This window comes from Variovorax sp. GW821-FHT10C12 (assembly GCF_059415405.1).
In genome coordinates, this window is record NZ_JBWKNE010000001.1 from 1 (window position 1) to 55902 (window position 55902).

A 55902-nucleotide genomic window follows, 5' to 3' on the forward strand; every position below is an offset into this window, starting at 1 on the left:
AGCGGCAGCGCCGCCAACTCCCAGCTCGCGTTGCTTTCCCAGAAGGCCGAGAACAGGTTCTTGCCGGGCAGCGTGTTCGTGAAGAAGGCCTGGCCGACCCAGCCGACGATGGCCAGGGTCATGGCGATCCACACGCCACCGGCGAGCAGCAACAGCATGATGCCGAGCAGCAGCGCGCCCATCAGAAGGGTTTCGAGCATCGGTGTCTTTGTTGTTGTCGTTCAGACGTCGGAGGAGAAGTCACCTGCGGCGTGCCGCTCTTCGACCGCGCGCTGGTAGCTGGGCTTCTCGCCGCGCACCACGCCGACGAGTTCATCGACCATGGCGATCAGCAGCAGCCAGCAGCCGATCACGAAGCTCGACTGCGGAATCCAGATCGGGATCACGAGCAGGCCCGTGGCCATCTCCTTGAACTCGTAGCTTTCGTAGGTGAAGCTGGTGGCCCAGTAGGTCAGATAGGCGACCGAGACAGCGGCGACCAGCAGGCAGGCCACGTCGAGCACGCGGCGCACCTTGGGCGGCACGGCATCGAGCAGCAGCGTCACGCGCACGAAGTCGCCGTGGCGAAAGGCGTGCGCCATCGCGAAGAAGGCCGCCGCCGCGCACAGCCAGGCCACTGCGTCGTTGAGCCCGCTCACGTGCCAGTTCATCTGGCGGCCTACGCCTGCCACGATCATCAGCACGAAGATCAGGAAGACGCAGAACGCACCCAGCGCGCCTGCACCGTCGTACAGGCGGTCGAGGAAGCGGCGCACGGCTTACTTCTTCTTGTAGGTATCGACGATGGACGCGCCGTCCGCACCGGCGGCCTTGAGCCAGTCGGCCTGCATGATGCCGCCGACCTGGCGCATGTCGGTGTCCAGCTTGGGCGAGGGCTTGTGGATCTTCATGCCGCGCTCGGCCAAGAGGCGCTTGTACTCGTCGTTTTTCTCCTGTGCCACCTTCCAGCCGCGTGCTTCTGCGTCGGCGGCGGCCTTGGTCACGGCGGCCTTGCCGGCGGCGTCGAGCGCATCGAAGGCCTTGGCGTTGACCAGGATCGCGTTCTTCGGAATCCAGGCCTGCGTGTCGTAGAAGTTCTTGATGTGCTCGAAGGTCTTGGTGTCGTAGCCGGTGGAGCCCGAGCTCATGTAGCTCTCGATCACGCCCGTGGCCATGGCGGCACTCAGTTCGGCCTGCTGGATCTGCACGGGCTGTGCACCGATGAGCTCGGCGATCTTGGCCGTGGCCGGGCTGTAGGCGCGCCACTTGATGCCGCGCAGGTCGGCCACCGAGCCGATCTCCTTCTTGGTGTAGATGCCCTGCGGCGCCCACGGCACCACGAACAGCACCTTGATGCCTTGCGCGGCCAGCAGCTTGTCCATCGCGGGCTTGGACGCGTCGTAGAGCTTGCGGGCCTCGGGATAGGTGGTGGCCAGGAAGGGCACGCCGTCCAGCGCGTAGATCGGGTTCTCGTTGGCGTAGTTGGCCAGCAGGATCTCGCCGGCCTGGGCCTGGCCGCTTTGCACGGCGCGCTTGATCTCGGGCGCCTTGAACAGCGACGCGTTCGCATGCACCGTGATCTTCAGCTTGCCGCCGGTGGCCGCGTCCACGTCTTTGGCGAACTGCGTGATGTTCTCGGTGTGGTAGTTGGTCGCGGGGTAGGCGGTGGGCAGGTCCCACTTGGCTTGCGCAAAGGCGGCGGCGCCAAGGGTGAGGCCCGCCAGGGCAATGCCGAACTTGTGATTCATGGACGCGCTCCGGAATGTAGTCAAAGCTGAATGAAAGAAAAGCATACGTGCAAATTCCGGGCCATTCGCTGAGGCATTTCCCTGCCATGTGGTGTCGATGCGGCACCAGCTGCGGGCATGAAAAAACCGCCTCGAGGGCGGTTTCTTCGTTTCAGCGTGAGGTCACTGCTTGGCGGGTTTCGCCTCGGCCACCTTGGCGGCCTTGCCTGCCTTGGCCGGTGCCGCCGCGCCGTTGAAGCTCTGGCCGTTGACCGTCAGGCCTTCGGCCGACAGCTTGGCCGCGCTCTTTTCCTTCACGCCCTTCACGCGCTGCATGAGGTCGGGCCAGTCCTTGAACTCGCCTTCCTTGCGCGCGTCGAGGATGCGCTTGGACAGCGAGGGGCCGACGCCCTTGAGGCCGTCGAGGTCGGCCGCGCTGCCCTTGTTGGCGTCGACGGCAGCGAACGAGACGGCCGCGAAGCACATGGCGAGCGTGGCGATGATTTTCTTGAACATGGTGAAAACTCCCTCTTCAATTGTTGGTATGGCTAAGCCGACAGGAATATCGGCTTCGGCTCAACGAGAGGGCGCGCGCGGCAGTTGACGTGAAAACGGGGCCCTGGGCCCCGTGTGACGATTGTTCAGAACCGTGGTCAGAGTTCTTCCACGCGGCGCGGCGGATAGCTGTCCCAGGCCTGGCAGCCGGGGCAGTGCCAGAAGTACTGGTGAGCCTCGAAGCCGCAGGCCGCGCAGCGGTAGCGCATGAGCGGACGGGTGGCCTGGTCGAGCGCGCGTTGCACCTGTGGGTGGAACTGCTCATGCTCGAAGCGCTCGCCGGCCAGCCAGCGCGACGCCGCCACGAGCGAAGGCTGGTGCGCGAGGTGGGCGATGTAGCTGTCGCGCGGCGTGGGGGCTTCGGTGGGCGTGTCCGAGGGCGTGGCGTCGGGTGTGCCGCCGAGCGCGATCATCGCTTCGAGCACGTCGATCGACGGCGACTCGGCATAGCGCCGCTGCAGCAGCGCCAGCGCCTCGCCTTCGCGCTGCGCGGCCACGGCGGCCTTCTGCAGCGACGCGGCATACAGCGGCAGTGCCAGCGGCGCCGTGTCGCTGAGCCCTTCGAGCGTGTCGAAGGCCGCGGCGGCTTCGCCGTTGCGCAGCTGCAGGGTGGCGGTGTCGATGGCCGGGCGCGGGGCCTGCGGCGCCAGCGCGCGGGCCTGCGTGAGCAGGTCGCCGGCGCCCTGCAGGTCGCCGGCCGCGACGTGTTCGTTGGCCTGCTCGCACAGGTGGTGGGCGCGGCGCGTGCTGTAGCTGGCCTGGTCGGACTCGTCGAGCTTCTGCGCCACGTCGGCGGCCTGCGCCCATTCGCGCGAGCGTTCGTAGATGGCCAGCAGCGCGAGCCGGGCCTCGTTCTCGTAGCGCGTGCCCTCCAGCTTCTGCAGCGCCGCTTCGGCGCGGTCGAGCAGGCCGGCGCGCAGGAAGTCTTGCGCCAGCGCGTGCTGCGCGCGCTCGCGGTCGGCACGGCTCAGGTCGCCGCGGCCCAGCAGGTGCTCGTGCACGCGCACCGCGCGCTGGTACTCGCCGCGGCGGCGGAACAGGTTGCCGAGCGCGAAGTGCAGCTCCTGCGTGTCGGGGTCGTTCTGCACGGCCTCGATGAAGGCGTCGATGGCCTGGTCCTGCTGCTCGTTGAGCAGGAAGTTCAGGCCGCGAAAGTAGGCCTTGGGCGCCTGCCGGTTCTCGAGCTTGAGCTGGCGGATGTCGAAGCGCGATGCGAGCCAGCCCAGCACGAAGGCGACGGGCAGGCCGATCAGCAGCCAGCTGGGATCAAAGTCCATGTTGACGTACGGCGGGAAGGTCGGTGGCGGAGATGGACGGCGTTGCCGCGGAGGCGGTCGCAGTGGCCAGCGGTGCGGGCAAGGGGGCTTCGGTGGTCGCAGGCACTTGCGCCGCGGCGGCGCGGTGTTTCCACCAGCCGGGCAGCATGCCCAGCGCACCGACCACGAGCCCGCCGGCAAAGGCCGCGAGCACGACGAGCACCAGCGGCGCGCGCCAGTGGGTTCCGAAGAAGAAGTAGACGGTCGCGTCGTGCTGGTTGTTCAGCGCGAAGGCGAAGAGCGTAAAAAAAATGGCTGCCTTGAGCAGCCACAGGAGGTACTTCATAGCTGTTCCCGTTGCCGGGAGCATTCTACGTTTGCATTCATTTGCATCAGGCCTTGCGGCCTGCGGCTTCCTTGCCTGCATCGAGCTCGGCGGTCTTCGCGTCGACGGCTTCGCGCAGTGCCTTGCCCGGCTTGAAGTGCGGCACGCGCTTCTCGGGGATCTGCACGCTCTCGCCCGAACGCGGGTTGCGGCCGATGCGCGGCGGACGGCGGTTGACCGAGAAGCTGCCGAAGCCACGGATCTCGATGCGGTGGCCGCGCACCAGCGCGTCGCTCATCGCGTCCAGGATGGTCTTGACGGCGTATTCGGCATCGCGGTGCGTGAGCTGTGCGAAACGGGCGGCGAGTTCTTCGACGAGGTCTGAGCGGGTCATAGGCCAAACATAAACGAAAAACGTGGACGAAAAAAAAGACAGAGCGGCCCCAGGGGCCTGCCTCTGTCTTCGGACTCAGCTTACTTGTTGTCGCTGTTGTCGAGCTTGGCGCGCAGCAGGGCGCCCAGGCTGGTCGTGCCCGCGTTTTCGCGTGCCGACTGCTGGCTCAAGCTGGCCATGGCGCCTTGTTCGTCGACCATGTCCTTCTGCTTGATCGACAGCTGGATGTTGCGGGTCTTGCGATCCACATTCACCACGATGGCCGTGACTTCGTCGCCTTCCTTGAGCACGTTGCGGGCATCTTCGACGCGGTCGCGCGAGATTTCCGAAGCACGCAGGTAGCCGATGATGTCTTCGCCGAGGTCGATTTCAGCGCCGCGGGCGTCCACGGTCTTGACCTTGCCGGTCACGATCTGGCCCTTGTCGTTCACGGTGGTGAACGTGGTGAACGGATCGCTGTCGAGCTGCTTGATGCCCAGCGAGATGCGTTCGCGGTCGACGTCGACAGCCAACACGATCGCTTCGACTTCCTGGCCCTTCTTGTAGTTGCGAACGGCGGTTTCGCCGGTTTCGTTCCACGAGAGGTCCGAGAGGTGCACCAGGCCGTCGATGCCGGCAGCCAGACCCACGAACACGCCGAAGTCGGTGATCGACTTGATCGGGCCCTTGACGCGGTCGCCACGCTTCGTGTTCTGAGCGAACTCTTGCCACGGGTTGGCCTTGCACTGCTTCATGCCCAGGCTGATGCGGCGCTTGTCTTCGTCGATTTCCAGGACCATGACTTCGACTTCGTCGCCCAGCGAGACGATCTTGTTCGGAGCGATGTTCTTGTTGGTCCAGTCCATTTCGGAGACGTGCACCAGGCCTTCGATGCCGGGTTCGAGTTCGACGAACGCGCCGTAGTCGGCAATGTTCGTGACCTTGCCGAACAGGCGGGTCGATTGCGGGTAGCGGCGCGAAACGCCCATCCACGGGTCGTCACCCATTTGCTTGAGACCCAGCGAGACACGGTTCTTTTCGGTGTCGAACTTGAGGATCTTGGCGGTGATTTCCTGGCCGGCCTGAACGACTTCGCTCGGGTGGCGGACACGGCGCCATGCCATGTCGGTGATGTGCAGCAGGCCGTCGATGCCGCCGAGGTCCACGAACGCACCGTATTCGGTGATGTTCTTGACCACGCCGCGCACGACTGCGCCTTCCTTCAGGGTTTCCATCAGCTTGGCGCGTTCTTCGCCCATGCTGGCTTCGACCACGGCACGGCGCGACAGCACGACGTTGTTGCGCTTGCGATCGAGCTTGATGACCTTGAATTCGAGGGTCTTGTTTTCGTACGGGGTCAGGTCCTTGATCGGACGCGTGTCGATCAGCGAACCCGGCAGGAACGCGCGGATGCCGTTGACCAGAACGGTCAGACCGCCCTTGACCTTGCCGCTGGTGGTGCCGGTGACGAAGTCGCCCGATTCCAGGGCCTTCTCGAGGGCGAGCCACGAAGCCAGACGCTTGGCGGTGTCGCGCGAGAGGATGGTGTCGCCGTAGCCGTTTTCAACGCTGCCGATGGCAACGGAAACGAAATCGCCGGCCTGGACTTCGAGTTCGCCCTTGTCGTTCTTGAACTCTTCGATCGGCACATACGCTTCGGACTTCAGACCGGCGTTGACGACGACGTGGTTGTGTTCGACACGCACGACTTCGGCCGTGATGACCTCGCCGCTGCGCATTTCGGAACGCTTCAGGGACTCTTCGAATAGGTCGGCAAAAGATTCAGACATTTATGGTTCCTTCCGTCAGGCAGGGTTGGCAGGCGCTCTTGCGAAATTGCGTGCGGCTGCTGGAGGTCTGTAGACGGCGGTTAGGTTGTGGGCGTGAGCCCGGTTGGTTGAACAACCAGCAGGCCGGTGCGCTGTCGCGCGGAAGGAGCCTGCTGGAGCGGTAGACGCCACCCGGAACACCCGGGAGACGCAAGCCTTTCAAGCGGACTTGAAAGGCTGCACTTCAATCCGCTCAAGCGGACTTGAACGGTTGAATTTCTTGCCACCAGTTCAACACCGTGTCGATCGAGTGTTCGATGGACAGCTGGGAGTTGTCGAGGTGGCGAGCGTCCTGCGCCGGCTTCAGAGGGGCGACGCTGCGGGAAGAGTCCCGGGCGTCACGTGCTTCCAAGTCGGAGCGAAGACTGTCGAGTGTAGTCGAAATACCCTTTGAAATCAACTGCTTATGCCGCCGTTCGGCGCGCTGGGCGGCACCCGCCGTGAGGAACACCTTGAGCGCCGCGTCGGGGAAGATCACGGTGCCCATGTCGCGCCCGTCGGCCACCAGGCCGGGCAGGCGGCGAAAGCGGTGCTGCAGGTCTTGCAGCGCCTCGCGCACGGCGGGCAGCGCGGAGACGCGCGAGGCGTCCATGCCGGCGGCTTCAGTGCGGATGTCGTCGCTCACGTCTTCGCCGGCCAGCAGCACTTTGCCCTCGGTGAACTGCAGGGGCAGGGCCGCGGCGAGGGCGGCGATCTGCGCTTCGTTCGCGGCCGTGGCCTCCAGGCCGGCGCGGCGCGCAGCAAGCCCGGTCACGCGGTAGAGCGAGCCCGAGTCGAGGTAGTGGTAGCCCAGCAGGCGCCCCACCTCGGCGGCCAGCGTGCCTTTGCCTGAGGCGGTCGGGCCGTCGATGCAGATCACGGGCACTTCGGCAGCCTCGGCCACCGAGAACAGGGTTTCGAAGTAGTCGGGGAAGGTCTTGGCGACGCAGTGCGGTTCGAGGATGCGCACCGGCACGCCGGCCGGATTGAAGGCCGCGAGCGAAAAGCACATGGCGACCCGGTGGTCGTCATAGGTGCGGATGCTGGCAGGTCGCCAGCCGGCGGCGGGTAGGGGGTGGACGCGGATGAAATCGGGCCCGGCCTCGACCGTGGCGCCGAGCTTTTGCAGCTCGTTCGCCATGGCGTCGATGCGGTCAGTTTCCTTCACGCGCCAGCTCGCGATGTTGCGCAGCGTGCTGGGGCCGTCGGCGTACAGCGCCATGACGGCCAGCGTCATGGCGGCGTCGGGGATGTGGTTCGCGTCGAGGTCGATGGCCTTCAGGGGCCAGGCGCCGCGGCGGATTTCGAGCCAGTTCGGGCCGCTGTCGACCCGCGCGCCCATCTGTTGGGCGGCGTCGATGAAGCGGATGTCGCCCTGGATCGAGGCCGCGCCGACGCCTTCGATGCGGATGCCGTTCTGGCCCGAAACGCCCGTCGAAATGGCGCCAAGTGCTATGAAATAGCTAGCAGACGACGCATCCGCCTCGACGTGGATCTCGCCCGGCGAGCTGTAGCGGCTGCCGGCGGGAATGGTGAAGCGCTCCCAGCCGTCGCGCTGCACCGCGATGCCGAAGCGCGCCAGCAGGTTCAGCGTGATCTCGATGTAAGGCTTGGAAATCAGCTCGCCAACGACCTCGATCACGATGTCATTGGCCGCCGCAAGCGGCAGCGCCAGCAGCAGGGCGGTCAGGAATTGGCTCGACACGTCGCCGCGCACGCGGATCGGTGCGCCGAGCGCCAGCTCGTCGTGCGACACGGGGTGGATGCGCAGCGGCGGGTAGCCGGGGTTGCCGAGGTAGTCGATGCGGCAGCCCAGCTGCGTGAGTGCGTCGACCAGGTCGCCGATGGGGCGCTCGTGCATGCGCGGCACGCCGCTGAGTTCGAACTCGCCGCCGAGCAGCGACAGCGCCGCCGTCAGCGGACGCATGGCGGTGCCGGCGTTGCCCAGGAACAGCGGCAGCAGCGTCGCGCCCAGCGACGGCGGCAGCTGGCCGCCGAGGCCTGTGATGCGCAGCGAACTGCCGGCCGGTTCGATGCCGCAGCCCAGCGCGCGCAGCGCGTCGAGCATCACGCGCGTGTCGTCGGAGTCGAGCAGGTCATGGATCGTGGTGGTGCCGCTGGCGAGCGCAGCCAGCAGCAGCACGCGGTTGGAGATGCTCTTGGAGCCCGGCAGCCGGACCGTGCCGGCGGCGCCCGCGAGGGGCGGAAGGTCGAGGAAAGCGGTCGAGAACATGTCAGCTGTCCTGCTGGGCCAGAGCGTCGGTGCTCGAATTCGGCCGCCAGGCGGCGCGCGCCTTGCTGGCGGCGGCGATGGATTGCTCCAGGCCTTGCAGGTCGCCGGCGGTCATCAGCGTCTCGAGGTCTTCCAGCGCCTTGCGGAAGGCCTGCGACTGTTGCAGCACCTGCTCGCGGTTGGCGAGCAGCACGTCGCGCCACATGACCGGATCGCTGGCGGCGATGCGCGAGAAGTCGCGAAAGCCCGGTCCCGCGAGGCTCAGGAAGCGGTCGCCCTGCGGCTGGCCGGTAAGCGCGTTGGTGTACGCAAAGGCCAGCAGGTGCGGCAGGTGGCTCACGGCGGCGAAGGCCGCGTCGTGCTCTTCGTGCGTCATGGTGACGACGTTGGCACCGATGCCGCTCCACACCTGCGAGGCGCGCTGCACGTTCGAGCGCAGCGTGGTCTTGACGGGGGTCAGCACGACCTGGCGGCCGGTGAACAGCGACGCTTCGGCGTGCTCGATGCCGGAGACTTCCTTGCCGGCGATCGGGTGCGCCGGCACGAAGTTCGCGAATTGCTTTTGCAGGCCGTTGCGCGCGGCTTCGATCACGTCGCCCTTGGTCGAGCCGACGTCCATCACCAGCGTGTCGGCCGAAATGCCGTGACGGATGGCCTTGAAGGTGGCTTCCGAGGCGGCCACCGGCACAGCCAGCAGCACGAGGTCGGCGCCTGACACGGCCAGCAGCGCCGACGGCGCCGCCACATCGATCACGCCGAGCTGGCGCGCCCGCTCGGTGGTGGAGGGCGACTTGCTGTAGCCGACCACGCGTTTCACCAGCTTCGCGCGCTTGAGCGCGAGCGCAAAGGAGCCGCCCATGAGGCCGCAGCCGATCAATCCCAGTTGCTCGAACATCGCGTCGGTCCGTTCGGCTCAGGCTTTGATCGGGTAGGCGCCGAGCACCTTGTAGAAGGCGCAGAGGCCGCGCAGTTCGGCCAGCGCCGCCGCCACGTTGGGCTGCGAGGGGTGGCCGTCGAGGTCGATGTAGAAGTAGTACTCCCACTGGCCGGTGCGCGCGGGGCGCGACTCGAAGCGCGTCATCGACACGTTGTTGGCCTTCAGGGGCACCAGCAGGTCGTGCACCGCGCCGGGGCGGTTCGGCACCGAGACGATGAGGCTCGTGCAGTCCTTGCCCGAGGCCGGCGGCATGGCCAGTGTCTGCGGCAGGCAGATCACCGAGAAGCGGGTGCGGTTGTACGAATCGTCCTGGATGGCGTGCGCCACGATGTGCAGGCCGAAGCGGGTGGCGGCGCGTTCGCCGGCCAGCGCGGCCCAGGCCGGGTTGGTGGCCGCGAGGCGCGCGCCTTCGGCGTTGCTCGACACGGCACGCCGTTCGGCATTGGGCAGGTGCTTGGACAGCCAGGTCTGGCACTGCGCCAGCGCCTGCGGGTGGGCCAGCACGGCCTCGACGCCTTCGAGCGAATTGCTGCTGCGCATCAGGTGGTGGCGCACCAGCAGGCTGACTTCGCCGACGACGTGGGTGGGCGAGTGCAGGAACAGGTCGAGCGAGCGCGTGACCACGCCTTCGGTCGAGTTCTCGACGCCGACCACGCCGTACTGGGCGCTGCCCGCGGCGGTGGCGTGGAACACTTCGTCGAAGCTGGCGCAGTAGATCAGGTCGGCGGCGCCGCCGAAATACTCGATGGCGGCCTGTTCGCAGAAGGTGCCTTCGGGGCCGAGCACGGCCACGCGTTGGGGCGATTCGAGCGCCAGGCAGGCCGACATGATCTCGCGCCAGATGGCCGCGACATGGAGGTCCTTGAGCGGACCGCCATTGCTGCTTTGCATCTTGTCGATGACCGCGGCGACGCGGTCGGGGCGGAAGAAGGGCGTGCCTTCGCGCTTCTTGACCTCGCCGACCAGCTCGGCCACATGGGCGCGCTCATTGAGCAGGCTCAGGAGTCGTTGGTCGAGCGAGTCGATCTGCACGCGCAGATCGGCCAGGCTTTCGGAATTGTCGGGGGAGGTGGGTGGTGTGGGGGCAGAGGCGGTCATCGGTGCGAGCAACAGGGCATGCGCCTACGCATGCGATCGCTCGAATTCTCTCATGTAGGCCACCAATGCCTGCACCCCTGCCAGCGGCATGGCGTTGTAGATGCTCGCGCGCATGCCACCGACCGACTTGTGGCCCTTGAGCTGCAGCAGCCCGGCTTCGCGCGCACCGGCCAGGAAGGCTTCGTTGCGGCCCTCATCAGCCAGGAAGAACGGCACGTTCATGCGCGAACGGCAGTTGGCATCGATGCGGTTGGCGTAGAAGTCGGAGCCGTCGATGAAGTCGTACAGCAGCGTGGCCTTCTCGACGTTGCGCTGTTCCATGGCGGCGATGCCGGTGAGTTCGCCTTCCGTTTGCTGCAGCAGCCACTGGAACGTGAGCCCCGCCATGTAGATGCCCCAGGTCGGCGGCGTGTTGTACATGGAGTGGTTGTCGGCCACGGTCTTGTAGTTGAACGCGCTCGGGCAGATCTCGAGCGCGTGGCCCAGCAGGTCGTCGCGCACGACCACGATGGTCAGGCCGGCAGGGCCGAGGTTCTTCTGGGCGCCGCCGAAGGCCAGGCCGACGCGGCTCCAGTCGACGCTGCGCGAGGCCACGTGCGACGAAAAATCGATGACCAGCGGCGCCTTGCTGCCGAGCGCGGCCAGGTCGGGCAGTTGCTGGAACTCGATCCCGTTGATGGTCTCGTTGCTGCACACGTGCACGTACGAGGCATCGCCGGACAGCTGCCAGCTCGCGGGATCGGGCAGCTTCGTGTGCTGGTTGTAGGCATTGCTCGCGGCCACGCGGGCTGTGCAGTAACGCTGCGCTTCCTTGTGCGACTTGGCGCTCCAGCTGCCGGTGACGACGAAGTCGGCGGCGGCGCCGCGCGACAGGTTCAGCGGCACGATGGCGTTCTCGCCAAGGCCGCCGCCCTGCATGAACAGGATGTGAAAGTGCGAGGGGATGGCCAGCAGCGTGCGGATGTCGGCTTCGGCCTGGGTGCAGATGGCACCGAATTCCTTGCCGCGATGGCTCATCTCCATCACGCTCATGCCGCTGCCCTGCCAATCGAGCATCTCGGAAGCGGCGCGTTGCAGCACCGCCTCCGGCATGGCAGCCGGACCGGCCGAAAAGTTGTAGGGGCGCTTGCCGGCCGGCGTCTGCTGCTGGGTCACGTTGCTTTACTTCTTGGCGGGAGCCTTGGCGGCGGGCGCCTTGGCGGGAGCTGCTGCTGCACCGTCGGTCGGAGCACCGAGGGCCTTGGCGACGTTGGTGTCGAGTGCGCGCATCTTGGGTTCGATGGTGGCGCGGGTTTCGGTCACCAGCTTTTCCGTCAGAGCGGTCTGCATCTTCGGGTTCAGTTCCTGGTACTTCTTGCTCAGGGGCGAGTTGATCCAGGCCAGCAGCTGCTTGAGCTCGTCTTCGCTGAAGTTCTGCTCGAGGATGGGGGTGAGTGCGCCCGGCGCAATTTGAATGGCCTTGTCGCGCACGAGCGGGTAGGACTCGTCGAAGTACTTCTTCAGTTCGGCGTCAGCGGCCTTGGCGGCGGATTCGCGCTTGGCTTCGGGCACCTGGGTCTGCAGGTACTGCGAGCCGGCTTGCGCGATGGGGGCGCTCGACTGCTCGATCAGGCCGCGTGCCAGCGATTCGATGCCGGGGCGCTGGATCTCGATGAACTGCTTGATCAGCGTGGCCTTGTCCTGGGCCATGGCGGCCATGGACGATCCGGCGAGAGCTGCGGTCAGGAGTGCGAGCTTGAGTTGTTTTTTCACTGAGGATTCTCCGTTGAAGATGTGGAAGTGTCGTCTGCGTCCGGCTCGCTTTCGCCGACCGCGTCGTTTTCGACGATGCGTTGAAGCCCGCTGAGTTTGGCGCCTTCGTCGAGCCCGATCAGCGTGACGCCTTGCGTCGCCCGACCCAGTTCGCGAATCTCGGCCACTCGGGTGCGCACGAGCACACCCTTGTCGGTGATGAGCATGATCTCATCGTCCGCATGAACGAGCGTGGCGGCAACGACCTTGCCGTTGCGCTCACTCTGTTGAATCGCGATCATGCCTTTGGTTCCGCGGCCATGACGCGTGTATTCGGTAATGCTTGTGCGTTTTCCGTAACCATTTTCGGTGGCGGTGAGCACGCTCTGCTGTTCATCCTCGGCCACCAGCATGGCGATCACGCCCTGGCCCGGCTCCAGCGACATGCCGCGCACGCCGCGGGCGTTGCGGCCCAGCGGGCGGACGTCTTCTTCGTCGAAGCGCACGGCCTTGCCGTTGTCGCTGAAGAGCATCACGTCGTGCTTGCCGTCGGTGAGCGCCGCGCCGATGAGGTAGTCGCCTTCATCGAGGTTCACGGCAATGATGCCGCCCTTGCGCGGGTTGCTGAACTCGTCGAGCGCCGTCTTCTTGACCGTGCCCATCGAGGTTGCCATGAACACGTACTGGTCGGCCGGGAAGTTGCGCTTCTCGCCGGTGAGGGCGAGGGCGACGTTGATCTTCTCGCCTTCCTGCAGCGGGAACATGTTGACGATGGGGCGTCCGCGCGAGCCGCGCGAACCCGCTGGCACTTCCCACACCTTGAGCCAGTACAGGCGGCCGCGGTTCGAGAAGCACAGGATGTAGTCGTGCGTGTTGGCGATGAAGAGCTGGTCGATCCAGTCGTCTTCCTTCGTCGCCGTGGCCTGCTTGCCGCGGCCGCCGCGTTTTTGTGCGCGGTACTCGCCCAGCGGCTGGCTCTTGATGTAGCCGCTGTGCGAGAGCGTGACCACCATGTCGGTCGGCGTGATCAGGTCTTCGGTCGAGAGGTCGTACGCGCTGTGCTCGACCAGGCTGCGGCGGGCGCCGACCTTCGACTGGCCGAACTCCTGCTTGATCTCGCCGAGTTCGTCGCCAATGATGATCGAGACACGTTCGGGCTTGGCCAGGATGTCGAGCAGGTCGTCGATCTCGGCCATGACGTCCTTGTACTCGGCGACGATCTTGTCCTGCTCAAGGCCGGTCAGGCGCTGCAGACGCATCTGCAGGATTTCTTGCGCTTGCGTTTCCGACAGGCGATACAGGCCGTCGCCGCCCATGCCGTACTCGCGCTCGAGGCCTTCGGGGCGGTAGTCGTCGGCGTTGATCACGCCGCCGTCGGCGCGCGAACGCGTGAGCATCTCGCGCACCAGCTTGCTGTCCCAGCTGCGGGTCATGAGCTCGGCCTTGGCGACCGGCGGGGTGGGCGACTCACGGATGATGCGGATGAACTCGTCGATGTTGGCCAGCGCCACTGCCAGGCCTTCGAGCACGTGGCCGCGCTCGCGGGCCTTGCGAAGCGTGAAGACGGTACGGCGCGTGACCACTTCGCGGCGGTGCTGCAGGAAGACCTCGATCAAGTCCTTCAGGTTGCACAGCTTGGGCTGGCCGTCGACCAGCGCCACCATGTTGATGCCGAAGGTGTCCTGCAGCTGCGTCTGCTTGTAGAGGTTGTTCAGCACCACCTCGGGCACTTCGCCGCGCTTGAGCTCGATCACCAGGCGCATGCCCGACTTGTCGGATTCGTCCTGGATGTGGCTGATGCCTTCGATCTTCTTCTCGTGCACCAGCTCGGCCATGCGCTCCTGAAGCGTCTTCTTGTTGACCTGGTAGGGGAGCTCGTCAACGATGATCGCCTGGCGCTGGCCGCGGTCGATGTCCTCGAAGTGGCACTTGGCGCGCATCACGACCTTGCCGCGACCGGTGCGGTAGCCGTCCTTCACGCCATTGATGCCGTAGATGATGCCGGCGGTGGGGAAGTCGGGCGCCGGCACGATTTCCATCAGTTCGTCGATGGTGGCCTGCGGATTGCGCAGCAGATACAGGCACGCATCCACTACTTCATTCAGGTTGTGCGGCGGGATATTGGTGGCCATGCCGACCGCAATACCGCCGGAGCCATTGACCAGCAAATTCGGCAGCTGGCTGGGTAAAACTTTCGGTTCTTTTTCGGAGCCGTCGTAATTGTCCTGAAAGTCGACAGTTTCCTTGTCGATATCGGCCAGCATTTCGTGCGCAATTTTGGCCAGCCGGATTTCCGTATAACGCATTGCCGCTGCGTTGTCGCCGTCGACCGACCCGAAGTTGCCCTGGCCGTCGACCAGCATGTGGCGCATGGAGAAGTCCTGGGCCAGCCGGACGATGGTGTCGTAGACCGACTGGTCGCCGTGCGGGTGGTACTTACCGATCACGTCACCGACGATACGGGCCGACTTCTTGTACGGCCGGTTCCAGTCGTTGTTGAGCTCGTGCATCGCGTACAGCACGCGCCGGTGCACCGGCTTGAGGCCGTCGCGGGCGTCGGGAAGCGCCCGGCCAACGATCACGCTCATGGCGTAATCGAGGTAGCTGCTGCGCATTTCCTCTTCGAGACTGATGGGCAGGGTTTCTTTGGCGAAGGAGGTCATGAGCTAGAGGCTGGCGGCAGGAAGGCGAAATTTTACGCTGTGAGGGGTGTCGCACCGCCGCAACACAAGGGCTCTATTCCGCCTCCGTCCTACGCTTCGGGGGCGTCCAGCGGCCTGTTTGCCAAAGACCCTATGGCACAATCGTCTCAACGTTTTGGGTGGTGGTCACTTAAAGCGTCCTTGATTCGCAGCGCGGCTGCGGCTTTTTCCCCAAGAGGAGAACCATGAAGAAACTGAATAAAGTGGCGATGATGTTTGCAGTCGCTGCGCTCGCCACTGCCGCCGGCGCGCAGACCCGTGTCACCGCTGCGAACGGCGGTCCTACGATCGACAACTGGCAAAACGGCACCGGCGAACTCGTCTGGAAGAACGGCACGAACGAACTGTGCTGGCGCGATGCCAACTGGACGCCCGCAACGGCTGCTGCCGGTTGCGACGGCGCTCTGGTTCCGGCTGGCCCCGCTGCTGTGGCGCCTACCGCTCCTGGCGTGGCTCCCGTGGCTCCCCCGGCTCAAGTCGCTGCTTCGAAGGTCACCTTCGCTGCTGACGCCTTCTTCGACTTCGACAAGTCGGTTCTGAAGCCCGAAGGTCGCGCCAAGCTGACCGACCTGGTCGAGAAGATCCGTGGCGTGAACCTCGAAGTCATCATCGCTGTGGGTCACACCGACTCCATCGGTACCGACGCTTACAACCAGCGTCTGTCGGTGCGTCGCGCCGAAGCCGTCAAGGCCTTCCTGGTCTCGAAGGGCATCGAACGCAACCGCGTCTACACCGAAGGCAAGGGCGAGAAGCAGCCAGTGGCTGACAACCGCACCAAGGAAGGCCGCGCCAAGAACCGTCGCGTGGAAATCGAAGTGGTTGGCACCCGCGCCAACTGATCGATCGATTCCATCGACGAATGAAAACCCCGCCTCGGCGGGGTTTTTTTATGCCTGCCGAATTTGCGGTGGTGCCTGAAGCAAGCCCATTGCTTTCGAGTCGGGCTTTGCTCGCTTCATAATTGCCCTATGACAGAAAACGTGAATGCAGACCCGGCCGAACTGGCCAAGTTTTCGGAGCTTGCACACCGGTGGTGGGATTTGGAGAGCGAATTCCGCCCGCTGCACGAAATCAATCCATTGAGACTCGAATGGATTGACGGTATTGCGCCTATTTCGGGCCAACGTGTGGTCGATATCGGTTGTGGCGGCGGCATCCTGGCCGATTCGATGGCGCGCAAGGGCGCCGACGTGCTGGGCATCGACCTCGCGACCAAGGCGCTCAAGGTGGCCCAACTGCACGCCCTCGAAGCCGGGACGCGCGGCGTCAAGTACCGCGAAGTCAGTGCGGAGGCACTGGCGGCCGAGCAACCCGGCAGCTTCGATGTCGTCACCTGCATGGAAATGCTGGAGCACGTGCCCGACCCGGCGTCGGTGATCCAGGCCTGCGCCACCCTCGTGAAACCGGGCGGCTGGGTGTTCTTCTCGACCATCAACCGCAACCTGAAGGCCTTCATGCTGGCGATCGTGGGTGCCGAGTATGTCCTGGGCATGCTGCCGCGCGGCACGCACGAGTACCCCAAGCTGATCCGCCCCAGCGAGCTGGCCAGCTACTGCCGCGCCGCGAGCCTGGACCTGCGTCACACACGGGGCATGGAACACAACCCGCTGACCCGGCGCTACTGGCTCAGCGCCGACACCAGCGTGAATTACTTGTTCGCGACCCAGAAGCCGGCGCTGCCGGAGGCGCAAGGATGATGAAGATCGGGAACGCGACCACGCAGGCCATCCTGTTCGACCTCGACGGCACGCTGATCGACAGCGCACCCGACCTCGGCGCAGCCGCCGACAAGATGCGCACCGACCGCGGCCTGGAGTCCTACCCACTGGAGCGCTACCGCCCGATGGCTGGCGCCGGCGCGCGCGGCATGCTCGGCATCGCATTCGGCATCACACCCGATGCGCCCGAGTTCGACGCGCTGCGCGAGGAGTTCTACGTTGCGTACGAGCGCCGCATGCTGCTCAACACCCTGGTGTTCGAGGGTGTTGCGCCGCTGATCGAGGCGATCCGCGAGCGCGGCCTGCGTTGGGGCGTGGTCACCAACAAGTCGGCCCGCTTCACTGATCCGCTGACCGGTGCGATGCCGCTCTTCGCAAGCGCGGGCGCGATCGTGAGCGGCGATACCACGCCGTTCGCCAAGCCGCACCCCGAGCCGCTGCATGAGGCGGCGCGCCGCCTTGGCGTGGCATCAGAGGCCTGCATCTACGTGGGCGACGACGAGCGCGACATCATCGCGGGCCGCGCTGCGGGCATGGGAACCGTGGCCGCGACCTACGGCTACATGGGTTCGCAGGCCGATGCGGCGCTCTGGGAGGCCGATGCTTCAATCTCTTCACCCCTTGAGCTCTTGAAGTTACTCAATAGCGCCTAAAATGGGACGCTTGGGGCTGCACTGGTTTCGACGTGGGTTCGGAGTCGCAGCGGGGCATGTCGAGCTGAATGCGCTCGTAAAACAGATTCAAACAAACTAACTGCAAACGACGAACGTTTCGCACTCGCTGCTTAATTGCCAGTGAGCTTTGCAACAGCAGGCCGATGGGCTGGGCAAGGGGGTGACAGAGCAATCTGAATCCTCCCGGCTGCAAAGATAATTACATGGGCTGGCTCCGATCCGGGTACCTTGGGTCGGGGCGAGAAAATAGGGTGCTGGCGTCCGGTTTAGCGTGTGACTGCGCGACTCCGGAAGCGAGACTTAAATCAGATCACTACACATGTAGAACTGCGCGATGAAGGCTTGCGGACGGGGGTTCAAATCCCCCCAGCTCCACCACACAACGACTAGGGCGTTCACTGAAATTCAGTGAATGCCCTTTTTCATTGGCCAGGCGGCTGTCGGTTCTGCTTCGCCGCCTCACTCGGGATGTCTGCGTCTGGATGACGACCCCTGCAGTCCCGTCGATGGGGCTCACTCCACGCCCTAGTCGATCGTGATCTTGTTCTTCTTCACAAGGTCTGCCCAGCGCAGCATGTCGGTGTGGATGTAGTCGGCGGTCTGCTTCGCGCTGCTGGCTTCGGGAAACATGCCGACGTTCTCGAAGCCCTTCATGACCTCCGGGTCCTTCAAGGCTTGTGCCACTGCTTCGTTGAGGCGATCGCTTCGGTCTGCCGGGAGGCCCGTGCGCGCAGCGAGGACGAACCACTGACTGGCTTCGAAGTTGGCGATGCCGGCTTCCCTGAGTGTCGGCACCTCGGGCAAGGAGGCGGAGCGGGTCGCCGTGGAGACCCCATACGCCTTGAGCTTGCCGGACCTGATGTGCGGCAGCACGGGCGTGATGCCCAGTACGGCCAAGGGGATCTGTCCGCCGATCACGTCGGTCACCGCCTGGTTGCCGCCCTTGTAGGGCACATGCGTCATCGTCACGCCTGTCAGTGCCTGGATGAGTTCTCCGGTCAGGTGCTGGCCGGTGCCGTTGCCGGAGGAGCCATAGCTGTACTTGTCCGGGTGGGCCGATGCGTCTGCGAGCAAGGCCTTGAGGTCCTTGGGCGCATCGGGCCGTGCCGGTCCCACGAGGACGGTGGAGCCTTTGGCGAGCATGGCGATGGCGCTCATCTCCTTGCCGATCTGCGGCATCGGGATGCTCGTGAGCACCGGGCCGGGAACCGTCACCAGGGTGTAGCCGTCGGCGGGCTGGGTTGCCACGTATCGCAGCGCAAGCGAGCCCGTGGCACCGGGCTTGTTGTCGACCACGATGGGCTGGCCGAGCGTCGCTTCCAGCTTGCGGGCGACAAGGCGCGTGACGACATCGACGCTGCCGCCGGGCGGGTAGCCGACGACCCAGGTGATCGCTCGAGCGGGGTACTTCTCTTGCGCGAGCGTCGCAGAAGACGCCAGCGCCATGAGTGCGCAGAAGATCAGAAAGAGGCCTCGACGGCCGCCTGGATGCTTGGACATGGGGTGAGCCTTCTGGGAGGGTGGAGAGATGCTCGAGCGCGTCGGGGAGTCCGCGGCCTCAGTCTGGCGCTCCCGGCGCCGTGTGAGGATGTGCTGTCGCACTCTGATGAAAGGCGCGGACCATCCGCTGGATCGGCCCCAGGACCCACGTGTTGTAGACCAGCACATCCGACTCCTCCTTGGGGTCGCGCGTGATGTTGAAGAGATAGGGCGACTCGAGCTTGCCCTTGCCTTCGTTCACCTCGGGCTCCCAGTAGAAGTGCAGCTTCCAGTCGCGCCATTTCACTGCGCGCAGTTCGTTCTTGATGTGGAAGAGAAAGCCCTCGCGCAAGGACTTCTGTTCGCCGAGGAAGAAGGGCATCTGATCGATGCCATCGATCGGCCTGTCCTCGGGAATGCGGGCGCCGCCCGCGCGTGCCAGCGTGGAGAAGAGGTCGGTGACGTGCACGATCTCGTTGCTCACCCGGCCCGCGGCGATCTTGCCCGGCCAGCGCACGATGCACGGCACGCGAAGGCTGCCTTCCATGGCCGTGTGATAGGTGCCGCGCCAGGGGCCGGCCGTGCCGCGGTACGGAGCGCGGAACTCGGGGCCGTTGTCGCTCGCGAAGATGAAGAGGGTGTCTTCCGACAGGCCGAGGCGCTCGATCTCGTCGACGACCTGGCCCACGCGGTGGTCCATCTCCACCATGGAGTCGGCGAAATCGCCATGGCCGGTGCGGCCCGCGAAATCGCGGTGAGGCAGGGTGGGAAAGTGCAGGTGCGTGAGCGGCAGGTAGAGGAAGAACGGCTTCTGTGCCGCGTGGTTGCGCTGGATGAATTCAAGGGCCCGGTTCGTCAGCGTCTCGTCGATGCGCCGGCGCGAATCCAGGTTGTATTCCTCCACGTTCTGCGAAGGCGCACCCGCACGGCCCTGCATGATGTACGGGATGTCCGCCACGCTCGGGTCGTAGCCGACGCTGGCCGTGAACTGGCTCTCGTCCGTGGTGCGCGGAATGCCGTACCACTCGTCGAATCCCCGGTCGCTCGGGAAGCGGCCTTGAACATCGCCCAGGTGCCATTTGCCGTAGTGCGCCGTCGCATAGCCCTGTGCCGAGAGCAACTGCGCCAGCGTGATCTCGCGGCGTGCCAGGCCCTGGGGCAGGCCGGGCGGCACCGATTGCAGGCAGCCCGTGCGGATCGGATGCCGCCCGCTCATCAGCGCGGAGCGCGTCGGCACGCAATCGCTCTCGACATTGAAGTTCTGCAGCAGAAGGCCTTGGCTGGCGAGCGCGTCGATGCGGGGCGTGGGAGCGCCCCGCAGCGCCCCGCCGCCGTAGCAGCCGAGCTCGCCCCAGCCGAGGTTGTCGGCCAGGATGAGAACGATGTTGGGTGGGTTCATGGAGGGACTCATTGCGACTGCAGTCTAGGAACGGCTAGGATTCGGGTGTTTCTGTTTAGGAAGTTTTCGTTAACTTTTATTCATGTCCCTCTCGGCACGCGACCTCGACTACTTCCTGGAAGTGGCGCGCCATGGGCAGCTGGCCCGCGCGGCAACCAGCCTGACGGTGACGGCCGCGGCGCTTTCCAAGGCGATCCGTCGGCTGGAGGACGAGATGGGGCTCGGTCTCTTCGAGCGCTCGGGCCACGGCATGACGCTCACGCCGTTCGGCGTTGCGTTCCACGAACGTGCGCAACGCATGAAGTCCGAGCACGACGAGGCGCTTCGCCATGCGGGCGACGTCCGCGCAGGACGTGCCGGGCTCATCCGTGTGGGCGCGACGCTGGCGGTTCTGGATGCCGTGCTCTCACCGGCGCTTGCGGCCCTGCAGCCCCGTCGCCCGGGCATGCATGTGCGCCTGGAAGTGGCGTCCTCGGACGAATTGATCGACTGGACGCGCCAGGGCCTGCTCGATGTCGCCGTGATTCCGACCTACGAGTCGATGCCGCACGGCCTGGTGCATGAGGACCTCCTGACCGATGCGCTCGTCGCCGTGGCGCGCGTGGGGCATCCGGTCTTTGCGCGTCGCCGTCTCACGATGGGCGATCTGTCGAAGTTTTCCTGGGTGCTGCCGTCCGTTCATTCGGCTGCACGCGCGAAGCTGGACGGGGTATTTCGCTCTGCGGGCGCGACGCCGCCGCAAGGCGCGATCGAGGTGCACTTCAATGCGTCCTGGTCGCTGCCGGTGCTTGCCGCGACCGATCTGATGGGCATCGTCCCGGTCTCCGTGCTTGCACTGCCCCATGCGCGTGGCGTCAAGGTGATTCCCGTCGACGCGCTGTCGATCCCGAGGCGCATCTCGCTTTTTTCACGCCCGAATACTTATCGCTCCCCACTCCTCGAGGAGTTCGTCCAGGCGCTCAAGGCACTGGCGCCGACGCGCGCCGGCATGGCGAAGCAACGCGGCGCGCAAGGACCGGCTGGCCCTCGCTGAGGTCGTCGTCCACCTGGCGCGACTACGTTGCCTGGCGCGGCCAGAGCCGCACCGCCAGCGCGGCGGCGGCCGTGGTGGTCGCCAGCACCGTCACGCCGGCCCAGCCCCAAGAAGCGAGCACCAGCGCGCCCAGCGCCGAGCCGGTCGCCATGCCGATGAACATGCTGGTGAACAGCACGGCGTTGAGTCGGCTGCGCGCACCGGGCTCGATGCCGTAGACGATCGTCTGGTGGGCGATCAGCGCCGCCTGCATGCCCAGGTCGAAGCCGACCGCGGCCAGCGCCAGCAGCCACAGCTGCGCATGCGGCGCCATCAGCGGTGCCAGCCCCATGGCCGCGAACGACACCAGCGCCAGCCCCGCGCCCAGGCGCGTCACCAGCTCCGGTCCGCGCCGGTCGGCCAGGCGCCCGGCCAGCGGCGCCGCCAGCGCGCCCGCCGCGCCGGCCAGGCCGAAGGCGCCTGCCGCCGCGCTGCCCAGGTGGAAGGGCGCGCCGTGCAGCATCACGGCCAGCGTCGACCAGAAGGCGCTGAATCCCACGGCCAGCAGTGCCTGGGCCAGCGCCGCGCGGCGCAGCGTGCCGTGGCGCGACCACAGCGTGCCCAGCGAGCCGAGCAGGGCGCCGTAGGCCAGGTGCGTGGTCGGCCGAAAGCGCGGCAGCCCGCGCCAGGCCGCGGCGCCGACGAGCGCGATGCTGGCCGCGGCCGCGATGAACATCGCGCGCCAGCCGAAGTGCTCGGCCACGAAGCCGCTCACCACGCGCGACAGCAGGATGCCCAGCAGCAGCCCCGTCATCACCGTGCCGACCGTCTTGCCGCGCGTGGCGTCGGGCGCCAGCGTGGCGGCGGCGGGCACGAGGTCTTGCGCCATCGTGGCCGCCAGCCCGATCGCGAGGCTGGCCGCGAGCAGCACGCCGATCGACGGTGCGGCGCCGGCCACCAGCAGCGCGGCGCACAGCGCCGCCGCCTTGATCAGCACGATGCGGCGCCGGTCGAAGCGGTCGCCCAGCGGCGCCAGCAGCAGGATGCCCAGCGCATAGCCCAGCAGCGTGAGCGTGGGAATGAAGCCCACCGCACGGGTGGAGGCGCCGATGTCGGCGCCCAGCACCCCGAGCATCGGCTGCACGTAGTAGAGCGACGCCACCGACAGGCCGGCGCCGGCGGCCAGCAACAGGATCAGCGAGGCCGGCAGGTCGTGCCCCTGCGCCGTGTCCGGTGCATGCGTAGTTTGAATGGAAGACATGGTGTTAACCCTCGATTATCGAAGCAAGGGTTGGAATGTGCCCGCTGGGGTCTTGGCTTGGTAGTCCCGTGGATCGCACAATGCCCATACGCCAAACGCATGAACAAGGCCATGTCAACTTCACCTGCCGTCGACCGCATCGAGCTGATGCAGACCTTTCTTCACATCGTCGAGGCCGGCAGCCTGTCGGCCGCCGCGCTGCAGATGGGCGCCACCCAGCCCACCGTGAGCCGTCGCCTGCAGGCGCTGGAGCGCTCGCTGGGCGTGCGGCTGCTGCGCCGCTCCACGCACGCCATGAAGCTCACGGAAGACGGCGAGCGTTGCTACGAGCGCGCCCGCGAGCTGATCGCCGACTGGCACGCCTTCGAAGCCGACGTGCGCGGTGTCGGCGACGAGCCCGAGGGCACGCTGCGCGTGGTCGCGCCGCATGCGCTGGGCCAGCTGCTGCTGGTTGGTCCGCTGGCCGAGTACCTGCGCGCCTATCCGCGCGTGTCCGTCGAATGGCTGCTGAACGACCGTCGGCCCGACTTCATCGCCGAAGGCGTCGACTGTGCGATCCAGGTCGGCGAGATGACCGACGCGATGGCCGTGGCGGTCAAGGTCTCGGAGGTTCCGCGCGTGGTGGTCGCGGCGCCCTCGCTGCTGGAAGGCCGCTCACCGCCCGCGCACGCAGCGGAACTGGCCGAGCTGCCGTGGCTCGCGCTGCGCACCTTCTATCGCAACGAGGTGTTGCTCACGCACCGGCCGACCGGCGAGATTGCGCGCGTGCCGATCCGTCCGCGCATGAGCACCGACAGCCTTTACGCGCTGCAAAGCGCGGCGCGCATGGGCCTGGGTGCCTGCCTGGGTTCGGCCTGGCTGCTGAACGAAGACATCGCCGCCGGACGGCTGGTGCAGCTCGTGCCGCAATGGCATGTGGCGCCGCTGCCCGTCTACTTGACCTACCCGCACACGCGCTTTCAGCCGGCGCGCCTGCGCCGCTTCATCGAGATGATGCGGCTTGCGTTGGCCGACCCGACGGGCCGGGTCTGGGAGGCCCGCGTGGCCTGAGCGAGGCCGGGTCGCTGGCGTCCTCGTGCGCCCGGCCGATGGTCATCCTTGGCCCGTGGCCTTTTCCTTGCGATGAGCGCGCCTGCCTTTTCGCGACGGGCGATGGAAGGTGACAGCGGTCGGCATCGAGGCGTTTCCCTGAGCTACTTTTTTCTTCCCCTTGCCTCTACCAGCGCCGAACCGCTGTCGAAAAGTAGTGTGCGCAACGCAGGTGAAGTCAGAGTGAAGTCTGTGCAGGCCTTGCGTGAACGGATCAGAGGCCGTCCAGTTCGCCCTTGACGTGCGTGCGCGTGTCGCCGCCGACCCAGACCTGGCCGGCGCCGTCGTGGGTCAGGTGGATGCGGCCGTGTCGGCCCAGGCGCGTGCCCTGCGCGGCGACATAGTCGTCCCGTGCCACGCCCGTGGCGAAGAGCCACTGCGCGAGCGAGGCATTGAGGCTGCCCGTGACGGGGTCTTCGACGATGGCGCCCAGATGGTCGGTGAAGAAGGCGCGCACTTCGAAGGCCGCGTCGCCGCCCTCTGCATGAGGGCCGACCACGCCGACGTCGATGCGTGTGGGCCAGCGTCGGGCCGGCTCCAGAGACAGCACCTTGTCGGCCGACGCCAGCCGGATTCCCAGCCAGCCGGGGCCGTTGTCGATCCAAGCCGCGTCCTGGATGTCGTCGGCTTCGAGGCCCAGCAGCCGCCGTGCGTTGTCGAGTTCGGCCGGGGTCGGCGCGCCTGAGCGGATCAGCGGCGGCGCGGCGAACGCGAGCCGTCCCTGGTCGCGCCGGATCTGGACCAGCCCCGCGCCGCACTCCTGCGTGATCACCGTGGCGTGCTGCTCGGGCGCGCCCGGGCCCGAGAGCCAGGCGTGGCAGCTTCCGAGCGTGGGGTGCCCTGCAAAGGGCATCTCCCGATCCAAGGTGAAGATCCTCACGCGGTAGTCCGCCTCCGGGTGCGTGGGTGCGAAGACAAACGCGGTTTCCGAGAGGTTGAACCAGCGCGTCAGCTGCTGCATGTCGTGCGTGGCGAGGGCGTCGGCGCCGGTGACGACCGCCAGCGGATTGCCCGAGAGCGGGCCGGCGCCGAAGACGTCGACCATGTGGACGGTGATGCTCATGCGTTCGGTCTTTCGCTGGGATTCATTGGATTCAATTCTGCGAGACCAGCAGCTTGAGCCCCGCGGCCGCAAACACTGCCGAGAGCACGCCTTCGATCCAGCGTCGCAGCCGCGCATACAGCGCAATCATCGACGCGGTCGAAAAGACGATCGCGTAGCCGCCGAACACCACTATGCCGAGGCACACGCAACCGCCCACGATGGCCGGCAACCCACCGGCGGGTGCGTCCTGGCGCACACCGAGCGAGATGATCGCGATCCACGACATGATCGCCTTCGGGTTGCCGATGTGCATGAGCACGCCCTGGCGGTAGAGGGTGCGGTAGCGCAATGCGCCGCGTTCCGCGCTGTTCTTCACCGCGTCGGTGCCGGGTCGCATGGCGGACCGGCCCGCGCGAAAAGCCAGGTACAGCAGGTAGAGGCCGCCGGCGATCTTGAGCACGACAAGCGCCTGCGCATACGCGGTCAGGACCGCGGAAACACCGGTCGCCGCCAGGATCGCCCAGAAGAGCGAGCCCGTGACCACGCCGGCCGCAAGCGCGAGCGCAGGGCGGCGGCCGTCACGCATCGCGGTGCCCATGATGGCCATGTTGCTCGGCCCCGGGCTGGCGGTGGCGATGAGGTACGTCCCGTAGACGAGTGCGATCTGGCTGACGGCCATGCGGGTGCTCCAAAACCAAGGGTGTCTTCGGCGGCCCGCCTTCCGGAGGCCGAGGAGTGAAAGTTACACTATTGGAATATTTAAAAAGTGTCACGTGACACTTTTATTTGCGAGGCCGCGCACGTGCTCCTTCGATCCTCCTGGACGCCCCGTCTGGCAAGCAACGGCACGAACGCCACCGAGCGGGTGGTGCTGGCCCTGGCCGAGGACATCGTCGAGGGGCGGCTCGCGGGCGGCGATCGGCTGCCTGCCCATCGGGACCTGGCGAAGACGCTGCAGATCGGCCTGGGCACAGTGACGAAGGCCTATGCCCTGCTGGAGCGCAGGGGTCTGACGCGCAGCGTCAAGGGCCGGGGAACCTTCGTGGCGATCCAGCAGGCGCACGGCGACCGGCAGATCGATCTGTCGTCGAACGCGCCGCCGGCCGCGCTCGGTGCGCGCGTGCTGGCGCGCACGCTGACGGGCATCGCGCGCAAGATCGACGCGGATCACTTCAACCTGTACGCGCCGCCCGGCGGGCACCTGGAACATCGCCGCGTTCTCGCCCGCTGGCTCGAGACGATCGGCCTGGCCGTCGATCCGTCGCAGCTGGTCCTGACCAGCAGCGCACGCCAGGCGCTGTCGCTGGCCTTCGATCTGGTGTGCGGGCGGCAAGGCGTGCTGCTCACCGAACGGATCACCTACCCCGGCGCCCTCGCGCTGGCCCGGCGCAAGGGGTGTCGCATCCAGGGTGTCGAGATGGACGCGGAAGGGATGGTGCCGAAGGCGCTCGCACAGGCGCTCGACGGCGTGGCGCCCGCCGGTGGCACGGCGGTCTATCTCACCCCGACGCTGCACAACCCGACGACGGCCACGATGAGCGCGAAGCGACGGCGGGCCATCGTGGCGGTGTGCCGCCGCGCGGGCGCCTGGATCATCGAAGACGGCGTGTACGCAGCGGCCTCCGACGGCTTGCCCCAGCTGGCGACACTGGCACCCGACATCGCATTGCATGTGAACGGGCTCTCCAAGTCGCTCGGCCCAGGATTGCAGGTCGGCGTGCTGGCACTGCCGCCCGAACTGTGCGGCCCCGCGCAGGACCTTCTGCAGGATGTGCCCATGGCGCCGTCGGCGTTCTCGTGCGCGGTGGTCGACGAATGGCTGGCCACCGGCGTGGTCGCCTCGGTCCAGCGCGATCTGCGCCACGAGGCCCGGCGGCGTTCCAGGCTGGCCGTCTCGCTGCTCGCTGCCAGCGAACTGGTCTGGCATCCCGATGCCTACAACGTCTGGCTGCCGATGCGACGCGATGTTGCCGAAGGTGTCGTGGCCGCGGCGGCGCAAGCCGGCGTGAAGCTCACCCCGCCGCAGACCCTGATGGCGAACCCGAAGGACAAGGCGAGCGGCCTGCGGATCTGCCTGGGCGGCCCCGGCTTCGACGAGCTGACCGGGGCCCTGGCACTCCTGGCCACCTTGCTGAAGCGAAGCGCCTGACGCGGCGCGGACCTCAGACGACCGGTGCCGGGGCGCCGTCGGTGGGCGCGCTGGCGTGCCGGTCGTCGGGCGGCGCGGTCACGATCGAGTCGAGCGCGGGCTCGGCCTTGCGAAGGCGTGCGAGATCGGGCCGCGGCCGGCGCAGCCGCGGGTCGGGGGCGAAGGCCTGCTCCATTGCCTGCGCGGCCGAGAGCAGCGCGAGGTCGCCGCGAAAGCGCCCCACCACCTGCAGGCCGAAGGGCATGCCGCGCTCGTCGGTGCCGCACGGCAGGCTGATCGCGGGGTGGGTGGTCAGCGTCACGACGTAGGTCAGGGCGAGCCAGCGGTAGTAGTTCTCTTGCTGGCGGCCGTCGATCTGCAGCGCGTGCGACTGCGTCCAGGGAAAAGGTGACACCGGTGTCGTGGGCGAGAGCACCAGGTCGTAGTTCTCGAACACCTTCTGGAAGCGCTGGAGGATGCGCGTCTGTTCCGTCTGCGCCCAGGCCGCGTCGGGCAGGCTCATGCGCGCGCCCATCTCGTAGTTGCTGCGCGGGTTCGGGCCCAGGCTCTCGGGGGCGCGTTCGTAGGCCTCGCGCATGCCGGCGACGAAGGCCTCCGCGCGCAGCACGTCGAAGCAGCGGTGCACCTCGCCCAGGTCGAAGCGCACCTCGTCGCAGGCCGCAAAGAGCCCGCGCATGGCGGTCATGCGGTCGTGCATCGTCCGGCGGATCGACGGGTCGACATCGCACAGGCCGAAGTCGGTGGTCCAGGCCACGCGCAGGCGTGACAGGTCCAGCGGCGCCGGCCGCGCAAAGGCCGCCGCATCCAGCGGATAGCTCAAGGGATCGCCCGGATGCGGGCCTGCCGTGGCCGCGAGCTGGAGGCAGGCGTCGGCCACATCGCGTCCCATCGGACCGACCACCGAGATCGGCGACCAGCCCAGGCTCTTGCGCACGCTGGGCACGATGCCCGGCGACGGCCGCAGGCCCACCACGCCGCACTTGGCGGCCGGGATGCGCAGCGACCCGCCGGTGTCGGAGCCGGTGCACACCGGCAGCATGTCCAGCGCCAGGGCCGCGGCCGAACCGCCCGACGAACCGCCGGCGTTGAGGTTGGGGTCGAAGGGATTGCCCGTGGCCCCCCAGACCGGATTGCGGCTGTTGGCGCCGGCGCCCATCTCGGGCACGTTGGTCTTGCCCACCACGATCGCGCCGGCGGCGCGCAGGCGGCGCACCAGCTCGATGTCGTTCGACGGCACGTGGTTGCGCAAGGCGGGGGTTCCCATGGTGGACAGCAGTCCCGCCGTCGGCTCGAGGTCCTTCACGCCCAGCGGCAGGCCGTGCAGCAGGCCCAGCGGCTCGCCGTTCTTCACGGCCCGCTCCGCGGCGCGGGCCTCGGCGCGGGCACGCTCGTAGCAGGTGGCGGTCACGGCGTTGACGAAGGGGTTGAGCTGTTCGATGCGCGCGATGCAGGCTTCGAGCAGCTCGACCGGCGAGAGGGCGCGGGTGCCGATCAGCCGTCGCAGCTCGACGGCGGAGAGTTCGACGAGTTCGGAGGAGGAAGAAGAGGAAGCTTGGGTCATGGCTTTCGGAATGTGCCGCACTCAGTCGGCCTGGATGTTGGCGCGCCGGGCGACGGCGCGCATGAGTGGAAGTTCGCGTTCGATCTGCGCGAGCGAGGCGGCGGCGCCGGCAAAGGCCGGCTCCGCGCCCTGGGCCTGCAGGGCGGCCTGGGCCTGGGGCGTGGCGACGATCTTGGCGAGCGTCTTCTCCAGCCGCTCGCGCACCGGCGCGGGGGTGCCCTTGGGCGCGACGACCATGATCCAGGTGTCGGCATCGACCTCGGGGTAGCCCGCCTCGGCGAAGGTCGGGACCTGCGGCAGCTGCGAGGAGCGCTGCCGGGTGGTCACGGCGATCGCCTTGACCTTGCCGCCCTTGAGCTGCGGAATGGCGGCGGTGACGGTGTCCACCGAGAACGGCACCTGGCCGCCGATCAGGTCCGTCATGGCCGGTGCGCTGCCCCGGTAGGGCACGTGCATGATCTTCGCGCCCACCGCCTGCAGGACGATCTCGCCGGTGAAGTGCGAGGACGTGCCCGTGCCGAAGGACGCGTACGAGTACTTCTCGGGCGCCGCGCGCACCGCGCTGGCGAACTCCTTGACGTTGCCGATGGGCACGTTCTTGTTGGCCAGCAGGATCAGCGGAATGCGCGCGACGATCGCGACCGGCTCGAAGCTGCCCAGGGCGTCGTAGGGCAGGTTCGGGCGGATGGCCGGGTTCATCGTGAGGGTCGAGCCCGAGCCGAGCAGCAGGGTGTAGCCGTCGGGCGATGCCTTGGCCACGAACGCGGCGCCGACCGCCGTGCCGGCACCGGGGCGGTTGTCGATGAGCACCGGCTGCCCCAGCTCTTCCGACAGGCGCTGGCCGACCAGGCGTCCCACCGTGTCCGCGCTGCCGCCGGGTGGGTACGGCACCACCAGCGTGACGGGGCGCGTCGGGTAGGCCGATTGCGCCTGTGCCTGCGCGGGCATGGCCATGCCGAGGCAGGCGGCCAGGCCCGCGAGGACGGCACAGCACCAGCGCCGCTGCGGCGCTTGCGAACGGGGAGCGTTCATTGACAGGGTCCTTCCGTAGAGCGAAGAGAAGAGGGGGAGGGGAAATGCTGGGGCACGCCCTGCGGTGTAGCAAGCACAATGATTGGAAGGTTGCGTTGCTGCTGGCGCAACGCAGACCACGCCGATGAAACCTCCCACTTCCAAGTCTCCCGCCCCGGCTCGCACCGGGGCGCGCACCGAACGCCCGATCAACCAGCGCGTGCTCCAGGAGGAGTCGATGCGCTACTTCCTGGAGGTGGCGCGCGTCGGTTCGGTCACCGAGGCGGCCGTGCGGCTGAACGTGGCGCCGTCGGCCGTGAGCCGCCAGATCGGCCGCATCGAGCGCGAGCTCGACACCCTCCTGTTCGAGCGCCGCGCCCGCGGCATGGCGCTCAACTCAGCCGGCGAGCTGCTGGCGGCGCACGCGCGCCGGGCCTGGCTCGACATCGAGCGCGTGACCGACGACATCCTCGCGCTGCGCGGCCTGCGCAAGGGCGAGGTGCGCGTGGCCGCGACCGAAGGCTTTGCCTACGAGTTCCTGCCGGCCCTGGTGGCGGCGTTCCAGGCGCGCTGCCCCGGCATCCGCTTCTCGCTCGACATGTGCGTGCAGCGCGAGGTGGCGCGCCGCGTGCGCGAAGGCCTGGTCGACCTCGGCGTGACGGTGAGCCTGGGCTCGGAGCACGGGCTGGACGTCGAGATCCGGCACCCCTCGCCCGTGTGCGCCGTGATGGCGCCTTCGCATCCGCTGGCCGAGCGGCGGCAGGTGTCGCTGGCGCAGGTGGTCCACTACCCGCTCGCGCTGCCGGCGCCCACGTCGACGCTGCGCCAATTGCTCAACATCAGCTGCGCCCGCCAGCGCCTGCCGCTCGAGGCGGCACTGACCAGCGATCACCTCTACCCGCTGGTGCACTACGCGGCGCACGGCCAGGCCGTGACCTTCTGCGGCGAGCTCGCGCTGCGCCAGCAGCTCGAGAACGGCACGATCGTGGCGCGCGCCTTGCGCGACCGCGAGATGAACGAGCGGCATTTCGAGGTGCAGAGCATGGCGGGGCGGCGCCTGCCCGATGCGGCGCGCGCGTTCGTCGAGCATCTGCGCGAGGTGCTCAGCGCTTGATGCGGGGCGCGGGGCCGAAGCTCAGTCGGCCGTGATGTTGTTCGCTTTCACGACGGCGCCCCACATCTTGTACTGGTCGCGGGTCATCGCGCCGAGCTGCTCGGGCGAGCCGCCACCGGGCTCGTCCCCGCGATCGACGATGCTCTTGACGACGGTCGGCTCCTTCAGTGCCGCGTTCATGGCACTGTTGGCCTTCTTCACGACCTCGGGGCTCAATCCGGGCGGCCCGTACAGGCCGATGAAGGAGATGATGCTGAAGTCCTTGATGCCGCTTTCCGCGGCGGTGGGCACATTCGGCAGCATCGGCGAACGCTTGTCGCTGGTCACCAGCAGGGGCCGCAGCTGACCCGACTTCACGAACGGCGCGACGACAGAGGTGGCGTCGAACATGGCGTCGAGGCGACCGGCCATCAGATCGACCATCGCCGGACTGCTGCCCTTGTAGGGCACATGGTTCATCGCCGGGTTGCCCAGGCGCTCGCGCAGCAGTTCCATGGTGACGTGGATCAGCGAGCCTGCGCCCCCCGTTCCGTAGTCGATGCCCTTGCCGCTCTTCGCGCGCGACTTCACTTCTTCGGCGAACTGCGCGTAGGTCTTGATCGGCGAGGTGGCGGGCACCACCAGCACCAGCGGCGACTGCAGCATGATGCCGATGGGTGTCATCTTTTGCGGATCGACGATGCCGAGCTTGGTGTACACGTGCGGCATGATCGTCATCGAGCCGTTGCCCACCAGCAGCTTGTGACCGTCCGGCGGTGCCTTCATCAGTTCGACGGACGCGATGTTGCCGTTCACGCCGGCCTTGTTGTCGATGACCACGGGCTGGCCGAGTGCGCCCTGCATGCCGTTCGTCAACACGCGGCCGGCGAAGTCGGTCTGCCCGCCGGGTGGGAAGCCGATCAGCAGCGTGATCGATTTGCTGGGCCAGGCCGTCTGTGCCCACGCGGGGCTTGCCCCGAAGGCGCCCAGGCCGAGTGCCGCGGCACCCAGGCAAAGAAGCAGGCGGCGCGGCGCTGCACGAAGGGGCTGGGTGGCTTGGATCATGAAGTCCTCCGATGGGTCGTCTGTGGCACATCGCAGCGCGCCCGCCCGTGGATCGACGCACGGGCCGGGGCGCTGCCCTGCAGGTTCAGTTCACAGCGAAGCAGTACATCAGGCCGGCACTGCCGCTTTGCTTGAGCTGGTCGATGCTGCAGCCCCGCGTGCCGTGCGACGCGTTCCACGAGGCGTTGGCGACCGGGTCGGGGTTGGTGCCCTTCTTGTCGTGGTGGCCGACGATGGCCGAGCCGTCGACGCTGCGCGTCCAGTTGCCGCAGGTGGTGTCCTTGCCGGCGGCGGCCGGTGCGAGCGTGCCGTCGGGGCGCGAGCCGGTGAGGATGTCGTGCTGGTTGACCGGGTCGCCGAAGCCCGAGACCACCTCGCCCTTTTCGGTCAGCGAGGTGTCCTTGCCGAGCTTGGCGTTCGCGCTGTGCAGGTCGGCCACGCTGGTGGCCACGACCACGCCCTTGGCGTTGCGCCACGGCCCGGTGCCGATGCGATCGCGCGCGTTGACGGCCGGCTGGCCACCCGCTTCGGCGGCGCTCAGGTAGGCACGCCAGGTCTTGCCGCCCGCGCCGGCGTTCGCGGCCAGCGCCTGGCACTGGCGGTCCGCGCCGGCCAGGCCGCCGAGGTCGCCGCCCTTGCCAGGGTTGGCACTCGTGATGAAGAAGCTCATCGGGTTGGCGTCCTTGCCCGAAGACATGGCGCCGCATGCAGCGAGGAGCGCGACCGCCGAGGCCGCGGCACCCCATGACAGAACGGAACGATGGCGCATGCGAGGTCTCCTTGGAGTGGTTGGAGTTGGCGAGGCTACCCGCTTCGCACACGCCGCGTTCCCCTCGACAACCCGCACACACGCTGGCCGTGGGCGAGGTGGTCGAGGGGCGCGTGCTCAGGGCGTCAGCGCCGCCGAGCCCGCGATCGCATTCGCCTCGGCCGCGCAGTCGGCGGCAGGCGGGGCGCTGTCCGGGCGGCTGCGTGCCTGCGCGATCTCGTTCTTCGCCGCGCTCATCTGCGCCGTGAAGACCGGGTTGGCGTGCAGCCGGCCCACGGTGGCCGCGCCGATCAGGCGTCCCGCCTCGATGTCGCTGCGCCAGTGCACGCCGCAGATGCCGCGGCTTTGCGCGAAGGCGCGGCCGCGCTGCAGCAGCGCGTCCGCACGCTCCGGCGCGATCTCCGTCAGCACCAGTGCCCAGGCCCATCCCAGTGCCGAGTGCCCGGAGGGGTAGGAGCCGTCCTTGGCCAGGTGCGCTTCCTCCTTCGGCGTGCAGCTCGCGGCCTTCAGCGCCACGAAGGGCCGCGTGCGCTGGTACTTCTCCTTGGCCTTGTAGGTGGCGCCGCCGGCATCGGCCAGCGTGCGCCGCAGCAGCATGTTCAGGTGCGGCGTCTGCTGCTCGGAGATGCGCACGCCCAGCGCGCAGGAGAAGGTGGAGGCCGCCTCCGGAAAGCGCAGGTTGGCATCGCGCACCGCGAGCGCGCCGCGCGGCGAACCCTGCAGCGCGGTGAGGCTGCGGAACGCGGCGACGTCGGCCGCCAGCGCGGCCGAGTTGGCCTCGGGCGGCGGCGGCAGCAACGCCAGGCTGTCGGGCATCTCGGCCGAGGCCAGGTAGCCCTTGAGATAGCCCGACCCCGGGCGTGTTTCGCCGACGTCGGCGGGCGAGGTGGTCGGCGCGGGCGGCGTGGCGCAACCGCCTGCGAGCAGGGCCGCGACGAGCAGCGGCGACAGGTGTTTCAAGGCCATGGGTACCTCTTTTCGCATGCGCTCAGAACGCGTGGCGGATGCCGAAGTCGTAGCCCATCGACGAGCGCGGCGCCCAGCCCGCGGCCTGTGCGGTGCCGCCCGTGAGGTAGCTGGCCGAGCCGCCGGTGATGGCGCCCATCACGCCGGGGTTGTTCCAGCCGTCCTTGATGCGGATGCGCGACACCGAGGCGTACAGCGCGGTGCGCTTGGACAGGTTGTGCACGTAGCCCAGCGAGATCTGGTTGGCAGTGGTGTCGCGGTTGCCGTTCAGGCCCCACAGCAGGCTGTTCAGGTCGGTCGCGGCCGGCGCGCCGTTCTTGTACTTCACCGACGCGTACGACGCGCGGATGAGGCCCGGGCCCACGGGCACGGTCACGCCCAGCATGTAGCCGTTGTACTTGTCCTTGCGCATGGCGGTGTTCATGAACGGAACCGCCAGGCCCGGCAGGTTCTGCAGCGTGCCCGTCTCGTTCTTGTCCTGCACGCGCGAGACCTCGGCGAACAGCTTGGCGGGGCCGAAGTTGTACGACGCGCCCAGGTTCAGCGCGTTGATCTTGCGCTCCTGCGTGGCGGTCGCGATGCCCAGCGCGTTGAGCGTGGTGCTGTCGGCGGCCGTGCTCTGGCCGTAGGCCAGGGCCAGGTCGAGCGGCCCGCTGGCATAGCCCAGGCGACCACCCACGTAGCGGCCCTTGGCCGACGGCGTGCCGGGCTGGTCGCTGCGCTTGGTGTTCTCGTGCAGCGTGTACTGCAGCTGGCCGTAGACGCCGCCCAGGTTCGGCGGCAGGAAGTAGCCGATCGAGTTGCCGGTGCGGATGTAGTTGTCGGTCGAAGCCACCACGGAGCCGGGGCCGGCGATGGCGGCGATGCGGCTGTTGATGTTGGCGATGAGGTTGGTGCCCACGCCGTTGGTGCCGAAGGGATCGAAGACGGTGTCGTTCCAGAAGGTCGCGGCGTAGTCGCGGCCCAGGCGCAGTTCGCCGAACGGACCCGACAGGCTCATCGTCGAGCGGCGGTTGAAGTTGGTGATGCCCTTGGCGCCGTCGTCGTTGGTGATGCCCGACTCCAGCCAGAAGCTCGCCGCCAGGCCGCCCCCCAGGTCCTCCGTGCCGCGAAAGCCGATGCGGCTGCCCGCATAGCCCGAGTTCGACAGCGCGGTCTGGCTCGTCTTCGCACTGCCGCCCGCGGCGTTCGCCGGTGGCAGCGCGAAGGGGTTGGGGCTGTGGTACGTGCTCTTGGACGTGTAGCGGCTGATGCCGACGTCGACGATGCCGAACACCGTGACGGACGATTGCGCCGATGCAGTACCGGCAGTCGCGAGAAGGGCCAGTGCGGCGAGGGAGTGATGTTTCATGGCAGGTCTTGCTTTGCTTGCTTCTTCAGGGATGAACGAGTCCGCTGGTGCGCATCGCTGCGTTCCAGGGCTCGGGTGTTCCGAAGGGCGGATGCCCTTCGGGGACTTCGGGAAAAAGGGGTGCGGCCTCTAGCCGCGCGCGCAGGGCGTGTGGCCGCGCATCACGGCATTCGCATCGCGTCGCGCGAGCCGCGCATGCCGCGCAGGGGTCTCGTCGTTCGCGCGTTGCGTCGCATGGGCGACGCAAGAAGCCGGATCAACGAACGCGCCGCGGTGCTGCGAAACAGCGTCAGGCGTGCAGGCAGGGAACGTGCATGTCTCACTTAGGGAGTTCCTCGTTGTTCTTTGATTGGCCAGTCCTATGATAGGAATCGCTGCTCTTCGAATCCGTCAACCAGGCAACAGTTTTTGCTGAGTCATCCCATGGAATACCCGCAACCCGTATCGCAGAGCACAAGGGAAGAGATCGAGCACGGGCTGAGCACGTGCGCGGTGTTTCTCGATTGGCCGAAAGACCGGCTGCGCGAGTTGGCGAACGCCGCGCGCGCCAGGCACTACCGGCGCCGCACGCCGCTCGTGAGTCGCGGCAACCACCAGCGGGAGGTGTTCGTGATCGTGTCGGGCTCGATCGAGATCGCGGCCACCAACGCGGCCGGCGACAAGTACATCCTCTCGGTGCTCGGGGCCGGCCAGATCACGCGCATGGTGCATCTCATCGACGACATGCAGCCCATCTTCGCCTTCGATGCGCGCGCCGATTCGCACATCATCCACATCCCCGGTGCCGCCATGCGGCGCATCCTCGATGCGGAGCCGGTGCTGTGGCGCAGCATCGCCCAGACCATGCTGCGGCGCTATCGCATGAGCGCCGAGATCCTGCAGGACCAGGTGCTGGGCTCGGTGCGCCGGCGCACGGCGATCACGCTGCTCAACATGGTGTATCGCTACGGGGACGCGAGCGGCGCGCCGTGCGACACCGAGCTGCGCGTGTCGCAGACCGACCTGGCGAACATGCTCGGTGTGTCGCGCCAGACCGTCGGCAAGGAACTGGCGCAGTTCAAGGACGAGGGCGTGCTCGGCTGCAACGAGGGCTACCGCCTGGTCACCGTGGTCGACCTGCCCCGACTGCACCGCATCGCCGCGGAAGACTGAGGCGTCAGTACGGCGCGCACGTCAGGCGGTAGGCGTGCGGGCTGGTGCCGGTCCAGCGCACGAAGGCATGCCGGAAGTTGGCCGCCTCGCTGTAGCCCAGGCGCTCCGCGATCTCCTCGGTGGTCATGCGGGTCTTGCGCAGGTACTCGATGGCCAGCCGCAGGCGCACCTCGTTGAGGATCGACCGGTACGTGGTGCCATGCGTCGCGAGCCGCCGCCGCAGCGTGCGCGGCTCCAGCGCGAGCGTGCGGGCCATCGACTCGATGCTCGGAAAGCGCCACGGCATCTGCTCCACCAACTTGCGCCGCACCGCCGCGGCGATGCCGCCGGCATGCGCGAGCCCGGCCACGAACTGCTGGCAGCTCTCGCTGGCCATGGCGTGCGTGAGCGGATCGTGCAGGCGCGGCGCGCGCGTGCACCAGGCCTCGTCGAACTGCAGCGCGTTGTCGGGCTGGTCGAACTGCACGGGGCACTGGAACCACGCCTCCCAGACGCCCGCGCCGTGCTCGGGCGCGGGGCAGGCCAGGCGCAGGCCCGTGAAGCCGAAGCCATCGCCGTACAGGTCGCGTGCCAGCGTCAGGTGGGCCGCGAAGGTGAAGGCCAGCGCAAAGCGGTAGAGCGGATCGCGCGGGTCGGGCGACACCAGCACCTCGAAGCTGCAGGTGCCGGGCGCGCGCGTGGGGTCGTGGTGCATGTCGGCCAGCGGCCCGATGGCGCGGCGGTACGTGATGGCGAACTCGATCAACGCGCTGAAGGTGGGGCTGCTCTGCAGTGCATAGCCCCACATGCCGTAGGCCGTGAGGTGCATGCGCGCACCGGCACGCAGCGCCACCGTCGGGTTGCGTGCCAGCGCGAGCGCATTGCGCAGCACGGTGACCGTCTGCGCATACGACACGCGCGTGCCGGGATCGCGCAGCGCGGCCTCGTCGAGCTCGCTGCCGGCCAGGGCCTGTGCGGCGGGGATGCCGTCCGAGGCCAGCGTGGCGACGACCGCGGCGATGCGCTGCGGGGTGTACACCCGGGGTTCGAAATCGGGAGGCGGGTGATGCACGGGTCTCGGCCGGCGGCGCAATCAGTCCAGCGTGACGCCCGTGGCCCGCGTGAGCTTCAGCGACACGGGCAGGAACGCCTTGTACGCCGCCGAGGCTTCGGCCGGCGTGTTGCCGATGGGCTCGGCGCCCATGTCCTCGATGCGGCGCTGCACCTCGGACTGCTTCACCACGGCTGCGACTTCGCGGCTCAGCTTCTCGACGATGGCGTCGGGCGTCTTGGCCGGCACCAGCAGCGAGGTCGGCGCCATGAGCATGAACATGTCGTCCTTGTAGCCCTGCTCGGCGAAGGTCGGCACCGTCGGTGCGGCCTTGGCGCGCTGCGCGCCGGGCACGGCGATCGCGCGCAGCTTGCCGGCCGCGACGTAGGGCTGGAAGGTGCTGATGGAACCCACGGTCATCTGGATCACGCCGCTGAGCAGGTCGACCGCCATCGGGCTTTCGCCCTTGTAGGCCACGTGCAGGGTCTGGGTGCCGTAGGTCTTGTCCATGAAGACCTGCATCTGGTGCGGCTGCACGCCGGGACCCCAGGAGCCCATCGCGTACTTGCCGGGCGCCTTGCGCACGGCCTCGACGAGGCCCTTGAAATCCTGTGCCGGCACCGAGGGGTGCACGACCATGATGGTGCGCGTGCTCGCGATGTCCGACACGTGGCGCAGGTCGGTGCGCGGGTCGTAGGGCAGCTTCTTGTACAGCGCCAGGTTCGCGGCGATCGGGCCCGGCACCGACAGCAGCACGGTGTAGCCGTCGGGCGCGCTCTTGGCCACGTAGTCGGTGCCGATGATGCCGCCGGCGCCGCTGCGGTTCTCCACCAGCACGGGCTGCTTCAGCCGCTTGGCGAGCCCGTCGCCCACCAGCCGCGCAAGCGCGTCGGCCGAGCCGCCCGCCTGGTACTGGACGATGATGCGGATCGGCTTGCTCGGGTAGTCGGCCTGCGCCAGGGCGGCACCGGCCGCCAGGTGGAGCCCGACGATGCACAGGCCGGGCGCGCGCAGTGCGCGGTAGCTGAAACGGTTCATGAAGGTGAGTGCCTTTCGGGTGGGGAACGATGCGGTCAGGGCAGGCGCTTCAGCGCGGGCGGTGCCCAGCGCCCGTCGAGCACCGGCGCCTGCGGCACGTACAGGCGCAGGTTCATGCTGAAGGGGCCGGCGGGCGCGGGCAGCCAGTTCGGGGCCTTGTCCGGGCCCGGCGACGCGTGCTGGATGTACAGGTCGAGCGAACCGTCGGCGTTGAAGGCGAGCGCGTCGCGGTCGCCGATGGCGTAGCGGTTCAGCGCGTTGTCGACGAAGAACTGGTCGGGGCCGTACAGCGTCAACGACCAGAACGCATCGGCCGGCGGCAGTTCGTGCGCGTCGAAGTGCAGCACGTAGCGCGCGGCGCCCGACAGCGGCTGACCCTCGCTGTCGCAGACCGAGCGCGGGTACATCGCCTCTTCGCGCGGCAGGGCGCCCAGCCCGGCGTAGGCGACGAAGGCGCGCGCCAGGTAGTCGTTGCCGTAGACACCCACGTTGCTGCCGAGGCTCCAGCCGTTGCGCACCATGCGCATCGCCGGCGCGCGCTCGAGCATGCGCCGGTAGGCATCGGGTGCGGCGCGCTCGAGGGCGCGTTGCACCACCTCGGGTGCTTCGGCCAGTGCGAAGCCGCGGCCGGGGACGAGGCCGATGCGCCCCGTGCGCAGCAGCAGCGCACCGTCGGTGGCATGCGGCGGGTTGCGCTGGAGCAGTTCGGCGAAGAGCGCGAAGAAGGCGCCGGCACCGAGCGCGGCCACCTGCTCGACGGGCGGGCGCATGTCCAGCGCTGCATCGACCCGTCCGGCGGGTGGGTCATGGGGCTGGCCCCACGCCGACAGCGGCACGGCCTCGAAGCCGGCCTGCAGCGTGTGCACATGGGCATAGTCGGCCGCGCCGTTGGTCTGGATGCGCCCGACGATCCAGCCCACGTCCGTGGGGCTCACGATGGTGCGCACGCCCTCGGGCAGCGTGCCTTTCCAGCGCGGACCGACGAGCGCGAAGTGGCCGCCGCCGTTGCCGTTGGTGCGCGTGCCCAGCGTGGCGAACACGTCGGTCCACAGGTCGTAGAACGGAATGACGTGGTAGCGATCGCCCATGTCCGGCAGTGTCAGCACCAGCGGCTCGTTGCCGACGTCGTACCAGATGTTGGAGTACAGCGTGTCGGCGTTGGGACGCACCACGTCCTTGAAGCCGGCGTCGGGGTAGGTGGGCACGTGCACGAAGCGGTTCATCGGCCCGCGCACGCGCGCGCCGTCGGGCTGCGCGACGTTGGTGGCCACGCGGCGCGTCAGCTCCATCACCACCATCGGATAGGCATAGGTGTAGGCCTCGATGCCGATGGCGTAGGCGTCTGCTTCGGTGATCAACGTGCTCACGACTGCGTCTCCGCATAGCGCAGCCAGACGTCGTGGATCTGCCCGTCGAAGCCGAACGGCGCACGGTCGAAGTACTCGGCCGCCACCGGCGAGCCCAGGTCGCAGCCGACGTCGAAGGTCTCGCAGGCCGAGAAGATGGCCGTCACCGTGACGCCGATGTCGCACGCGGCCACCTGCACGCCGTCGACGCGCAGCACGGCACGCGCGGGCCGCTGGGGCGCCGTGCCGTCGCTCATCGTGAACTCGACGTCGATCGCATGGCGTCCGGCGGCGATGCGCGCGGGCGAGCGCGCCTTGAAGCGGTACATGCCGAGCATGTTGTATTCATAGGCCAGGTGGCCGTCGTCCAGGTACAGGCAGATGCCGCCGTTGAAGCCGCCCAGCGCGAAGAGCACGCCGCTCGCGCGTTCGCCCAGCGTGGCATCGACGGTGGCCGCGTGGCTGCGCGTCTTGATGTTGGGCGCGCAGTTCTCCGGAATGCGCGTGATGTCGCCGCTGAAGTGCCACGAGGTATGCCGGGGCGCGATGCGGTGCTGCGGCTTCAGCGTCAGGTGGTAGATCGCGCCCAGCGGATAGACGTGGTTGATGCCCGCCTGCACGGCGAACATCTCCTTCATCTGCGCCAGCCTGGCCGGCTGCGCCTGCGCCAGGTCGTGCGCCTGCGCGTAGTCTTTCGCGATGTGGTACAGCTCCCAGACATCGTTGTCCGGGTCCCAGGTGGCCAGCCCGGGCGCGGCGCCCGCGACCCAGGGAATGCGCGGGCCGAACACGCCCGCAGTCCAGCCGTCGTGATGCACCATGCGGCTGCCCGCCACCTCGAAGTACTGCACGCCCTTGCGGCCCTCGGCCTGCGGATGGGCGAAGGTGTAGGCCATCGAGATGCCGTCCAGCGAGTCCTGTCGCACGCCGTTGAGCTCCACCGGCGGCGTGATGCCCAGGATGTCGTAGAGCGTGGGCGCGATGTCGTTGACGTGGTGGAACTGCGAGCGCGGCGTGGTGTCGGGCCGGATGCCGCGCGGCCACGACACGACCAGCGGCGTGCGCGTGCCGCCGAAGTGCGCGGCGATCAGCTTGGTGCTCTGGAACGGCGTGGAGCCGGCCCAGGCCCAGCCCGCGTGGTACATGTTGTCGGTCTTGCGTCCGCCCAGCGCGTCGAGGCCGCCCAGGCCTTCCAGCAGCTCGAGGTGCTGCGAGATTTTTGTGGAGATGCGGTTCTGCGCCAGCAGCTCGACCACGGTGCCGTTCTGTCCTTCGGCGCTGCCGCCGTTGTCGCTGAACACGAAGAACACCAGCGTGTTGTCGCGCAGCCCGAGCTGCTCCAGCTCGTCGACGACCTTGCCGATCTGCGCATCGGTGTGCTCCAGGAAGCCGGCGTAGACCTCCATCAGGCGGCGCTGGAACGGGCGCTCGGCCTCGGGGATGCTGTCCCAGCTGGCGAGCGTCTCGGGCCGGGGCGTGAGCTCGGCGGTCTCGGGGATCCAGCCCATCTCCTTCTGGCGCGCGAAGGCGCGTTCGCGGTAGGCGTCCCAGCCGTCGTCGAACCTGCCCTTGTACTTGTCGGTCCATTCCTTGAAGACGTGGTGCGGGCCGTGCACCGCGCCGGGCGCCCAGTACATCAGGAAGGGCTTGTCGGGCGTGATGGCGCGGTGGCGGCGCAGCCAGCCGCAGGCCTTGTCGGCCATGTCCTCGCTCAGGTGGTAGCCCTCGTCGCGCGGCGGCTCGATGAGCGTGGTGTTCTCGACCAGGCGCGGCTCGTACTGCGAGCTCTCGCCGCCCAGGAAGCCGTAGAAGTGGTTGAAGCCGTGGCCGGTGGGCCAGCGGTCGAAGGGGCCCATCTGCGTGGTCAGGTTGGCCGGCGTGTTGTGCCACTTGCCGAACGCGGCCGTGTTGTAGCCCCAGGCCCCGAGCACCTCGGCTAGGGTGCCGGCGCTCTTGGGAATGACGCCCACGTAGCCGTCCCAGTCGGTGGCGTATTCGGAGATATGGCCGTAGCCCACGCGGTGCGCGTTGCGCCCCGTCAGCAGCGACGCGCGCGTGGGCGAGCACACGCCGCAGTTGTGGAAGGCGTTGTAGGTGATGCCGCTGCCGGCCAGCCGCGTCAGCGTGGGCGTGTGGATCTCGCCGCCGAAGGTGTCGGGGTGCGCGAAGCCGGCGTCGTCGAGCATCACGATCAGCACGTTCGGTGCGTCGTCGCGCAGGTGCGGCACCGCCTTGCGCCGCTCGTGCGTGGACTCCGACAGCTTGCGCCCCGCGATGCTGGCGCTGGGCGGTGCGTCGAAGGGCAGGTGGCTGCCCTGGCCGGGCAGGGTGTTGAAGCCGCCGAGGGGGGCGGAGGGGGTGGTTTTTTCTTGTGTCATGGGTGTTCTGTTTGACGCGCGGGGGCAGGGCCCCGGCGTCGTGGTGGATCGGGTGTCAGTCCAGCGTGACGCCGATGGACTTGACCAGGGCGCTCCAGTCCTGCAGGTCCTGGCGCAGGACCTCCTTGAACTGCTCGGGCGTGGGACGCGGCAGGTCGGTGAAGTTGAGTTCGCGCAGGCGCTGGGTCACGGCCGGGTCCTGCAGGGCGCGGTAGATCTCTTCGTTCAGGCGCTTGACGACGGCGGGCGGTGTCTTGGCCGGCACGAAGAAGCCGTACCAGGTGTAGTTCTTGAACGGGAAGCCGGCCTGCGTCATCGTGGGCACGTCGGGCAGCATCGGCAGGCGGTCGGGGCCGCTGTAGGCCAGGGCCTTGACCCGGCCGGCCTTCACCACCTCGATGGTGGAGGAGATGTCGGCGAAGCCGGCGTCCACCTGGCCGCCCATGAGGTCCTGCACGCAGGGGCTGCTGCCCTTGTAGGGCACGTGCAGCAGCGAGATGCCGGCCTGCTTCTTCAGGCTTTCCATCGTGAGGTGGCCGCCAGAGCCGTTGCCCCACGAGCAATAGTTCAGCTTGTCGGGGTTGGCCTTGGCGTGCGCGACGAAGTCCTTGAGCGTGTTCGGCGGCAGGTCCTTGCGCACCAGCAGCAGGTTGCCGCCGCGGCCGACCTGCGCGACGGGAGCGAAGTCCTTGAGCGGCTCGTAGGGCAGCTTCTTGTAGAGCGCCGGGTTGATCACCATCGTGGCGGCGTAGGTGAACAGCACGCGCGTGCCGTCGGCCGGCCCCTTGGCGACGAAGTCGACGCCCAGGATGCCGTTGGCGCCAGCGCGGTTGTCGACGATCACGCTCTGCTTGAAGGCCTTGCCCAGCACGTCGGCGAACAGCCGCGCGATGAGGTCGGTGCCGCCGGCGGGCGGCGTGGGCACGACGATGGTCACCGGCTTGCCGGGGTAGCCAGCGCCGTCTTGCGCCGTGGCCGCGCCGGCGAGGGAGAGAAGGGCCAGCACGGTGAGTGCCGGCCGCAGCGATGTCCTGTTCACGGAAATGTCTCCTTGGGAATGGGGTCGCGCAGGCCCCGCGCCGCTGGGCGCGTCCCCCGTTGCTACAGGAGGTGGGACTGCGTCCCCATGCTAGGAAACAGCGGCCATCGATTCCGTCAACCAGCCGACAGATTCGCCGACGCCGGCTCGGGGAATACCCTCTGGGCCTGTTTCAGCCGCGTAGCGGACGCTCTTCACGGGTTCACCGCCCTGGGAGGCTTTCGCGTTGCAACGCCCCCGCCGGGAGCCGAAGCATGAGGAGACGCTCATGCTTTCCTCTTCTTTTTTCATTGGTCTTGCATGAGTCGCAGGTCAATACTGACCCCCATGCATCGACATGAAGAAGGAGCTCCGCCGATGGCCTCGACCCCCATTCCTCTCACGCGCAGGGCCGCCGTGATCGCCGCGGCGGCGACCGCGGTCCTGGCCGGGCTGCCCGGCATCGCGCGCGCCGCGGACTACCCGGCGAAGCCCGTCACGCTGGTCGTCAACTTTCCCCCGGGTGGCGGCGCGCTCAACCTCATGGTGCGGGCGCTGGCGGACCAGGCCACGCGCGACCTGGGCCAGCCGGTGGTGGTCGACTACAAGGCCGGCGCGGGCGGCAACATCGGCGCGCAGTACGTGGCCAATGCCAAGCCCGACGGCTACACCTTGCTGGCCGCGGTCGACACCACGCTCACGGTCAATCCCTCGGTCTACGCCAGCATGCCGTTCGACGCGGACAAGGCGTTCGCGCCGCTGGCCACCTTCGGCACCTTCTCGCAGATGCTGGTGGTCAATCCCAAGGTGCTGCCGGTGAAGTCGTTCGCCGAGCTGGTGGCGATGGCGAAGGACAAGCCCGTGCAGTACGTCTCGGCCGGCAACGGCTCGCCGGGGCAGATCGCTGCCGAGATGCTGGCGAACGTGGCCCAGCTGAAGCTGGAGCACGTGCCGTACCGCGGCAATGCGCCGGCCACGCAGGCCTTGCTCGCGGGCGATGCGCCCATCGGCTTTCTCGTGACCTCGGGCGTGTTGCCGCATGTGCAGTCGGGCCGGCTCAACGCGTTGGCGGTGTCGAGCGCCAAGCGCTCCGTGTCGCTGCCCGAGGTGCCGGCCGTCGCCGAGAGCTACCCCGGTTTCCTGGCCGAGTTCAGCTGGGTGCTGATGGCACCTGCCGGCACGCCCCCCGCGTTCGCGAAGGTGTGGCAGGAGCTGGTGAAGAAGACGCTCGCGCGCGACGACGTGCGCAAGCACCTGCAGGAGTGGGACATCGCCCCGCTGGCGTCCGGTCCCGAAGAAACCGCCGCGCGGCTGGCGCGCGAGCGCAAGCGCTGGGCCGAAGTGGTCAAGCGCGCCCACATCCGCGTCGACTGAACCCGAGCGCAGGAGCACGTCATGAGCACGACCTCTTTTTCTTCCCCGGGCACGAACGAAGTGCGCAGCGGCCTGTGCGACATCGGCGGCGCACAGCTGTACTACGAGCTGCGCGGCACCGGCCCCACGCTGCTGTTCATCCCCGGCGCCTCGGGCGATGCCGGCGGCTTCGAAGCGGCGGCGCACTTGCTGGCCGACCGCTACACGGTGCTGATCTACGACCGCCGCGCGCATTCGCGCAGCCCGTGGCCCGAGGGCTGGTCCCGCACCTGCATCGACGAGCAGGGCGACGACGCTGCCGCGCTGCTTCGCGCGCTGGGCCTGGCGCCTGCCCATGTGTTCGGCACCAGCAGCGGCGCCACCATCGGGCTGAACCTGGCGCTGCGTCATCCGCAGGTGGTGCGCAATGCCGTGCTGCACGAGCCGCCGAAGATCGGCGTGCTGCCGCAGCGCGACGAGCTGCTGGCCACGTTGCGCGCACGCATGGACGCCGCGCGTCGCCAGGGGGGCGATGGCGCCGCCATGGCCGACTTCATCGGCTGGATCGCCGGGCCGTCCGAAGACGGTGGCATGGCCGCTGCCGCGATGGACCGCGTGCGCGGCAATGGCAAGGTCTGGCTCGACCAGGAACTGGGCGTGGTCGACCGCTACGACGCGCCCGATGCGCTGGTCGATGCAGTGCGCGTGCCCATCGCCATCGCAGTGGGCAGCGAGGGCGCCACGGCCCTGCACCAGGACTTGCTGCAGGGCTATGCGCAGACGCTGCAGGCGCTGGCCGACCGTCTCGGTGGCCGGCTGCAACGCCTGTCGGGCGCGCACGTGCCTTACCGCACCGACCCGGCCTTGTTCGCGCGCGAGCTGCGGGAACTCCTGGCCGTCCTGCCTTCGGCCTGAGCCCCGGCGATCAGCCGGGCCTCTTCGTGCAGCGCCTCGAGCACGCGGGTCACGGCCGCGCCGGGTTCGGGGTCGCCCCACAGCACGCCGACCGCGCCCAGGCCTTCGTGGTGCTGCAGGGGCAGCACTTTCAGCAGGCCGAGGCTTTCGTAGTGCCGGCCGATCGAGCCCGACATCAGCGCGAGGCAGTCGGTGTCGCGCAGCACGGTCTGGTTGACGATCATCGAGGCCGACTCCAGCGGCGCCCGCGGCAGCGGCAGCCCGGCGGCGGCGAAGGCGGCTTCGAGCCGTCCGCGCATCGGCGTGCCGACCGGCGGAACGATCCACGGAAAGGCTGAGACGTCCTGCCAGCCGAGCCGGCGGCGCGAGGCCAGCGGATGGCCGGGGCGCGACACCACGCACACCGGCTCGTCGTACAGGCGCGCATGGGGAAAACCGGAATTCAGCGCCTGTTCTTCGAGCCGGCCGATGATCACGTCGAGCTCGTGGTGCTGCATGCGCGCCAGCAACTGGTCGAGCGTGCCTTCGAGCAGCGTGACGGTGAGCCCCGGCAGCTCGGCCTGCAGCCGCACCACCATGCGCGGCACCAGCACCGGGGCGCCCACCAGCACCACGCCGACGCGCACCCGCCCGATGGCGCCGGCGCGCACGGCGGCCAGCTCTTCGCGCGTGCGCTCGACGTCGCCGAGCATGCGCTTGGAGTGGCGCAGGAACACCTCGCCGGCCGGTGTGAGCCGCAGGCGGCGGCCGCGGATCAGCAGCGGCAGGCCGACCGCGTCCTCGAGCTCGCGCAGCCAGTGCGACAGCGCAGGCTGCGTCAGGTGCATCGCGTTCGCGGCCGCCGTGAGACTGCCGCTTTCGACCAGCGCCTGGAAGACGTCCATGTGGCGCAGCTTGAGGCGGCGCGACCAGTCGGGCGCGGCGGGTGGCGAGGAGGCGGGCGGGGTCATCTGCGGATCATCTCCGACTTCACCCGGCCATCGCACGACAGGGCGAAGGCCGTCACGCGAGGTGCGTCGGCAACGGGCTGCGGTCGGCGGCGTCGATCATCTTGCGGGTCAGTTGCTCGAAGAGGCCCGCGCGCACGTCGGCGTGCGCGGCGTCGTCCCAGAGGTTGCGCATTTCCGAGGGGTCCTGCAGCAGGTCGTAGAGCTCGCCCCAGTCGGCACCGAGGTAGACGCTGAAGCGGTAGCGCGGCGTCACCAGTGTGCGCATGCGCAACGGACGGTCGAAGCCCAGGAAGGTGCGCTGCACTTCGTCTTCGATGAGCACCGCGTCGTGGTGGTCGTTGCACCGGCCGTCGAGCAGCGGCAGCAGCGAGCGGCCCTGCATGCCGTTGGCGGGCGCGACGCCGGCACGCTCCAGGAGGGTGCGCGCCAGGTCGAGCGTGCCGGTGAGTGCCTCGCTGCGCTGACCGGCCATCGAGGGGGCCGCGGGGTCGGACCAGAGCAGCGGCGTGCGGATCACCGCGTCGTAGTGCACCGGGCCCTTGAGCATCAGCTGGTGCTCGCCGAGGTAGTCGCCGTGGTCGGTGGTGAAGACGATCACCGTGTTCTCGCGCAGCCCCGAACGGTCGAGCGCGTCGAGGATGCGGCCGACCGCGTCGTCCACCATGGTGATCATCCCGTAGGTGAGCGCCATGGCTTCGCGGGCCTCGCGCTCGGTGCAGGCGTACAGCGCGGGTGTGTGGCGCACGGCCTTGCCTGCATCGCGCTGGTCGTGCAGCCAGCGCACATGCGGCGGCAGGTCGGCGACGGCGTGCGACCACGAAGGCGGCAGCGGCATGTCGGCGGGGTCGTACATGTGGCGGTAGCGCCCGGGCGGCGTGAACGGATGGTGCGGATCGGGGAACGAGCAGTACAGGAAGAAGGGCCGATCGGGCGAGCGTGCATACGCCTCGATGCGCTCCACGGTGCGCTCGGCCAGGTAGTGCGTGGGGTACAGTGCCTCGGGCAGCGGTGTCTCCCACGACTGCACGAGTTCGAGCCCGGCACCCGCGCGCTGCGGCGGGCCCATGCGGCGCGCGTCGAGCGCCGGGTTCGTGCGGCGCAGCCAGCGGCCGTAGTGCCCGTCGACTTCGTCGGCATGGCCGATGGCCAGGTCGACGTCCTGGAAGCCGTAGAACGGCAGCCGCATGTCGAAGGTGTCGTCGCTGCGCCAGCGTGGCGCGTCTTCCTGCAGGTAGTCGCCCTGGCTGCGACACCGGGCTTCGGCCATCGCGGGCGGAGGAGCCACATGACCGGGCGGCACGGCTTCGCCGCTGACCAGCGCCTTCTGCCCGGTGAAGTTCTGCAGGTGCGACTTGCCCACCAGGGCCGTGCGGTAGCCCGCTGCCGAGAGCAGGTCGGGCAGCGTGACCGCGTCGAGCGAGAGCGCGATGCCGTTGGAGCGCACGCCGTGCAGCGAGGGCAGGCGCCCCGTGAGCAGCGACGCGCGATTGGGCATGCACACCGGCGACGCGACGTACGCGCGGTCCATGGTCACGCCGCGCCGGGCAATCGAATCGATGTGCGGCGTGGCGACGATGGGGTTGCCGTAGCAGCCCAGGTCCTGGGCCCGGTGCTGGTCGGTGATGAGAAAGAGAAAGTTCGGTGGCATGGCGATGAAGCGGCTGTCGTGGCATGGAGCCTAGGGAGCCCGGCGCATGACGTCCAATGCACATTCCGATGCCTTCCATGAGCTTCTTCTCATGCCTTGCGGCGCATGAGCCCGGCCGCATGGAGGCCAAGGAGTTTTTCATTTCCCCCGCATGCCGTGGCTCGTGAGAATCCGCCGGCCCTACAACCACGGAGACACGGCACATGACAAAGAAAACCATCAGGGCGGGCTTGCTTGCCATCGCCCTGATCGGCGCGCTGGGCGCCTGCGGCGGCAACCACGGCGCGGTTTCACTCCCCGCGGCAGACCCCGACGCGCCCGACCAGATCCTGGTCAACGGCAAGGTCTTCACGGCCAATCCGGCCAGCCCCCTGGCGGAAGCCGTGGCCGTGCGCGGCGACAAGGTCATGGCGGTGGGCGACCGCGCCAGCATCCAGAAGCTGGCCGGTGCGCAGACGCGTGTGGTCGACCTCGGCGGCGGCTTCCTGATGCCCGGGCTCATCGACAGCCACGTGCACGTGGTGAACGGCGGCTACTTCCGCACCTCGGCGCTGATCGCCCCCACCATCCTGACCACCGAGCAACTGGCCGCCTACGGCCGGGAAGTGCTGGCCAACGGCGTGGGCCTGGTCGGCGACGTGCTGCGCATTCGCGGCGTGCGCTATGCGTTCTGGAGTCGGCTCGACGAACTGGCGGCCGCCTTCAACGCCGAGCCCTTCGCCAACGTGCCGGTGGTGCTGGCCGGTGGCGACGCACACAGCGGCTGGGGCAATCGCCTGGCGTTGCAGCGCGCGGGCATCACACGCGACTACGTGGCCGGCCTGCCGGCCGAGGAGCGCAAGTACTTCGGCCACGCGACGGACTTCACGCCCAATGGCTTCGTCGCCGAGCGCGGCTGGGACCGCCTGGCCGCCATCGTGCCGCCGGTGTCGACCGAGAAGCTGGCCGTCGGCGCACAGGCCGGCGTCGACTTCATGAACAGCTTCGGCGTCACCGCCTGGATGGACCCGATGGTCAATGCGCAGCCCGCGCGGCCGATGTTCTCGATCGTTCCCAGGGCCACGGATTTCGGCGTGCTGCCCGCCTACGAGGCCATTGCCGCGAAGGGCAAGCTCACGGGCCACGTGGTGGGCATGGTGCTGGTGAACGCGCGCAGCGGCCCGGAAGCGCTCGACACCGTCGAGGCCGTGCGCCAGCGCTTCGCGAAAGTGCCGAACCTGCGCCTGAGCGGCATCAAGATCCTGGCCGACGGCGTGAGCGAAGCGCCGTCGCGCACCGCGGCCCTGAGCCTGCCGTACAAGGGCACCGACAGCCTCGGCCTGCTGGAGATCGATCCGGCGAGCTTCGGCAAGCTGGCGACCGAAGCCGACAGGCGCGGGCTCATCATCCACGTGCATGCCATCGGCGACCGCGCCGTGCACGAGGCGCTCAACGGCATCGCCGTGGCCCGCCGCGCCAACGGCGACAAGGGCCCGCTGCACAGCCTGACGCACATCGAGTACATGCAGCGCGCCGACATTGCGCGCTTTCACGACCTGCGCGTGGCGGCCGCGATGCAGCTGCTGTGGAGCGGCGAAGAGCAGAACCACGACGTGGACGATGCCCTGCAGCCGCCCTTTGCTGCGCGCTCGCTATACGACGCAGGCGCGCTGATCTCGGGCGCGAGCGACTGGGGCGTGTCGTCGCCCAACCCGTTCCTGGCGATCTCGAGCGCGATCACGCGCGAGCCGGCCTCGGAGCGCATGCCGCGCGAAGCCATGCTCTACGCCTACACGCGCAACGCGGCCACGGTGCTGGGCATGGCCGACACCATCGGCTCCATCGAGCCCGGCAAGCAGGCCGACTTCGCGCTGGTCGACCGCGACCTGCTGCGCGTGCCCGACAGCCAGGTCGCCGCGACGCAGGTGCGCTGGACGATGTTCGGCGGCAAGACCGTGTTCAGCGCGAAATAGCCGGCTTCATCTGCGCACCTGCGCTGCCGCGCTGCGATGCGCTCAGGCGCCGAGCTTGCGCGCGATCAGGTCCTTCATGATCTCGCTGGTGCCGCCGTAGATGCGCTGCACGCGCGCGTCGGCATACATGCGTGCGATCGGGTACTCGACCATGTAGCCGTAGCCGCCGAACAGCTGCAGGCATTCGTCCAGGACCTTGCCCTGCTGCTCGGTGCACCACAGCTTGGCCATGTAGGCGGCCTCCTGCTCGAGCGTGCCGTCGACCATGCGCTGGATACAGTCGTTGACGAAGGTACGCACCACGTGCGCGATGGTCGCGCACTCCGCGAGCTTGAAGCGCGTGTTCTGGAAATCGAACACGGCCTGCCCGAAGGCCTTGCGCTGCTGCGTGTACTCGACCGTGAGTTCCACCGCGCGTTCGATCACCGCGGCGGCCGGCACGCACAGGAACAGGCGCTCATAGGAAAGCTGGCTCATGAGCTGCACGAAGCCGTCGCCTTCCTTGCCGCCCAGCAGGTGGTCGGCCGGTACGCGCACGCCGTCGAAGAAGAGCTCGGCGGTGTCCGACGCATGCTGGCCCAGTTTCTCGAGCCGTCGCCCCACGCGAAAGCCCGGCAGGCCGTCGGTTTCCAGGACGATCAGCGACACGCCGCGGCTGCCCGCCTCGCCGGTGCGCACCGCCACCACCAGCAGGTTGCCCGTGAAGCCGTTGGTGATGAAGGTCTTGGCGCCGTCGATCACGTAGTGGTCGCCGTCGCGCCGCGCGCGCGTGCGCAGCGCCTTCAGGTCCGAGCCGCAGCCGGGCTCGGTGAGCGCGATGCCGGCCAGCATCTCGCCGCTGGCGAGCTTCGGCAGCCAGCGCTGCTTCTGCGCCTCGGTGCCGTAGTCGAGGATGTAGTGCGCCGCCAGGTTGTGCACGCCCGTGTTAGCGGGGAACTCGGCCTTGGCCAGCTCGTCCTGCACCACCATCTGGCAGGCCAGCGAGGCACCGGCGCCGCCATAGGCCTCGTCGATCTCGGGCAGCAGGAAGCCCATCTGTCCGAACGGGCGCCAGGCCTCGCGCGGAATGAAGCCCTGGCGGCGCCAGCCGTCCAGGTGCGGCGAGAGTTCGCTCGCGATGTAACGGCGCACCTGTTCGCGGAACGCGTCGGTGTCTTCGTCCATCCAGCGATGGCGGTACAGCTGTGGAAGCATGGTGTTCTTCGAGGTCGGTCAGTCAGTGGGTCGATCGATCGGCCTTGGCGCGGGCCAGGAAGCGCGCGCAGGCGTCGTTGAAAAATTCACCGGCCACATGCCGGCGCTGGGCCGTGCATTCGTCGCTCAGTTGCCGGGCCAGCGTGTTGTCGCTCGCCGCATCGATCAGTTGTCGGGTATCGCGCAAGGCCGCGGCCGATGCATGGCCCAGTCGCCTGGCGATCGCTCGGGCTTCTTCGAGCAGCACGGCATCGTCGACGCAGCGCCAGATGAGTCCCCATTGCTCGGCCTTCGCCGCGTCGATGCGTTCGCCGAGCAGCGCCATGCCGAGCGCGCGGCTGCGCCCGAGCAGGCGGGGCAGCGACCAGGTGGCGCCCAGGTCGGGCACGGCGCCCAGCTGCGGCACCTGGGGCACCAGGAAGTAGGCCGAGCGCGCCGCGAGCACGACGTCGGCCGCCAGCGCAATGCCCACGCCCGCACCCACGCAGGGGCCGTTGACGGCAGCCACCACCGGCACCGCGCAGTCGGCAATGGCTTGCGTGATGGGGTTGCCCACCTCCTGCATGCCGCGCCCGATTTCTTCCTGCGCATGGGCCGGCCCGCCGGCGAGCACGTCGCCGAAGTAGCCGATGTCGCCTCCGCCGGAAAAGGCGCGGCCCGCGCCCGTCAACACGATCGCGCGCACGCGGTCGTCCGCCGCGCATTCGCGCAGCGCCGCCAGCAGGGCTTCGAGCAGCGGCGGCGCCAGGGCGTTGAGGGCATCGGGCCGGTCGAGCGTGAGCGTCGCGATGCCCTCATGCACCTCGCGCCGGACAGCGGCGGTCATCGCTCAGAACCCCGTGAGGCCGCCGCTGCACACCAGCGTCTGGCCGCTCACGTAGTCGGACTCGGGAATGCACAGCAGGTACACCGCACCCGCCGCTTCTTCGGGCGTGCCGCCACGGCCCAGCGGAATGCCGCGTTCCATCGCAGCCATGAGGTCGGGGTTCACGCCCACCTTGATATCGCGGCCGTCGATGTTGGCGGTGCCGCCATCGGCGGCGTTGCCCGTCAGGCGGGTCTTGATGAGGCCGTAGGCCACGCAGTTGACGGTGACGTTCATGCGGCCCCATTCCTTGGCCAGTGTCTGCGTCATGCCGGTGATGCCGGCCTTGGCCGCCGCGTAGTTGGTCTGGCCCGGGTTGCCGAACAGGCCCGCCATCGACGAGATGTTGACCACCTTGCGCACCACGCGCTGCCCGGCTTCGGTCTCTGCCTTGCCGAGTGCGCGGATCACCGGCTGCGCCGCGCGCAGGATGCGAAACGGCGCCGTCAGGTGGCAGTCGAGCATCGCGTACCACTGCTCGTCGGTCATCTTCTGGATCACGTTGTCCCAGGTGTAGCCGGCGTTGTTGATGACGATGTCCAGGCCCTTGAATTCGCTCACCGCCGTGCCGACGAAGCGCTCGGCGAAGTCGGTCGCATTGACGTTGCCGACGCAGGCCACAGCCTGGCCGCCGGCCTCGCGGATGGCCTGCACGGCCTCCTGTGCCGGTTCGGCGTCGAGGTCGTTGACGACGATGCGTGCGCCTTCGCTGGCGAGCTTGAGCGCGATCGAGCGGCCGATGCCGCGGCCCGAACCGGTGATGAGGGCGACCTTGCCGTCGAGTTTGTTTGTCATGGTGTGCTTTCGGGATGTGTGGGTTGTCAGGGCAGGGACACGAAGGCTTCGCCGACGATCTTGGTCTGGCCGAACTGGTTGGTGCTCTGCAGTTCGATGCGCACGCCGCGTTCGCCGTTGCGCTCGGTCTTCTCGGCGATGCGTCCGCTGCAGCGCATGGCGTTGCCCAGGTGCGTGATGCCCTGGAAGCGCGCCTCGAAGTGGCGCAGCCGGCTCTGCGGCGCCCACTGCGTGAGCACGCGGCCCAGCCAGGCCATGCCCAGCATGCCCTGCGCAAACACGTCGGGCATGCCGGAGCGGCGCGCCATGTCGGTGTCGATGTGGATCGGGTTGTGGTCGCCCGAGGCGCCGGCAAAGAGCGCGAGCGCGGTGCGGTTCACGGCCGGCAACTGCACGGCCGGGAGTTCGTCGCCGACCTGCACGGAATCGAAAGTGGGGGAGGTCATGGGGTGTTCCTTCAGTGGCGGCAGACGATGACGGTGCGCAGCTCGGCCACGAGTTCGTCGCGCTGGTTGGTGGCGCGCGAGGTCTTCACCACGAACTCGAGCGCGCCGTTCTTCTTGTCGTAGATGTCGCTGACGCTGGAGCGCACCGTCACCGTGTCACCCACGCAGGCGGGGCGGTGGTAGCTGAAGCTCTGCTCGCCGTGCAGCAGCTTCGACAACGGAATCTGCAGGTCGGTGAGCAACTGGTCCGAGGCGCCCGAGTCCAGCTCGGCGGCGAACAGGAAGGTGGGCGGCGCGGGCAGGTCGGGGTAGCCGGCATCGCGCGCGGCGGCGGCATCGGTGTAGACCGGGTCGGTCTCGCCGATGGCCTTGGCGAAGAACTGCAGCCGGCTGCGCTCGATCGGCAGCACCGATGCGGGCAGTTCGTGGCCGATCCATTTCTTGTCGATCATGGGAGGGTCTCCTTGGGTTGTTGTGTCGTTCAGACGCGCTCGTAGAGCGTGACCACGCAGGCGCCGCCCAACCCGAGGTTGTGCTGCAGCGCGAGGCGCGCACCTTCGACCTGCCGCTTCTCGGCGGTGCCGCGCAACTGCTGGACCAGTTCCGTGCACTGGGCAAGGCCGGTGGCGCCCAGCGGATGGCCCTTGGACAGCAGGCCGCCCGAAGGGTTGGTCACGACCTTGCCGCCGTAGGTGTTGTCGCCATCGACCACGAACTTCTGCGCGCCGCCGACCGGGCACAGGCCCAGCGCCTCGTAGCTGATGAGTTCGTTGTGCGCGAAGCAGTCGTGCAGCTCGACCACGTCGATGTCCTGCGGGCCGACGCCGGCTGCTTCGTAGACCTTCTGCGCGGCCTCCTGCGCCATGCTGAAGCCGACCACCTCGCGCATGTCGCGGGCCTCGAAAGTGATGGCGCGGTCGGTGGTCATGGCCTGGGCCTTGATGCGCACGCTGCGATCGAGCCCGTGGCGCTGCGCGAACGCGTCCGAGCAGACGATGGCGGCCGCCGCGCCGCAGGTGGGCGGGCAGGCCATGAGCCGCGTCATCACGCCGGGCCACATCACGGGCGTGGCCAGCACTTCGTCTTCGGTCACCACGTTGCGGAACAGGGCCAACGGGTTGTTCGCGGCATGGCGGCTGGCCTTGGCGCGGATCTTCGCGAAGGTCGAGAGTTGGGTGCCGTACTGCTGCATGTGCGCCAGGCCCGCGCCGCCGAAGTAGCGCAGCGCCAAGGGAATGTCGATGCCGCCGACCAGTTCGTCGGTGGCCTTGTCGAAGCGCGCGAAGGGGCTGGGCTTGTCGCTGAACACCGAGCCCAATGCGCCCGGGCTCATCTGCTCGAAGCCCAGTGCCAGCACGCAGTCGGCCGCGCCGCTGGCCACGGCCTGGCGCGCCAGGAACAGCGCGGTCGAGCCGGTGGAGCAGTTGTTGTTGACGTTTACGACCGGAATGCCGGTCATGCCGACTTCGTAGAGCGCGCTCTGGCCGGCGGTGGAGTCGGCGTACACGTAGCCGACGTAGGCCTGCTGCACCAGCTCGTAGCCGATGCCGGCATCGGCCAGTGCACGGCGCGTGGCGTCGGCGGCCATGGCCTGGTAGGGCGCGCTGGCGCCCGGTTTGGTGAAGGGGATCATGCCGACCCCGGTGACGAAGACATCGCGGCTCATGGGAATTTCCTGAGGGTTGAGAGAAAAAGGAAAGAAGGCGACGCGCTCATGCGACGTTGCGCTGGCGGCCTTGCCAGAAGGGCTCGCGCAGCTGGGTCTTGAGCACCTTGCCGGCGCCCGACATCGGCAGCGTGTCGACGAAGGCCACGCTGCGCGGGCACTTGTAGCCGGCGATCAGCGTCTTGCAGTGGGCGACGATGTCCGAGGCTTCGGCGCTCTGTCCCGGCTTGAGGACCAGCACCGCATGCACGCTCTCGCCCCATTCGTCGTTGGGGATGCCGATCACCGCACAGGCCGCGACGGCGGGGTGCTGGGTGACGGCGTTCTCGACCTCGGCCGAGTAGACGTTCTCGCCGCCGCTGATGATCATGTCCTTGATGCGGTCGACCACGAAGATGTAGCCGCCGTCGTCCATCCAGGCGCCGTCGCCGGTGTGCATCCAGCCGTCGCGCACCGCGGCTGCGGTCTGTTCCGGCTTGCCCCAGTAGCCCTGCATGACGTTGGGGCCGCGCACCGTGACTTCGCCCACCGTGCCGCGCGGCACCTCGAGGCCGGCGGGGTCGACGATGCGCACTTCCATGCAGACGCTCGCGCGCCCCGCGGAACGATGCCGGCCCAGGCGGTGGCCCTCGGCCGTGTACGAACTGGGTGGATTGATCGTGGCCAGCGGCGCCAGCTCCGTCATGCCGTAGCCCTGCACGAAGTCCACGTGGGGAAGGGCAGCCATCGCGCGTTCCAGCACAGCCTCCTGCATGGGCGATGCACCGTAGAAGATGCACTTCAGGCTGGCGAGGTCGCGCGGCTCCTTCATCGCGGGGTGGTCGACCAGCATCTGGATCATCGTGGGGACCAGCAGCGTGTTGGTCACGCGGTCGCGCTCGATCGCATCGAGCACGCCCTGCGGCGTGAACATCGGGATGATCGTGTGCGTGTTGCCGGCGGGCCAGTGCGGCATGGCCAGGCCCATGTCGCCCAGGTGGAACATCGGTGCGGCATGCAGGTAGTTGCCGCCGCTCGGTGCCAGGCCTTCGGCCTGCATCGCCATGGCCGAGCTGCACAGGTTGGTGTGGCTGAGCATCACGCCCTTGGGAAAGCCCGTGGTGCCGCCGGTGTAGAAGATGCCGGCCAGGTCTTCGTCGCGGCGAACCGCATCGGGAACGGGCGAGGTTGCGGCCAGCAGCGCCTCGTAGCCGTGCATGCCGGGCGGCAGTTCACCGTCGTCCGGGCCGCTGCTGCAATAGATCACTTCGCGCAGGCTCCTGGATTCGCCGCGCATCTTCTCGACCATCGGGCGGAAGGCCTCGTCGACCAGCAGGATGGTCGAACCCGAGTCTTCCAGCGAATAGAGAATCTCGGCGGCCGACCAGCGGATGTTGCAGGGGTTGAGCACGCCGCCGCCCCAGGGCACGGCCATCTGGTATTCGAGGTAGCGGTCGGAGTTGAGCGCCAGCATCGCCACGCGGTCGCCCGGCTTCATGCCCAGCTGCTGCAGGGCGCCCGCGAGGCGGGCGACGCGCTCCACGAACGCGCGGAAGGTGCGGGTGCGGCCGGCAAAACGCACGGCCACCTTGTCGGGAATCTGCTGCAGGGCGCGGTGCAGCGACTGGGTCATGTACATGGCGTTTGTCTCTCGTTTGGTTCTTGGTCTGGGTTTCGCAGACCCTTGCCTGCGTGGCCCATGTTAGGAACCGATCGCCTTTGGCACGATGCCGTTTTGCGTTGTTCGGATGGCAGAACATCGCAATCTGCGCGGCGCGCGATCGAGCCACGCGGCGCTTGCACGACAGGCA

The 55902-nt window shown here is 68.2% G+C and carries 49 protein-coding genes, 1 other RNA gene and 1 pseudogene; 12 read left to right on the forward strand and 39 right to left on the reverse strand.

The window, feature by feature from the left end; translation table 11 throughout:
- The 14 genes and pseudogenes from AC07OH_RS00005 to gyrA form a co-directional block, all read right to left on the reverse strand.
- Positions 1-200: pseudogene (locus AC07OH_RS00005) on the reverse strand (C4-dicarboxylate ABC transporter permease); the annotation flags it as partial.
- Positions 201-221: 21 nt separating this feature from the next.
- Positions 222-755 (reverse strand): TRAP transporter small permease, encoded by a 534-nt coding sequence (locus AC07OH_RS00010; RefSeq protein WP_492729291.1) that lies wholly within the window; start codon positions 753-755, stop codon positions 222-224.
- A gap of 3 nt (positions 756-758) precedes the next feature.
- Positions 759-1727 carry a TRAP transporter substrate-binding protein gene (locus tag AC07OH_RS00015; protein WP_495299143.1) on the reverse strand — a complete coding sequence of 323 codons (969 nt, stop codon included), beginning with the start codon at positions 1725-1727 and terminating at the stop codon, positions 759-761.
- 162 nt (positions 1728-1889) lie between these two features.
- Positions 1890-2222, reverse strand: coding sequence for a ComEA family DNA-binding protein (locus AC07OH_RS00020; RefSeq protein WP_492681434.1), 333 nt, complete (start codon positions 2220-2222; stop codon positions 1890-1892).
- 137 nt (positions 2223-2359) lie between these two features.
- The gene (gene lapB / locus AC07OH_RS00025) at positions 2360-3538 is read right to left on the reverse strand and encodes a lipopolysaccharide assembly protein LapB (RefSeq protein ID WP_495299144.1); all 1179 of its coding nucleotides are present in this window, start codon (positions 3536-3538) and stop codon (positions 2360-2362) included.
- Entirely contained in the window at positions 3528-3863 is a 336-nt protein-coding gene (locus AC07OH_RS00030) for a LapA family protein (RefSeq protein ID WP_495299145.1), read from the reverse strand. Before AC07OH_RS00030 ends, lapB begins: the two co-directional genes overlap by 11 nt.
- A gap of 46 nt (positions 3864-3909) precedes the next feature.
- Positions 3910-4236: an integration host factor subunit beta gene (locus AC07OH_RS00035; RefSeq protein ID WP_056582668.1), complete on the reverse strand. Its 327-nt coding sequence runs from the start codon at positions 4234-4236 to the stop codon at positions 3910-3912.
- 80 nt (positions 4237-4316) lie between these two features.
- The gene (gene rpsA / locus AC07OH_RS00040; protein WP_062468664.1) at positions 4317-6005 is read right to left on the reverse strand and encodes a 30S ribosomal protein S1; all 1689 of its coding nucleotides are present in this window, start codon (positions 6003-6005) and stop codon (positions 4317-4319) included.
- 232 nt (positions 6006-6237) lie between these two features.
- Entirely contained in the window at positions 6238-8256 is a 2019-nt protein-coding gene (locus AC07OH_RS00045; protein WP_495299146.1) for a bifunctional 3-phosphoshikimate 1-carboxyvinyltransferase/cytidylate kinase, read from the reverse strand.
- A gap of 1 nt (position 8257) precedes the next feature.
- On the reverse strand, positions 8258-9151 hold the full coding sequence (locus tag AC07OH_RS00050; RefSeq protein ID WP_354347787.1) for a prephenate dehydrogenase: 894 nt from the start codon (positions 9149-9151) through the stop codon (positions 8258-8260).
- An 18-nt stretch (positions 9152-9169) separates the two neighbouring features.
- On the reverse strand, positions 9170-10291 hold the full coding sequence (gene pheA / locus AC07OH_RS00055) for a prephenate dehydratase (protein ID WP_153285328.1): 1122 nt from the start codon (positions 10289-10291) through the stop codon (positions 9170-9172).
- 24 nt (positions 10292-10315) lie between these two features.
- Complete coding sequence (gene serC, locus AC07OH_RS00060; protein WP_495299147.1) at positions 10316-11446, reverse strand: 3-phosphoserine/phosphohydroxythreonine transaminase; 1131 nt, start codon at positions 11444-11446, stop codon at positions 10316-10318.
- A gap of 6 nt (positions 11447-11452) precedes the next feature.
- Entirely contained in the window at positions 11453-11989 is a 537-nt protein-coding gene (locus tag AC07OH_RS00065; protein WP_495299148.1) for a DUF2059 domain-containing protein, read from the reverse strand.
- A 50-nt stretch (positions 11990-12039) separates the two neighbouring features.
- The gene (gyrA, locus tag AC07OH_RS00070) at positions 12040-14685 is read right to left on the reverse strand and encodes a DNA gyrase subunit A (RefSeq protein ID WP_495299149.1); all 2646 of its coding nucleotides are present in this window, start codon (positions 14683-14685) and stop codon (positions 12040-12042) included.
- Between the two features lie 224 nt (positions 14686-14909).
- Between gyrA and ompA the strand changes: the two genes are divergently transcribed.
- From ompA to ssrA, 4 genes are all read left to right on the forward strand, one after another.
- A complete protein-coding gene (gene ompA / locus AC07OH_RS00075) occupies positions 14910-15563 on the forward strand; it encodes an outer membrane protein OmpA (RefSeq protein ID WP_099795932.1) in 654 nt (217 codons plus the stop codon).
- Positions 15564-15692: 129 nt separating this feature from the next.
- Complete coding sequence (gene ubiG / locus AC07OH_RS00080; RefSeq protein ID WP_495299150.1) at positions 15693-16421, forward strand: bifunctional 2-polyprenyl-6-hydroxyphenol methylase/3-demethylubiquinol 3-O-methyltransferase UbiG; 729 nt, start codon at positions 15693-15695, stop codon at positions 16419-16421.
- Complete coding sequence (locus AC07OH_RS00085; protein WP_495299151.1) at positions 16418-17095, forward strand: HAD family hydrolase; 678 nt, start codon at positions 16418-16420, stop codon at positions 17093-17095. Before ubiG ends, AC07OH_RS00085 begins: the two co-directional genes overlap by 4 nt.
- A 12-nt stretch (positions 17096-17107) precedes the next feature.
- Positions 17108-17494, forward strand: a transfer-messenger RNA (tmRNA) gene (ssrA, locus tag AC07OH_RS00090).
- A gap of 147 nt (positions 17495-17641) precedes the next feature.
- On the opposite strand, the gene AC07OH_RS00095 is transcribed toward ssrA, so the two are convergent.
- Together AC07OH_RS00095 and AC07OH_RS00100 are read right to left on the reverse strand one after the other, a co-directional pair.
- Entirely contained in the window at positions 17642-18616 is a 975-nt protein-coding gene (locus AC07OH_RS00095) for a Bug family tripartite tricarboxylate transporter substrate binding protein (protein WP_495299152.1), read from the reverse strand.
- Positions 18617-18674: 58 nt separating this feature from the next.
- Positions 18675-19994 carry an arylsulfatase gene (locus tag AC07OH_RS00100; protein WP_495299153.1) on the reverse strand — a complete coding sequence of 440 codons (1320 nt, stop codon included), beginning with the start codon at positions 19992-19994 and terminating at the stop codon, positions 18675-18677.
- A gap of 82 nt (positions 19995-20076) precedes the next feature.
- On the opposite strand from AC07OH_RS00100, the gene AC07OH_RS00105 reads away from it, so the two are divergent.
- Positions 20077-21027, forward strand: coding sequence for a LysR family transcriptional regulator (locus AC07OH_RS00105; RefSeq protein ID WP_495299154.1), 951 nt, complete (start codon positions 20077-20079; stop codon positions 21025-21027).
- A 22-nt stretch (positions 21028-21049) separates the two neighbouring features.
- On the opposite strand, the gene AC07OH_RS00110 is transcribed toward AC07OH_RS00105, so the two are convergent.
- Complete coding sequence (locus AC07OH_RS00110) at positions 21050-22267, reverse strand: MFS transporter (protein WP_495299155.1); 1218 nt, start codon at positions 22265-22267, stop codon at positions 21050-21052.
- Positions 22268-22378: 111 nt separating this feature from the next.
- Between AC07OH_RS00110 and AC07OH_RS00115 the strand changes: the two genes are divergently transcribed.
- On the forward strand, positions 22379-23317 hold the full coding sequence (locus AC07OH_RS00115) for a LysR family transcriptional regulator (protein WP_495299156.1): 939 nt from the start codon (positions 22379-22381) through the stop codon (positions 23315-23317).
- Positions 23318-23570: 253 nt separating this feature from the next.
- On the opposite strand, the gene AC07OH_RS00120 is transcribed toward AC07OH_RS00115, so the two are convergent.
- Together AC07OH_RS00120 and AC07OH_RS00125 are read right to left on the reverse strand one after the other, a co-directional pair.
- Positions 23571-24419 carry a PhzF family phenazine biosynthesis protein gene (locus tag AC07OH_RS00120; protein WP_495299157.1) on the reverse strand — a complete coding sequence of 283 codons (849 nt, stop codon included), beginning with the start codon at positions 24417-24419 and terminating at the stop codon, positions 23571-23573.
- Between the two features lie 31 nt (positions 24420-24450).
- On the reverse strand, positions 24451-25080 hold the full coding sequence (locus tag AC07OH_RS00125; RefSeq protein ID WP_495299158.1) for a LysE family translocator: 630 nt from the start codon (positions 25078-25080) through the stop codon (positions 24451-24453).
- Between the two features lie 123 nt (positions 25081-25203).
- Between AC07OH_RS00125 and AC07OH_RS00130 the strand changes: the two genes are divergently transcribed.
- Positions 25204-26550 carry an aminotransferase-like domain-containing protein gene (locus AC07OH_RS00130; protein WP_495300948.1) on the forward strand — a complete coding sequence of 449 codons (1347 nt, stop codon included), beginning with the start codon at positions 25204-25206 and terminating at the stop codon, positions 26548-26550.
- 13 nt (positions 26551-26563) lie between these two features.
- On the opposite strand, the gene AC07OH_RS00135 is transcribed toward AC07OH_RS00130, so the two are convergent.
- Positions 26564-28111, reverse strand: a complete 1548-nt coding sequence (locus tag AC07OH_RS00135; RefSeq protein WP_495299159.1) for an amidase — start codon at positions 28109-28111, stop codon at positions 26564-26566.
- A 21-nt stretch (positions 28112-28132) separates the two neighbouring features.
- Positions 28133-29143 (reverse strand): Bug family tripartite tricarboxylate transporter substrate binding protein, encoded by a 1011-nt coding sequence (locus AC07OH_RS00140; RefSeq protein ID WP_495299160.1) that lies wholly within the window; start codon positions 29141-29143, stop codon positions 28133-28135.
- A 187-nt stretch (positions 29144-29330) separates the two neighbouring features.
- Here AC07OH_RS00140 and AC07OH_RS00145 point away from each other — a divergent pair, with 187 nt between their 5' ends.
- Positions 29331-30236, forward strand: a complete 906-nt coding sequence (locus tag AC07OH_RS00145) for a LysR family transcriptional regulator (RefSeq protein ID WP_062470965.1) — start codon at positions 29331-29333, stop codon at positions 30234-30236.
- Between the two features lie 21 nt (positions 30237-30257).
- On the opposite strand, the gene AC07OH_RS00150 is transcribed toward AC07OH_RS00145, so the two are convergent.
- From AC07OH_RS00150 to AC07OH_RS00165, 4 genes are all read right to left on the reverse strand, one after another.
- Positions 30258-31280 carry a Bug family tripartite tricarboxylate transporter substrate binding protein gene (locus AC07OH_RS00150; protein ID WP_070059833.1) on the reverse strand — a complete coding sequence of 341 codons (1023 nt, stop codon included), beginning with the start codon at positions 31278-31280 and terminating at the stop codon, positions 30258-30260.
- A gap of 85 nt (positions 31281-31365) precedes the next feature.
- Entirely contained in the window at positions 31366-32049 is a 684-nt protein-coding gene (locus tag AC07OH_RS00155; RefSeq protein WP_495299161.1) for a hypothetical protein, read from the reverse strand.
- A 117-nt stretch (positions 32050-32166) separates the two neighbouring features.
- Positions 32167-33015, reverse strand: a complete 849-nt coding sequence (locus tag AC07OH_RS00160) for an acid phosphatase (RefSeq protein ID WP_495299162.1) — start codon at positions 33013-33015, stop codon at positions 32167-32169.
- Positions 33016-33037: 22 nt separating this feature from the next.
- On the reverse strand, positions 33038-34366 hold the full coding sequence (locus AC07OH_RS00165) for a porin (protein WP_495299163.1): 1329 nt from the start codon (positions 34364-34366) through the stop codon (positions 33038-33040).
- A 423-nt stretch (positions 34367-34789) separates the two neighbouring features.
- Between AC07OH_RS00165 and AC07OH_RS00170 the strand changes: the two genes are divergently transcribed.
- Entirely contained in the window at positions 34790-35518 is a 729-nt protein-coding gene (locus AC07OH_RS00170; protein ID WP_082817968.1) for a Crp/Fnr family transcriptional regulator, read from the forward strand.
- Between the two features lie 4 nt (positions 35519-35522).
- On the opposite strand, the gene AC07OH_RS00175 is transcribed toward AC07OH_RS00170, so the two are convergent.
- From AC07OH_RS00175 to AC07OH_RS00195, 5 genes are read right to left on the reverse strand one after another with little or no spacing between them, the layout of a single operon-like run.
- Positions 35523-36569, reverse strand: coding sequence for an AraC family transcriptional regulator (locus tag AC07OH_RS00175; RefSeq protein ID WP_495299164.1), 1047 nt, complete (start codon positions 36567-36569; stop codon positions 35523-35525).
- 21 nt (positions 36570-36590) lie between these two features.
- Positions 36591-37586, reverse strand: a complete 996-nt coding sequence (locus AC07OH_RS00180; protein WP_495299165.1) for a Bug family tripartite tricarboxylate transporter substrate binding protein — start codon at positions 37584-37586, stop codon at positions 36591-36593.
- A 35-nt stretch (positions 37587-37621) separates the two neighbouring features.
- On the reverse strand, positions 37622-38953 hold the full coding sequence (locus tag AC07OH_RS00185) for a DUF1254 domain-containing protein (protein ID WP_495299166.1): 1332 nt from the start codon (positions 38951-38953) through the stop codon (positions 37622-37624).
- Positions 38950-41310 carry an arylsulfatase gene (locus AC07OH_RS00190; RefSeq protein WP_495299167.1) on the reverse strand — a complete coding sequence of 787 codons (2361 nt, stop codon included), beginning with the start codon at positions 41308-41310 and terminating at the stop codon, positions 38950-38952. Before AC07OH_RS00190 ends, AC07OH_RS00185 begins: the two co-directional genes overlap by 4 nt.
- 55 nt (positions 41311-41365) lie before the next feature.
- Positions 41366-42349 (reverse strand): Bug family tripartite tricarboxylate transporter substrate binding protein, encoded by a 984-nt coding sequence (locus AC07OH_RS00195; protein ID WP_495299168.1) that lies wholly within the window; start codon positions 42347-42349, stop codon positions 41366-41368.
- A 357-nt stretch (positions 42350-42706) separates the two neighbouring features.
- Between AC07OH_RS00195 and AC07OH_RS00200 the strand changes: the two genes are divergently transcribed.
- A complete protein-coding gene (locus AC07OH_RS00200) occupies positions 42707-43702 on the forward strand; it encodes a Bug family tripartite tricarboxylate transporter substrate binding protein (RefSeq protein ID WP_495299169.1) in 996 nt (331 codons plus the stop codon).
- A 21-nt stretch (positions 43703-43723) separates the two neighbouring features.
- Positions 43724-44596 carry an alpha/beta fold hydrolase gene (locus tag AC07OH_RS00205; protein ID WP_495299170.1) on the forward strand — a complete coding sequence of 291 codons (873 nt, stop codon included), beginning with the start codon at positions 43724-43726 and terminating at the stop codon, positions 44594-44596.
- Here the strand turns inward: AC07OH_RS00205 and AC07OH_RS00210 are convergent.
- Together AC07OH_RS00210 and AC07OH_RS00215 are read right to left on the reverse strand one after the other, a co-directional pair.
- On the reverse strand, positions 44527-45546 hold the full coding sequence (locus AC07OH_RS00210; RefSeq protein WP_495299171.1) for a LysR substrate-binding domain-containing protein: 1020 nt from the start codon (positions 45544-45546) through the stop codon (positions 44527-44529). The genes AC07OH_RS00205 and AC07OH_RS00210 overlap by 70 nt on opposite strands.
- Positions 45547-45598: 52 nt before the next feature.
- The gene (locus AC07OH_RS00215; RefSeq protein ID WP_495299172.1) at positions 45599-47194 is read right to left on the reverse strand and encodes a sulfatase family protein; all 1596 of its coding nucleotides are present in this window, start codon (positions 47192-47194) and stop codon (positions 45599-45601) included.
- A gap of 203 nt (positions 47195-47397) precedes the next feature.
- Here AC07OH_RS00215 and AC07OH_RS00220 point away from each other — a divergent pair, with 203 nt between their 5' ends.
- The gene (locus tag AC07OH_RS00220) at positions 47398-49146 is read left to right on the forward strand and encodes an amidohydrolase (protein ID WP_495299173.1); all 1749 of its coding nucleotides are present in this window, start codon (positions 47398-47400) and stop codon (positions 49144-49146) included.
- 42 nt (positions 49147-49188) lie between these two features.
- Here the strand turns inward: AC07OH_RS00220 and AC07OH_RS00225 are convergent, their stop codons facing one another.
- The 7 genes from AC07OH_RS00225 to AC07OH_RS00255 are packed head-to-tail and all read right to left on the reverse strand — an operon-like array spanning position 49189 to position 55730.
- Complete coding sequence (locus AC07OH_RS00225; RefSeq protein WP_495299174.1) at positions 49189-50340, reverse strand: acyl-CoA dehydrogenase family protein; 1152 nt, start codon at positions 50338-50340, stop codon at positions 49189-49191.
- 22 nt (positions 50341-50362) lie between these two features.
- Positions 50363-51166, reverse strand: a complete 804-nt coding sequence (locus AC07OH_RS00230; protein ID WP_495299175.1) for an enoyl-CoA hydratase-related protein — start codon at positions 51164-51166, stop codon at positions 50363-50365.
- Positions 51167-51169: 3 nt separating this feature from the next.
- On the reverse strand, positions 51170-52000 hold the full coding sequence (locus AC07OH_RS00235) for an SDR family NAD(P)-dependent oxidoreductase (RefSeq protein WP_495299176.1): 831 nt from the start codon (positions 51998-52000) through the stop codon (positions 51170-51172).
- Between the two features lie 26 nt (positions 52001-52026).
- Positions 52027-52446, reverse strand: a complete 420-nt coding sequence (locus AC07OH_RS00240) for a MaoC family dehydratase (protein ID WP_095744447.1) — start codon at positions 52444-52446, stop codon at positions 52027-52029.
- 11 nt (positions 52447-52457) lie between these two features.
- Positions 52458-52898: a MaoC family dehydratase N-terminal domain-containing protein gene (locus AC07OH_RS00245; protein WP_495299177.1), complete on the reverse strand. Its 441-nt coding sequence runs from the start codon at positions 52896-52898 to the stop codon at positions 52458-52460.
- Between the two features lie 29 nt (positions 52899-52927).
- Positions 52928-54112 (reverse strand): lipid-transfer protein, encoded by a 1185-nt coding sequence (locus tag AC07OH_RS00250; RefSeq protein WP_495299178.1) that lies wholly within the window; start codon positions 54110-54112, stop codon positions 52928-52930.
- A gap of 46 nt (positions 54113-54158) precedes the next feature.
- The gene (locus tag AC07OH_RS00255) at positions 54159-55730 is read right to left on the reverse strand and encodes a long-chain-fatty-acid--CoA ligase (protein WP_495299179.1); all 1572 of its coding nucleotides are present in this window, start codon (positions 55728-55730) and stop codon (positions 54159-54161) included.
- Positions 55731-55902: the final 172 nt, after the last annotated feature.

Bases quoted from the DNA above. Each gene is read 5' to 3' on its own strand.
- AC07OH_RS00015 (WP_495299143.1), bottom strand. From the start codon at position 1,727: ATGAATCACAAGTTCGGCATTGCCCTGGCGGGCCTCACCCTTGGCGCC.
- AC07OH_RS00020 (WP_492681434.1), bottom strand. From the start codon at position 2,222: ATGTTCAAGAAAATCATCGCCACGCTCGCCATGTGCTTCGCGGCCGTC.
- lapB (WP_495299144.1), bottom strand. From the start codon at position 3,538: ATGGACTTTGATCCCAGCTGGCTGCTGATCGGCCTGCCCGTCGCCTTC.
- AC07OH_RS00030 (WP_495299145.1), bottom strand. From the start codon at position 3,863: ATGAAGTACCTCCTGTGGCTGCTCAAGGCAGCCATTTTTTTTACGCTC.
- AC07OH_RS00035 (WP_056582668.1), bottom strand. From the start codon at position 4,236: ATGACCCGCTCAGACCTCGTCGAAGAACTCGCCGCCCGTTTCGCACAG.
- rpsA (WP_062468664.1), bottom strand. From the start codon at position 6,005: ATGTCTGAATCTTTTGCCGACCTATTCGAAGAGTCCCTGAAGCGTTCC.
- AC07OH_RS00045 (WP_495299146.1), bottom strand. From the start codon at position 8,256: ATGTTCTCGACCGCTTTCCTCGACCTTCCGCCCCTCGCGGGCGCCGCC.
- AC07OH_RS00050 (WP_354347787.1), bottom strand. From the start codon at position 9,151: ATGTTCGAGCAACTGGGATTGATCGGCTGCGGCCTCATGGGCGGCTCC.
- pheA (WP_153285328.1), bottom strand. From the start codon at position 10,291: ATGACCGCCTCTGCCCCCACACCACCCACCTCCCCCGACAATTCCGAA.
- AC07OH_RS00065 (WP_495299148.1), bottom strand. From the start codon at position 11,989: ATGGCCGCCATGGCCCAGGACAAGGCCACGCTGATCAAGCAGTTCATC.
- gyrA (WP_495299149.1), bottom strand. From the start codon at position 14,685: ATGACCTCCTTCGCCAAAGAAACCCTGCCCATCAGTCTCGAAGAGGAA.
- ompA (WP_099795932.1), top strand. From the start codon at position 14,910: ATGAAGAAACTGAATAAAGTGGCGATGATGTTTGCAGTCGCTGCGCTC.
- ubiG (WP_495299150.1), top strand. From the start codon at position 15,693: ATGACAGAAAACGTGAATGCAGACCCGGCCGAACTGGCCAAGTTTTCG.
- AC07OH_RS00085 (WP_495299151.1), top strand. From the start codon at position 16,418: ATGATGAAGATCGGGAACGCGACCACGCAGGCCATCCTGTTCGACCTC.
- AC07OH_RS00095 (WP_495299152.1), bottom strand. From the start codon at position 18,616: ATGTCCAAGCATCCAGGCGGCCGTCGAGGCCTCTTTCTGATCTTCTGC.
- AC07OH_RS00100 (WP_495299153.1), bottom strand. From the start codon at position 19,994: ATGAACCCACCCAACATCGTTCTCATCCTGGCCGACAACCTCGGCTGG.
- AC07OH_RS00105 (WP_495299154.1), top strand. From the start codon at position 20,077: ATGTCCCTCTCGGCACGCGACCTCGACTACTTCCTGGAAGTGGCGCGC.
- AC07OH_RS00110 (WP_495299155.1), bottom strand. From the start codon at position 22,267: ATGTCTTCCATTCAAACTACGCATGCACCGGACACGGCGCAGGGGCAC.
- AC07OH_RS00115 (WP_495299156.1), top strand. From the start codon at position 22,379: ATGTCAACTTCACCTGCCGTCGACCGCATCGAGCTGATGCAGACCTTT.
- AC07OH_RS00120 (WP_495299157.1), bottom strand. From the start codon at position 24,419: ATGAGCATCACCGTCCACATGGTCGACGTCTTCGGCGCCGGCCCGCTC.
- AC07OH_RS00125 (WP_495299158.1), bottom strand. From the start codon at position 25,080: ATGGCCGTCAGCCAGATCGCACTCGTCTACGGGACGTACCTCATCGCC.
- AC07OH_RS00135 (WP_495299159.1), bottom strand. From the start codon at position 28,111: ATGACCCAAGCTTCCTCTTCTTCCTCCTCCGAACTCGTCGAACTCTCC.
- AC07OH_RS00140 (WP_495299160.1), bottom strand. From the start codon at position 29,143: ATGAACGCTCCCCGTTCGCAAGCGCCGCAGCGGCGCTGGTGCTGTGCC.
- AC07OH_RS00150 (WP_070059833.1), bottom strand. From the start codon at position 31,280: ATGATCCAAGCCACCCAGCCCCTTCGTGCAGCGCCGCGCCGCCTGCTT.
- AC07OH_RS00155 (WP_495299161.1), bottom strand. From the start codon at position 32,049: ATGCGCCATCGTTCCGTTCTGTCATGGGGTGCCGCGGCCTCGGCGGTC.
- AC07OH_RS00160 (WP_495299162.1), bottom strand. From the start codon at position 33,015: ATGGCCTTGAAACACCTGTCGCCGCTGCTCGTCGCGGCCCTGCTCGCA.
- AC07OH_RS00165 (WP_495299163.1), bottom strand. From the start codon at position 34,366: ATGAAACATCACTCCCTCGCCGCACTGGCCCTTCTCGCGACTGCCGGT.
- AC07OH_RS00170 (WP_082817968.1), top strand. From the start codon at position 34,790: ATGGAATACCCGCAACCCGTATCGCAGAGCACAAGGGAAGAGATCGAG.
- AC07OH_RS00180 (WP_495299165.1), bottom strand. From the start codon at position 37,586: ATGAACCGTTTCAGCTACCGCGCACTGCGCGCGCCCGGCCTGTGCATC.
- AC07OH_RS00190 (WP_495299167.1), bottom strand. From the start codon at position 41,310: ATGACACAAGAAAAAACCACCCCCTCCGCCCCCCTCGGCGGCTTCAAC.
- AC07OH_RS00200 (WP_495299169.1), top strand. From the start codon at position 42,707: ATGGCCTCGACCCCCATTCCTCTCACGCGCAGGGCCGCCGTGATCGCC.
- AC07OH_RS00205 (WP_495299170.1), top strand. From the start codon at position 43,724: ATGAGCACGACCTCTTTTTCTTCCCCGGGCACGAACGAAGTGCGCAGC.
- AC07OH_RS00210 (WP_495299171.1), bottom strand. From the start codon at position 45,546: ATGACCCCGCCCGCCTCCTCGCCACCCGCCGCGCCCGACTGGTCGCGC.
- AC07OH_RS00215 (WP_495299172.1), bottom strand. From the start codon at position 47,194: ATGCCACCGAACTTTCTCTTTCTCATCACCGACCAGCACCGGGCCCAG.
- AC07OH_RS00220 (WP_495299173.1), top strand. From the start codon at position 47,398: ATGACAAAGAAAACCATCAGGGCGGGCTTGCTTGCCATCGCCCTGATC.
- AC07OH_RS00225 (WP_495299174.1), bottom strand. From the start codon at position 50,340: ATGCTTCCACAGCTGTACCGCCATCGCTGGATGGACGAAGACACCGAC.
- AC07OH_RS00230 (WP_495299175.1), bottom strand. From the start codon at position 51,166: ATGACCGCCGCTGTCCGGCGCGAGGTGCATGAGGGCATCGCGACGCTC.
- AC07OH_RS00235 (WP_495299176.1), bottom strand. From the start codon at position 52,000: ATGACAAACAAACTCGACGGCAAGGTCGCCCTCATCACCGGTTCGGGC.
- AC07OH_RS00240 (WP_095744447.1), bottom strand. From the start codon at position 52,446: ATGACCTCCCCCACTTTCGATTCCGTGCAGGTCGGCGACGAACTCCCG.
- AC07OH_RS00245 (WP_495299177.1), bottom strand. From the start codon at position 52,898: ATGATCGACAAGAAATGGATCGGCCACGAACTGCCCGCATCGGTGCTG.
- AC07OH_RS00250 (WP_495299178.1), bottom strand. From the start codon at position 54,112: ATGAGCCGCGATGTCTTCGTCACCGGGGTCGGCATGATCCCCTTCACC.
- AC07OH_RS00255 (WP_495299179.1), bottom strand. From the start codon at position 55,730: ATGTACATGACCCAGTCGCTGCACCGCGCCCTGCAGCAGATTCCCGAC.